The 57,671-nt window shown below is 72.7% G+C and carries 45 protein-coding genes, 1 tRNA gene and 2 riboswitches (1 of these 48 running past the window's edge); of the genes, 23 read left to right on the forward strand and 23 right to left on the reverse strand.

Annotated features, from left to right (window positions below):
* Positions 1 to 216: 216 nt before the first annotated feature.
* From ACGF12_RS12500 to ACGF12_RS12530, 7 genes are all read right to left on the reverse strand, one after another.
* Positions 217 to 1,644: a sugar porter family MFS transporter gene (locus ACGF12_RS12500; protein ID WP_393028356.1), complete on the reverse strand. Its 1,428-nt coding sequence runs from the start codon at positions 1,642 to 1,644 to the stop codon at positions 217 to 219.
* Between the two features lie 155 nt (positions 1,645 to 1,799).
* The gene (gene egtD / locus ACGF12_RS12505; RefSeq protein WP_393028269.1) at positions 1,800 to 2,771 is read right to left on the reverse strand and encodes an L-histidine N(alpha)-methyltransferase; all 972 of its coding nucleotides are present in this window, start codon (positions 2,769 to 2,771) and stop codon (positions 1,800 to 1,802) included.
* A gap of 45 nt (positions 2,772 to 2,816) precedes the next feature.
* Complete coding sequence (egtC, locus tag ACGF12_RS12510) at positions 2,817 to 3,566, reverse strand: ergothioneine biosynthesis protein EgtC (protein ID WP_393028270.1); 750 nt, start codon at positions 3,564 to 3,566, stop codon at positions 2,817 to 2,819.
* Positions 3,566 to 4,909: an ergothioneine biosynthesis protein EgtB gene (gene egtB / locus ACGF12_RS12515; protein WP_393028271.1), complete on the reverse strand. Its 1,344-nt coding sequence runs from the start codon at positions 4,907 to 4,909 to the stop codon at positions 3,566 to 3,568. Before egtB ends, egtC begins: the two co-directional genes overlap by 1 nt.
* Positions 4,906 to 6,285, reverse strand: a complete 1,380-nt coding sequence (gene egtA, locus ACGF12_RS12520) for an ergothioneine biosynthesis glutamate--cysteine ligase EgtA (protein WP_393028272.1) — start codon at positions 6,283 to 6,285, stop codon at positions 4,906 to 4,908. Before egtA ends, egtB begins: the two co-directional genes overlap by 4 nt.
* A 190-nt stretch (positions 6,286 to 6,475) precedes the next feature.
* Positions 6,476 to 7,675: an aminotransferase class I/II-fold pyridoxal phosphate-dependent enzyme gene (locus ACGF12_RS12525; protein ID WP_393028273.1), complete on the reverse strand. Its 1,200-nt coding sequence runs from the start codon at positions 7,673 to 7,675 to the stop codon at positions 6,476 to 6,478.
* Positions 7,672 to 8,238, reverse strand: coding sequence for an SRPBCC family protein (locus ACGF12_RS12530; protein ID WP_393028274.1), 567 nt, complete (start codon positions 8,236 to 8,238; stop codon positions 7,672 to 7,674). Before ACGF12_RS12530 ends, ACGF12_RS12525 begins: the two co-directional genes overlap by 4 nt.
* Before the next feature lie 280 nt (positions 8,239 to 8,518).
* Here ACGF12_RS12530 and ACGF12_RS12535 point away from each other — a divergent pair, with 280 nt between their 5' ends.
* From ACGF12_RS12535 to ACGF12_RS12545, 3 genes are all read left to right on the forward strand, one after another.
* A complete protein-coding gene (locus ACGF12_RS12535) occupies positions 8,519 to 9,325 on the forward strand; it encodes an SAM-dependent methyltransferase (RefSeq protein WP_393028275.1) in 807 nt (268 codons plus the stop codon).
* Positions 9,326 to 9,446: 121 nt separating this feature from the next.
* Positions 9,447 to 11,567, forward strand: a complete 2,121-nt coding sequence (locus ACGF12_RS12540) for a putative bifunctional diguanylate cyclase/phosphodiesterase (protein WP_393028276.1) — start codon at positions 9,447 to 9,449, stop codon at positions 11,565 to 11,567.
* A 192-nt stretch (positions 11,568 to 11,759) separates the two neighbouring features.
* Positions 11,760 to 15,179 carry a hypothetical protein gene (locus tag ACGF12_RS12545; protein WP_393028277.1) on the forward strand — a complete coding sequence of 1,140 codons (3,420 nt, stop codon included), beginning with the start codon at positions 11,760 to 11,762 and terminating at the stop codon, positions 15,177 to 15,179.
* Between the two features lie 114 nt (positions 15,180 to 15,293).
* Here ACGF12_RS12545 and ribA read toward each other — a convergent pair whose 3' ends face one another.
* Positions 15,294 to 15,923, reverse strand: coding sequence for a GTP cyclohydrolase II (gene ribA / locus ACGF12_RS12550; protein ID WP_393028278.1), 630 nt, complete (start codon positions 15,921 to 15,923; stop codon positions 15,294 to 15,296).
* Positions 15,924 to 16,200: 277 nt separating this feature from the next.
* Here ribA and ACGF12_RS12555 point away from each other — a divergent pair, with 277 nt between their 5' ends.
* The 5 genes from ACGF12_RS12555 to ACGF12_RS12575 all read left to right on the forward strand — a co-directional run bounded on the left by ACGF12_RS12555 (position 16,201) and on the right by ACGF12_RS12575 (position 20,829).
* Positions 16,201 to 17,361: an RNA-guided endonuclease InsQ/TnpB family protein gene (locus tag ACGF12_RS12555; RefSeq protein ID WP_393028279.1), complete on the forward strand. Its 1,161-nt coding sequence runs from the start codon at positions 16,201 to 16,203 to the stop codon at positions 17,359 to 17,361.
* Entirely contained in the window at positions 17,321 to 17,839 is a 519-nt protein-coding gene (locus tag ACGF12_RS12560) for a Glu/Leu/Phe/Val dehydrogenase dimerization domain-containing protein (RefSeq protein ID WP_393028280.1), read from the forward strand. The genes ACGF12_RS12555 and ACGF12_RS12560 overlap by 41 nt, the downstream gene beginning before the upstream one ends.
* A gap of 120 nt (positions 17,840 to 17,959) precedes the next feature.
* Complete coding sequence (locus ACGF12_RS12565; protein ID WP_393028281.1) at positions 17,960 to 18,835, forward strand: GyrI-like domain-containing protein; 876 nt, start codon at positions 17,960 to 17,962, stop codon at positions 18,833 to 18,835.
* A gap of 268 nt (positions 18,836 to 19,103) precedes the next feature.
* Positions 19,104 to 20,012 (forward strand): NADP-dependent oxidoreductase, encoded by a 909-nt coding sequence (locus tag ACGF12_RS12570; RefSeq protein ID WP_393028282.1) that lies wholly within the window; start codon positions 19,104 to 19,106, stop codon positions 20,010 to 20,012.
* A gap of 52 nt (positions 20,013 to 20,064) precedes the next feature.
* A complete protein-coding gene (locus ACGF12_RS12575) occupies positions 20,065 to 20,829 on the forward strand; it encodes a VOC family protein (protein ID WP_393028283.1) in 765 nt (254 codons plus the stop codon).
* A 24-nt stretch (positions 20,830 to 20,853) separates the two neighbouring features.
* Here ACGF12_RS12575 and lnt read toward each other — a convergent pair whose 3' ends face one another.
* Both lnt and cobN read right to left on the reverse strand, forming a co-directional pair.
* Positions 20,854 to 22,539, reverse strand: a complete 1,686-nt coding sequence (lnt, locus tag ACGF12_RS12580; protein WP_393028284.1) for an apolipoprotein N-acyltransferase — start codon at positions 22,537 to 22,539, stop codon at positions 20,854 to 20,856.
* Positions 22,540 to 22,647: 108 nt separating this feature from the next.
* The gene (gene cobN, locus ACGF12_RS12585; protein ID WP_393028285.1) at positions 22,648 to 26,259 is read right to left on the reverse strand and encodes a cobaltochelatase subunit CobN; all 3,612 of its coding nucleotides are present in this window, start codon (positions 26,257 to 26,259) and stop codon (positions 22,648 to 22,650) included.
* A gap of 154 nt (positions 26,260 to 26,413) precedes the next feature.
* A riboswitch (cobalamin riboswitch) is annotated at positions 26,414 to 26,499 on the reverse strand.
* Positions 26,500 to 26,779: 280 nt separating this feature from the next.
* Here cobN and ACGF12_RS12590 point away from each other — a divergent pair.
* Genes ACGF12_RS12590 through ACGF12_RS12600 form a run of 3 tightly spaced genes read left to right on the forward strand, consistent with a single transcriptional unit; the run spans position 26,780 to position 30,176 of the window.
* Positions 26,780 to 28,039, forward strand: coding sequence for a cobalamin biosynthesis protein CobG (locus ACGF12_RS12590; RefSeq protein ID WP_393028286.1), 1,260 nt, complete (start codon positions 26,780 to 26,782; stop codon positions 28,037 to 28,039).
* Positions 28,036 to 28,662, forward strand: a complete 627-nt coding sequence (locus tag ACGF12_RS12595; protein WP_393028287.1) for a precorrin-8X methylmutase — start codon at positions 28,036 to 28,038, stop codon at positions 28,660 to 28,662. The genes ACGF12_RS12590 and ACGF12_RS12595 overlap by 4 nt, the downstream gene beginning before the upstream one ends.
* Positions 28,659 to 30,176, forward strand: coding sequence for a precorrin-2 C(20)-methyltransferase (locus ACGF12_RS12600; protein ID WP_393028288.1), 1,518 nt, complete (start codon positions 28,659 to 28,661; stop codon positions 30,174 to 30,176). The genes ACGF12_RS12595 and ACGF12_RS12600 overlap by 4 nt, the downstream gene beginning before the upstream one ends.
* 152 nt (positions 30,177 to 30,328) lie before the next feature.
* Here the strand turns inward: ACGF12_RS12600 and ACGF12_RS12605 are convergent, their stop codons facing one another.
* The gene (locus ACGF12_RS12605; protein ID WP_393028289.1) at positions 30,329 to 32,068 is read right to left on the reverse strand and encodes a TIGR03767 family metallophosphoesterase; all 1,740 of its coding nucleotides are present in this window, start codon (positions 32,066 to 32,068) and stop codon (positions 30,329 to 30,331) included.
* 339 nt (positions 32,069 to 32,407) lie between these two features.
* On the opposite strand from ACGF12_RS12605, the gene ACGF12_RS12610 reads away from it, so the two are divergent.
* A complete protein-coding gene (locus ACGF12_RS12610) occupies positions 32,408 to 33,601 on the forward strand; it encodes a cobalt-precorrin-5B (C(1))-methyltransferase (protein WP_393028290.1) in 1,194 nt (397 codons plus the stop codon).
* A 161-nt stretch (positions 33,602 to 33,762) separates the two neighbouring features.
* Positions 33,763 to 35,292, forward strand: a complete 1,530-nt coding sequence (locus ACGF12_RS12615; protein WP_393028291.1) for a UDP-N-acetylglucosamine 1-carboxyvinyltransferase — start codon at positions 33,763 to 33,765, stop codon at positions 35,290 to 35,292.
* 113 nt (positions 35,293 to 35,405) lie between these two features.
* Here the strand turns inward: ACGF12_RS12615 and ACGF12_RS12620 are convergent, their stop codons facing one another.
* The 5 genes from ACGF12_RS12620 to ACGF12_RS12640 all read right to left on the reverse strand — a co-directional run bounded on the left by ACGF12_RS12620 (position 35,406) and on the right by ACGF12_RS12640 (position 39,417).
* Positions 35,406 to 35,909, reverse strand: a complete 504-nt coding sequence (locus ACGF12_RS12620; protein WP_393028292.1) for a DinB family protein — start codon at positions 35,907 to 35,909, stop codon at positions 35,406 to 35,408.
* Positions 35,910 to 35,951: 42 nt separating this feature from the next.
* Positions 35,952 to 36,725 carry a cobalt-precorrin-6A reductase gene (locus tag ACGF12_RS12625; RefSeq protein ID WP_393028293.1) on the reverse strand — a complete coding sequence of 258 codons (774 nt, stop codon included), beginning with the start codon at positions 36,723 to 36,725 and terminating at the stop codon, positions 35,952 to 35,954.
* On the reverse strand, positions 36,722 to 37,483 hold the full coding sequence (gene cobM / locus ACGF12_RS12630; protein ID WP_393028294.1) for a precorrin-4 C(11)-methyltransferase: 762 nt from the start codon (positions 37,481 to 37,483) through the stop codon (positions 36,722 to 36,724). The genes ACGF12_RS12625 and cobM overlap by 4 nt, the downstream gene beginning before the upstream one ends.
* Positions 37,480 to 38,718 (reverse strand): precorrin-6y C5,15-methyltransferase (decarboxylating) subunit CbiE, encoded by a 1,239-nt coding sequence (gene cbiE / locus ACGF12_RS12635; RefSeq protein ID WP_393028295.1) that lies wholly within the window; start codon positions 38,716 to 38,718, stop codon positions 37,480 to 37,482. Before cbiE ends, cobM begins: the two co-directional genes overlap by 4 nt.
* A gap of 255 nt (positions 38,719 to 38,973) precedes the next feature.
* On the reverse strand, positions 38,974 to 39,417 hold the full coding sequence (locus tag ACGF12_RS12640; RefSeq protein WP_393028296.1) for a gamma-glutamylcyclotransferase family protein: 444 nt from the start codon (positions 39,415 to 39,417) through the stop codon (positions 38,974 to 38,976).
* Between the two features lie 132 nt (positions 39,418 to 39,549).
* On the opposite strand from ACGF12_RS12640, the gene ACGF12_RS12645 reads away from it, so the two are divergent.
* Both ACGF12_RS12645 and ACGF12_RS12650 read left to right on the forward strand, forming a co-directional pair.
* Positions 39,550 to 40,572, forward strand: a complete 1,023-nt coding sequence (locus tag ACGF12_RS12645; RefSeq protein ID WP_393028297.1) for an EamA family transporter — start codon at positions 39,550 to 39,552, stop codon at positions 40,570 to 40,572.
* A 252-nt stretch (positions 40,573 to 40,824) separates the two neighbouring features.
* The gene (locus ACGF12_RS12650) at positions 40,825 to 42,204 is read left to right on the forward strand and encodes an MFS transporter (RefSeq protein ID WP_393028298.1); all 1,380 of its coding nucleotides are present in this window, start codon (positions 40,825 to 40,827) and stop codon (positions 42,202 to 42,204) included.
* Between the two features lie 68 nt (positions 42,205 to 42,272).
* Here the strand turns inward: ACGF12_RS12650 and ACGF12_RS12655 are convergent, their stop codons facing one another.
* Positions 42,273 to 42,836 (reverse strand): EF-hand domain-containing protein, encoded by a 564-nt coding sequence (locus tag ACGF12_RS12655; protein ID WP_393028299.1) that lies wholly within the window; start codon positions 42,834 to 42,836, stop codon positions 42,273 to 42,275.
* A 212-nt stretch (positions 42,837 to 43,048) separates the two neighbouring features.
* Complete coding sequence (locus ACGF12_RS12660) at positions 43,049 to 43,459, reverse strand: cytidine deaminase family protein (protein WP_393028300.1); 411 nt, start codon at positions 43,457 to 43,459, stop codon at positions 43,049 to 43,051.
* Positions 43,460 to 43,749: 290 nt separating this feature from the next.
* Positions 43,750 to 43,864: riboswitch (ZMP/ZTP riboswitch) on the forward strand.
* Positions 43,865 to 43,884: 20 nt separating this feature from the next.
* Here ACGF12_RS12660 and ACGF12_RS12665 point away from each other — a divergent pair.
* The gene (locus ACGF12_RS12665; RefSeq protein ID WP_393028301.1) at positions 43,885 to 45,351 is read left to right on the forward strand and encodes a glycine hydroxymethyltransferase; all 1,467 of its coding nucleotides are present in this window, start codon (positions 43,885 to 43,887) and stop codon (positions 45,349 to 45,351) included.
* 100 nt (positions 45,352 to 45,451) lie between these two features.
* Here the strand turns inward: ACGF12_RS12665 and ACGF12_RS12670 are convergent, their stop codons facing one another.
* Together ACGF12_RS12670 and ACGF12_RS12675 are read right to left on the reverse strand one after the other, a co-directional pair.
* A complete protein-coding gene (locus ACGF12_RS12670) occupies positions 45,452 to 46,879 on the reverse strand; it encodes an aldehyde dehydrogenase family protein (protein ID WP_393028302.1) in 1,428 nt (475 codons plus the stop codon).
* A gap of 111 nt (positions 46,880 to 46,990) precedes the next feature.
* The gene (locus ACGF12_RS12675) at positions 46,991 to 47,521 is read right to left on the reverse strand and encodes a DUF6624 domain-containing protein (protein WP_393028303.1); all 531 of its coding nucleotides are present in this window, start codon (positions 47,519 to 47,521) and stop codon (positions 46,991 to 46,993) included.
* Positions 47,522 to 47,900: 379 nt separating this feature from the next.
* Here ACGF12_RS12675 and ACGF12_RS12680 point away from each other — a divergent pair, with 379 nt between their 5' ends.
* A complete protein-coding gene (locus ACGF12_RS12680) occupies positions 47,901 to 48,890 on the forward strand; it encodes a class I SAM-dependent methyltransferase (RefSeq protein WP_393028304.1) in 990 nt (329 codons plus the stop codon).
* A gap of 238 nt (positions 48,891 to 49,128) precedes the next feature.
* Here ACGF12_RS12680 and ACGF12_RS12685 read toward each other — a convergent pair whose 3' ends face one another.
* Positions 49,129 to 50,784, reverse strand: coding sequence for an APC family permease (locus ACGF12_RS12685; protein WP_393028305.1), 1,656 nt, complete (start codon positions 50,782 to 50,784; stop codon positions 49,129 to 49,131).
* A gap of 297 nt (positions 50,785 to 51,081) precedes the next feature.
* Positions 51,082 to 51,166, reverse strand: a tRNA-Leu gene (locus ACGF12_RS12690).
* Positions 51,167 to 51,848: 682 nt separating this feature from the next.
* Between ACGF12_RS12690 and ACGF12_RS12695 the strand changes: the two genes are divergently transcribed.
* On the forward strand, positions 51,849 to 52,253 hold the full coding sequence (locus ACGF12_RS12695; protein ID WP_393028357.1) for an ATP-binding protein: 405 nt from the start codon (positions 51,849 to 51,851) through the stop codon (positions 52,251 to 52,253).
* A gap of 77 nt (positions 52,254 to 52,330) precedes the next feature.
* Here ACGF12_RS12695 and idi read toward each other — a convergent pair whose 3' ends face one another.
* Complete coding sequence (idi, locus tag ACGF12_RS12700) at positions 52,331 to 52,984, reverse strand: isopentenyl-diphosphate Delta-isomerase (RefSeq protein ID WP_393028306.1); 654 nt, start codon at positions 52,982 to 52,984, stop codon at positions 52,331 to 52,333.
* A gap of 488 nt (positions 52,985 to 53,472) precedes the next feature.
* Between idi and ACGF12_RS12705 the strand changes: the two genes are divergently transcribed.
* The 5 genes from ACGF12_RS12705 to ACGF12_RS12725 all read left to right on the forward strand — a co-directional run.
* On the forward strand, positions 53,473 to 54,228 hold the full coding sequence (locus ACGF12_RS12705; RefSeq protein WP_387615363.1) for a sugar phosphate nucleotidyltransferase: 756 nt from the start codon (positions 53,473 to 53,475) through the stop codon (positions 54,226 to 54,228).
* Positions 54,216 to 55,277 (forward strand): iron-containing alcohol dehydrogenase family protein, encoded by a 1,062-nt coding sequence (locus tag ACGF12_RS12710; RefSeq protein ID WP_393028307.1) that lies wholly within the window; start codon positions 54,216 to 54,218, stop codon positions 55,275 to 55,277. Before ACGF12_RS12705 ends, ACGF12_RS12710 begins: the two co-directional genes overlap by 13 nt.
* An 88-nt stretch (positions 55,278 to 55,365) precedes the next feature.
* Complete coding sequence (locus ACGF12_RS12715) at positions 55,366 to 56,103, forward strand: CDP-alcohol phosphatidyltransferase family protein (protein ID WP_393028358.1); 738 nt, start codon at positions 55,366 to 55,368, stop codon at positions 56,101 to 56,103.
* 73 nt (positions 56,104 to 56,176) lie between these two features.
* Entirely contained in the window at positions 56,177 to 57,076 is a 900-nt protein-coding gene (locus tag ACGF12_RS12720) for a glycosyltransferase family 2 protein (RefSeq protein ID WP_393028308.1), read from the forward strand.
* 141 nt (positions 57,077 to 57,217) lie between these two features.
* Positions 57,218 to 57,671 carry the 5' portion of an ABC transporter permease gene (locus ACGF12_RS12725; protein WP_393028309.1) on the forward strand. The gene runs 488 nt beyond the window's last position, so 454 of the gene's 942 nt are visible here — the first part of the coding sequence; it begins with the start codon at positions 57,218 to 57,220; the stop codon falls past the right edge of the window.

Below are 57,671 nucleotides of genomic sequence, written 5' to 3' on the forward strand. Positions count from 1 at the left end.
TGGGTCAACTCACCCAGATGCCCCGGCGCGAACACCCCCGCCGCTACCGCGACCACCCGAGTGATGACAGACTTCTCCTGCAACGGGACCCCTGTACTTGATCGACTTTCTTCGCCGATCGTTGATCTACAGGTGTCCCGTTGCCTCGTTCAAGCCCCCTTGACCTGCGCACTCACGCCATAACGCAGCGGCGTTGACCAGCCCATGGAAGGCTGATCAGCCCATGTCCTCCAGTCGGACGCCCTTGGTCTCCTTCATGTACTTGGCCACGAAGACGATCGACAGCGCCGCGAAGGCCGCGTACACCAGGTAGGTCGCCGAGAGGTTCCAGCGCGACAGGGACGGGAACGAGACGGTGATCGCCCAGTTGGCGATCCACTGCGCGGAGGCGGCGACGGAGAGCGCGGCGGCGCGGATCCGGTTCGGGAACATCTCGCCGAGCATCACCCAGACGACCACGCCCCAGGACATCGCGAAGAACAGCACGAAGGCGTTGGCGGAGATCAGCGCGACGGTGCCCTGGAGGTCGGGCAGCGAGACGTTGTCGCCGGAGCCGGTGGCGGAGGAGAACGCCCAGCCGGCCGCGGCGAGGGTGACGGCCATGCCGGCCGAGCCGATCAGGGCGAGCGGCTTGCGACCGATCCGGTCGACCAGCAGGATCGCGATCACGGTGCCGAGGATGTTGATGACCGAGCCGATGAAGCTGATCAGCAGCGAGTTGCTCTGGTCGATGCCGACCGACTGCCACAGGATCGACGAGTAGTAGAAGATCACGTTGATGCCGACCAACTGCTGGAAGACCGACAGGCCGATGCCGACCCAGACGATCGGGAGCAGGCCGAAGCGGCCGCCGAGCAGGTCGCGGAAGCGCGGGCGGTGGTCGGAGGCGATCAGCGTCTGGATCTCGGCGATCCGGGCGTCGGTGTCGATGCCCTCGCCCTCGACCTGGGCCAGCACCTTGCGGGCGTCGGCCAGGCGCTCGGCCTGGATCAGGTAGCGCGGGGACTCGGGGATCATCGAGGAGAGCACGAAGTAGACCACGGCCGGGATCACGCAGATGCCCAGCATCCACTGCCAGGCCTCCAGGCCGAGCAGGTGGCCGCGGGTGTCACCGCCGGCGGCGTCCGCCAGCACCCAGTTGACCAGCTGGGATATCGCGATGCCGAGCACGATCGCGGCCTGCTGGAAGGAGGCCAGCCGGCCCCGGTACTTGGTCGGCGCGACCTCGGCGATGTAGGTCGGGGCGATCACCGAGGCGATGCCGATGGCCGCGCCGCCGAGGACGCGCCACAGGGCGAGGTCCCAGGGGGAGAAGGGCAGCATCGAGCCGACGGCGCTGACCGCGAACAGCAGCGCGCTCGCCTTCATGACCTTGATGCGGCCGTAGCGGTCGGCGAACCGGCCCGCCAGCGCGGCGCCGACCGCCGAGCCCAGCAGTGCCGAGGAGACGATCAGGCCGGTCTCGCCGCTGCCGACACCGAACTTGCCCTGGATACCGGAGACGGCGCCGTTGATCACGGAGCTGTCGTAGCCGAACAGGAAGCCGCCGAGGGCCGCGGCGGCGGTGATGAAGACGACGAAGCCGAGGCGGTCGGGCGCGGGGGCCTCGACCGCCCCGGAGGGCTTCTGGGTGACGCTCACGATCTTGACTCCTGGTACTCAACACTGAGCTCGGTAGCCGCGATCGTAACCCCTATTCGTTTAAGTCTTGTACACCGGGATCCTCAATCTGCGCTTCGAGAATTCGTAAGGTGAACAAGCAAATTGAGCGTTCCCGCCCTGGGCGTTGGTGCGGCCGCTCAGGCCGGGGCCGAGAGCGACAGGCCGAACCGGCCCTCCGGGTCCGTCCACCAGTGGCTCAGTCGCAGCCCGGCCGCCGCCAGCTCCCCGGCCACCCGCTCCCGGCGGAACTTGGCCGACACCTCGGTGCGCAGCTCCTCGCCCCGGTCGAAGTGCACCGGCAGGTCCAGCGCCGGGATCTTCACGGTCTGCGAGCGGAGCGAGCGCAGCCGCATCTCGATCCACTCCTGCTCGGCGTCCCAGCGCGCGACGTGCTCGAAGGCGTCCGGGTCGAAGTCGGCGCCCAGCTCGCGGTTGAGCACGTTGAGCACGTTGCGGTTGAACTCGGCGGTCACCCCGGCGCTGTCGTCGTAGGCGGCGACCAGCATCGCCGGGTCCTTGACCAGGTCGGTGCCGAGCAGCAGGAAGTCGCCCGGGTCGAGGGCCGCGCGCACGCGGCGCAGGAAGGCGGCCCGCTCCTGCGGCAGCAGGTTGCCGAGGGTGCCGCCGAGGAAGGCGACCAGGCGGGGGCCGCCGTCCGGGGGCAGGCCGAGCCGGGCGGTGAAGTCGGCCAGCACGCCGTGCACGGCCAGGCCCGGGTACTCGGCGGCGAGCGCGGCGCCGGCCAGGGTCAGCGCGCTCTCGCTGACGTCCACCGGGACGTAGGTCTCCAGGGTGCCGAGCGCGCGCAGCGCGTCCAGCAGCAGCCGGGTCTTCTCGGAGGAGCCGGAGCCCAGCTCGACCAGGGTGCGGGCCCCGGTCGCGGCGGCGATCTCGCCGGCCCGGGCGGTCAGGATGGCCCGTTCGGCGCGGGTCGGGTAGTACTCGGGCAGCCGGGTGATCTCCTCGAACAGCTCGCTGCCCCGCGCGTCGTAGAACCACTTGGGCGGCAGCCACTTGGGTTCGGAGGTCAGGCCGTGCTGCACGTCCTGGCGCAGCGCGGTGCTGAAGTGGTCGGCGGGCAGCAGTCGGGTGAGATCGAATGTGTCCATGACAGGGTGGTTCCTCTGTTCAGAAAATGAAGGGAGAGTGGAGGGTCAGTAGTGGCTGGGGAGCTGCCGGACGGTCGCGCCCCGGGCGTCGGCCAGCAGCAGGGAGCCGTCCGGGACGGGCGTCCACCCCGGGTCGTCGTCGTACGGCTCGGAGGCCACCACCGTGCCGAGTCCCGGCAGGGTGCGGTGGTGCAGGGTGTCTCCCCAGGTGGTCGCGGCGATCGCGGTGCCGTCGGTGAGCAGCAGGTTGAGCCGCCCGGTGGTGTGCGTGGCGACGTCCGCGACGGTGCCCGCCAGCGCCTCGCCCGGGTCCGCGCCCCGGCGCAGCCGGTGCAGGGTGAGGGCCCACAACAGGGCCGAGTCGGTGCGCGCCTCCAGCTCCAGCAGCTCGGCCGGCGGGAGCAGGGCGGCGAGCGCGTCCAGCTTGCCGGGCCAGCCGGCCACCGCGCCGTTGTGGCTGAACAGCCAGCGCCCGGCGGAGAACGGTGCGGCCGCGCTCTCGCCCGCCGCGCAGCCCTCGGTGGCGGAGCGGACGGCCGCCAGCAGCGCCCGGGTGCGGATCACCCGGGCGAGGTCGGCGAAGGTCGCGTCCGCCCAGATCGGCCCGGCCCGGCGGTAGCGCGCGGGCAGCTCGTCGCCGTCCGCGTACCAGCCGAGGCCGAAGCCGTCCACGTTGACCGTGCCGTGCCGCTGGGTCCGCGGCGCCCAGGACTGCCGGTACAGCGCGTGCGGCGGGTGCACCAGTAGCTCCTGCGGTGCCAGCGGTTCGCCCAGGTAGGCGAGGTGGCGACACATCAGGCCTCCTCCGGGCTGCGGGCGGTGCGGAAGCCGGAGAAGATCTGCCGTCGGACCGGGTAGTCCCAGTTGCGGAAGGTGCCCCGGCAGGCGACCGGTGCCACCGCGAAGCAGCCGCCGCGCAGCACCTTGTACTCGGGCCCGAAGAAGACCTCGGAGTACTCCTGGTACGGCCAGGCCTGGAACCCCGGGTAGGGGCGGAAGTCGCTGGCCGTCCACTCCCACACGTCGCCCATCAACTGCCGCACGCCGTACGGTGACTGGCCCTGGGGGTAGCTGCCCGCCGCGGCCGGGCGCAGGTGGCGCTGGCCGAGGTTGGCGTGCTCGGGGCCGGGCGGGCCGTCGCCCCAGGGGTAGCGGCGGGAGCGGCTGGTGGCCGGGTCGTGCCGGGCCGCCTTCTCCCACTCGGCCTCGGTCGGCAGGCGTCGCCCGGCCCACCGGGCGTAGGCGTCCGCCTCGTACCAGCTGACGTGCAGCACCGGCTCGTTCGGCGGGACGGGCTCGACCGTACCGAAGCGGCGGCGCAGCCACGGGCCGTCCTGGAGCCTCCAGAACAGCGGGGCGGTCAGCCCGGCCCGGCGGCGGTGCTCCCAGCCCTCCGGAGTCCACCAGCGCGGGTCGTCGTAGCCGCCGTCCGCGATGAAGCGCTGGTAGGCGGCGTTGGTGACCGGGGTGGTGTCCAGGAAGTAGGCCGGCAGGTCGACGGTGTGCGTCGGGCGCTCGTTGTCCAGCGCCCACGGCTCGCTGTCCGTGCCCATGGTGAACGGGCCCGCCGGGATCAGGACTTCGGCGGGCAGGGTGGCCGCGTCGGCGGGCGCCGGGGGCGGCGGGGGAGCGGCCAGGGCGGGTTCGCCCTTGCGGAGCTGATGGGTGATCAGCATCGTCTCGTCGTGCTGCTGCTCGTGCTGGGCGATCATCCCGAAGGCGAACCCGGCGTCCAGCAGCGGCGCGCCCTCCAACGGGCTGGCCGCCAGCAGGTCCAGCACCCGGCCGCGCACCTCGTGGGCGTAGGCGCGGGCCTCGGCGGGCGGCAGCAGCGGCAGGCTGGGGCGCTCGGCGCGGGGGTGCTGGAAGGCGTCGTAGAGCGGGTCGATCTCGGGGTGCATCGGGTCCCGGCCGCCGACGTTGCGCAGCAGCCAGAGCTCCTCCTGGTTGCCGATGTGTGCGAGGTCCCAGACCAGCGGGGACATCAACGGCGAGTGCTGGGCGGTGAGATCGGCGTCCTCCACGCAGTCGGTCAGCGCGGCGGTCCGGTCGCGGGCGGCCAGCAGCTCGGCGGCGATGCTCTCGCGCAGCGCCTCGGTGCCCGTCCCCGGGTCGGCGGGCGGTCGGACGTCGGTCATGGTGCCTCCTCCGGCGGAGTGCGTCGGGTGCCGGAGCGCAGGGCGTCCAGCTGGTCGTCGGCCGGGCAGCGGCCGCGCGCGGGGTAGCGCTCGGCGAACTCGGCGACGGCGGTGCGCAGTCGACCGGCGCCGGGCAGGCGGCCCAGCGCGGCGTCGGCGGCGGCGAAGCAGGTGAGGACGGCGCGGCGCAGCTCGGGGTCGGCGACGGCCAGCGTGGCGGCGCGGCGCCAGGCCTCGCTGCGCGGCGGGCGCGGGCCGGTCGCTCCCTCCCGCCGGTCGAAGGAGTCCAGCGGCTCCAGCGCGGCGAACACGGCGTCGGCGGCCACCGGGTCGTCCAGCAGCGCGGTGACGAGGGCGGTGGGCACCACCCAGCCGTCGCCGGGCTGGGCGTCGATCATCCGCAGCTCCAGGTGGCCGCGCGGGCGCACCGGCGGGAACAGCGTGGTGCAGTGGTAGTCCAAGTCGGCGAGCGTGGGCGGGCGTTCGCCCGCGCCGCGGATCCAGTCCCGGAAGGTCAGTCCGGGCGGGACCGTCCACGGCATGCCCTCCGGCCGTTGCACGCACAGGACTTGGGCATCCAGCACGTATCGCGCCCAGGCCTCGCGCGGGTCGCCGTGGTCCGGCTCGGGGGCGAGGGTGCGGCTCGGGTCCATCCGGGACCAGACGGTCTGCCGGGTGGATCGGTGGCCGGTCGGCCTGCCGTCCAGCAGCGGGGAGTTGGCGAAGGCGGCGACCAGCACCGGGCCCAGCCGGTGGACCAGCTGCCAGCGCCGTTCCACCGCGTGCGGGCCGTCCGCGTCACCGGCGTCCAGGCACACCTGCACCGACGCGGTACCGGTCATCATGATCCGGCCCCACGGGCCGGCCGAGTCGAAGAACCGCTCCATCGCGAGGTAGCGCGGGTGGTCCAGCACCATCCGCCGGGGACGAACCAACGGGTCCGTCCCGGTACCGGTGAGGTGCAGACCCTGTGCCGCGAAGGCGGCCCGCAGGGCGGTCAGATCGCGTCGCGTGTCGTCGACGCAGGCCACGAGGCCGGTGGCGGGCGGGGAGCTGAGCTCGACCTGTCCGCCGGGTTCGAGCGTGAGGCGCGAACCGGAGGGGAGCGAGGTGCCGTCCGGGCCGCCGAGGGGCAGCGACTCCAGTGCGGCGTGGAGCAGTTCGGGCCGAACGGGCTGGGTGGGACATCGGTCGTCGTGGACGAACCACTCGACCTCCACACCGACCAGGCGGGGCGGTCCGATCTTGAAACAGACGCCCGACACATGGCTGCGCGCCCCCGATTCGGTCAACGGGGTCACCCCTGGCGGGGGTGTGGGTGCGCTCTGCCGGTCGGGCGTAGTGGTGCGGGATATCGGTATCACCGGACTCACCATCCTCGGGATCACGATTGCGGCCCGGTTTACCCTGCCCAGTCTGCTACGGAGCATGCGGGGCCGCTCCGCAAATATCGCGTGAATGTTCGTTTTTGCAGGTCGGGGACGTGGCGATCGGGTGAATGCGGGGGTTCGGGGCGGGCTGTGCGCGGGGCGTGGGGGCTGCCCTCGGCATGGGCACATGCCCAGGTCACAGGCGCTCCAGTCGGGCCAGGACGGCGTCCAGCACCGGGCCCGGCAGGGCGTAGTTCAGCCGCAGCGAGCCCGTGCCGCCGGGGCCGAAGTCGGCGCCGTCGGAGGCCTCCAGGGCGCAGCGCTCCAGCAGCGCCCGGCGGGCGGCCCCGGGTGGCAGGCCGAGGGCGGCGGCGTCCAGCCAGAGCAGGTAGGAGGCCTGCGGCGCCGAGCGGACGGCGGGGCCGAGTCGCCCGGTGAGCCGGGTGCGGGCGGCGGCGAGGTGGAGGAGCAGGGCGTCCAGCCACGGGCCGCCCTCGCGCAGCGCGGCGTGCTGCACGGTCTGCTCCAGCAGGCCGCCCTCCCAGAGGCCGTAGCCGGCCAGGGTGTCGGTGAAGCGGGCGCGCAGGGCGGGGTCGGGGACGAGGGCGAAACTGCTGGGAATGCCGGAGCAGTTGAAGGTCTTGCCGACGGAGTTCAGGGTGACCACGCGGTGCCGGAGGGCCGGGTCGACGGTGGTGACGGCGACGGGGTGGGTGTGTCCGGGGTGGGTGAGGTCGCCGTGCACCTCGTCCGAGACGAGCAGCGCGTCCGCCTCGGCCGCCCGTTCGGCGAGGGCGCGCAGCTCGGCGGTGGGCCAGACCCGGGCGGAGGGGTTGTGCGGGCTGCTCAGCAGGACGGCGGCCGTCGGGGAGGGGAGCGGGCCGTCGGGGAGGTGGTAGCCGTCCGGGCCGAGGGGCAGCGGCAGCTCGCGGTGGGCGATCCCCGCTGCGCGGCAGAGCTGGGCGAAGCCGGCCCACTCGGGGGTGGGGAAGAGGACGGGCGCCTGCGGGCGGAGGGTGTCCAGCAGGAGGCGCAGCGCGGTGCGCGGACCGCAGGGGAGCAGCAGCACCCAGTCCGGGTCCACCGCCACGCCGTGCCGGGCGCGGTACCAGTCTGCGACTTGGCTCCGCCCGGCCGGGTCGCAGACCGTGTAGCCGTACGCGCCGTGGCGGGTGCGCCGCTCCAGGGCCTCGGCGACGGCGGGCGGGCCGGGCAGGTCCATGTCGGCCAGGCCCAGCGGGATCACCCCGGGGGCCTCGGCCCGGGCCCACTTGCTGCTGCCGGTGCCGGTGCGGTCGAAGGGGGTGTCGAAGGTGAAGGCGGGCTCGGGCGAACGGTGAACAGCTGACAGATTTCGAAGTCTGTTATCTGTTCGCTGAAAGCTGTCGTCTGTCATCTGTTCGCCGCCTCCTCCGCGTCGGTGCCCGCCCCGCCGGAGCCGCCCAGGCCGGCGCCCGCCCCGCCGGGACCGCCACTCGCCAAGTACGCCGCGAGTCCCCGCCGCCCCCGGCGCATCATGACCGCGTGGTTGGCCCGGAACAGCGGGTGCAGCGGCAGGGCGAGTCGCCGCAGCAGGGGCTTGCCGGGCCGGGTGTCCTCCTCGAACAGCACTCGGCACCCCGCGCTGCCGGGCCCGTCCGGCCCGCTCGGCCCGTCCGGCCCGCTCGGCCGGTCCGGCGTGACCGTGAACCGCGACCACCCGTTGAGGTCGCCCCGCATCGCCGCCTCCAGCACCCCGGTGCCCGGGTCGCGCAGGGTCGCCTCCAGGTGGATCACCAGCCGGTACGGCAGCAGCGCGCGCACCACCACCTCCCCGGCATCCTCGCCGGTCTGCCGGGCCTCGCGGATCTCCGGCCACCACAGCGGGTAGCCCTGGACGTCCTCCAGTGCCGCGTACACCGCCGAGGCCGGTGCCGCGAGTCGCCACACGCCCTGGAAGCGGTAGTGGTTGGGGTCCACGCGCCACACCCTAGCCGGGCTCGTGCCGCGCCACGGCGGAACGCCGGTGGACCGCCGCCGAGTTGGCGCCCGCCCCGCGAATCCCGTGTGCCCGGGTGCCCCGCAACGGCCTCGAACGGCGGGTAAATGCTCAGCAAAGGATGCGGTTCGCGGGGAATGGCACATTCCGCTTGCAGCCGTTCGGGGTGCGGGGGAGGATCCTCCGTGCTTGTAGTCTCATCAGTCACGGCAGCATCCCCAGGCGCTGCACCCCCGGAACCGGAGTGAAGGAGTCCCAGGCATGCGGCGACCGAGCTGGGTACCGGAAGACATGGACCTGGACAAACCGAACGCCGCGCGGGTCTACGACTACTACCTGGGGGGCTCGCACAACTTCGAGGTCGACCGGGAGATGGCCCGCAAGGCGATGTCCATGTGGCCCGAGCTGCCGCAGATCATGCGCTCCAACCGGGCCTTCCTGCGCCGCGCCGTGACCTTCCTCGCCGAGCGCGGCGTCACCCGCTTCCTGGACATCGGCTCCGGCATCCCCAGCTTCGGCGCGGTGCACGAGATCGCCCGCGTGATCCGGCCCGAGGCCGAGGTCGTCTACGTGGACCGCGACCCGGTCGCCGTCGCGCACAGCCGCCTGCTGATGCAGGACGACCCGCGCAGCGCCGTGGTCCAGGCCGACCTGCGCGACGTCGAGGACCTGATGGCCCGCTCCGAGGTGATCGAACTGCTGTCCGCCGGTGAGCCGGTGGCCGTGCTGCTGGTGGCCGTCGCCCACTTCGTCAGCGACGACGAGGACCCCTGGAAGCTGGTCGGCGCGATCCGCGACGCGCTCCCCTCCGGCAGCGCGCTGGTCCTCTCGCACGCCTCCCTGGAGGCCCGACCGGACCAGGCCGAGGACCACCAGAAGCTCTACCGGATGACCCCGACCCCGCTGACCATGCGCACCCGCGAGCAGGTCACCGCGATGTTCGCCGGCTTCGAGCTGGTCGAGCCGGGCGTGGTCCACCTGCCGCAGTGGCGCCCGGACCAGCCGGACACGGTCGGCGAGCACCCCGAGCGGATCGCCGGGGTGGCGGGCGTGGGGTTCCGCCCTTGAGCCGTCGCCACGGGAGAGCAGTCGACGACCGTACGCCCCGTGCGGCGGCCGTCGGGCCTCCCGCCGTGCGTACGACGGTCCGGCCTCGGTACACGACGGTCCGCGGAACCGGGGCCCTCGGATGAGCGGCACCACCCCGGTGAACGGCAGCGGCGAGCGGTTCCACGAGGACTGGGGCCGGCTGCTCTCCGCCGACCACGGCATCGTCGTCCACCCGGGTCTGCTCGGTCGCCTGGTCGCGCGCACCGCCGCGCTGCTGCACCGCGCCCAGGTGGAGGAGCCCTTCGAGCCCCGGCTGGCCGCCCAGGCCGGCGCCGAACTGGTCGACGCGCACTTCACCGACCCGGTCCTGCTCGCCCGCACGGTCGAACTGCTCCAGGCCCAGCCGGTCGGCGACGACCGCGGCCCCGCGCTGACCGGCGCCTTCGCGGCCGGCTGGGCCAACGCCCTGCGCGAGCGCACCCTGCGCGAGCAGGAGGCCATCCGCACCGCCGCCGACGCCGCCCGTCAGGAGGCCGAGCGTGCGCTGCGCGCCTCCGAGGCCCGGTTCCGCGCCCTGTTCGAGAGCGCCGCGATCGGCATCGCCATCGGCGACACCGACGGCAACATCCTGGCCGTCAACAAGGCCGTGCAGGAGCTGTTCGGAGCGGGGCCGGACGACATGATCGGCCGCCGGGTCGACGACCTCGTCCACCCCGAGGACACCCCGGGCGTCTGGGAGGCCTACGAGGAGCTGATCAGCGGCAAGCGGGAGTACTTCCAGTTCGACAAGCCGTACTACCGCCAGGACGGCGAGGTGGTCTGGACCCACCTGACCGTCTCGCTGATCCGCGACGACGACGGCGTCCCGCAGTACCAGGTCGCGATGCTCGAGGACGTCACCGACCGCTACCGACTCCAGGAGCGGCTGCGCCACCAGGCCACCCACGACCCGCTGACCGGCCTGCCCAACCGCGCCGCCTTCTTCGAACGGCTGGAGAAGCTGTTCGAGGAGCCGGAGCCGGGCGCCCGGTTCGGCCTCTGCTACGTCGACCTCGACGGCTTCAAGGTGGTCAACGACAGCCTCGGCCACGACATGGGCGACCAGCTGCTGTCCGCCGTCGCCGCCCGGCTGAAGGCCGCCCTCACCCCGCTCGGCCACCTGGTGGCCCGGCTCGGCGGCGACGAGTTCGTCGTCCTGCTGGAGAACTGCCGCGGCGAGCAGGAGGCGGTGGCCGCCGCCAAGACCGTGCTCAAGGCGTTGGCCGGGCCGGTGCTGATCGGCGACCACAAGCTCGCCGTCGGCGCCAGCGTCGGCGTGCTGGAGCGGCGGGTGTCCACCACCACCCCCGGCGCCGCCGTCCGGGCCGCCGACCTCACGCTCTACCGCGCCAAGGAGGCCGGCCGCGGCCGCTGGACGCTGTTCGACCCCCAGGAGAACGCCCGCGCGGTCAGCCGCTACGCGGTGTCGGTGCGGATGCCGGCCGCGCTGGACCGCGGCGAGTTCTTCATCGACTACCAGCCGCTGTACAAGCTGGCCGACGGCCGGATGGCCGCTGTCGAGGCGCTGGTGCGCTGGCGCCACCCGCAGCTCGGCGTGCTCGGCCCGGACGAGTTCGTCACCACCGCCGAGGAGACCGGGCTGATCATGCCGCTCGGCCGCTGGGTGCTGGAACAGGCCTGCGGCCAGGCCGCCGACTGGATCAAGCAGTACGGCGACGCCGCGCCCCAGCTGAACGTCAACCTGGCGGTGCGGCAGGCGCGCAGCGCCGCGCTGGTCACCGACCTCGGGCGGATCCTGGACAGCACCGGCCTGGACCCGGCCCGGCTGCAGCTGGAGATCACCGAGTCGACCGTGGTCGGCCCCGAGGACGAGGCGCTGCGCACCCTGCACGGACTGGTCGACCTCGGCGTCTCGCTGGCCGTGGACGATTTCGGTACCGGTTGGTCCAACCTCGCCTACCTGCGCGACCTGCCGGTCTCCGGGCTGAAGATCGCCGGGTCCTTCGTCGGCGACCTGCACGACCCGGCGAAGGACGGCGCCACCGGGTGGCGGATCGTCAGCGGCCTGGTGTCGATGGCGCACACCCTCGGACTGACCGTCACCGCCGAGGGCGTGGAGACCCGCAAGGACGCCGAGCGGCTGCGCACCATGGGCTGCGACTGGGCGCAGGGCTGGCACTTCGGCCGCCCGGTGCAGCCGGCCGAGATCGCCCGTCGGATCGTCGAGGAGCCGAAGGGGCGCCCCGTCGGGGAGTGCTGAGACGGGCCGTGGTGCCGGTGCCGTGCGGGCCCGGTCGCGGTGCGGAAACAGTTCCGGGAAGCGTTCCGAAAGCACCCGACACCCGTGCCCGGTATGCGGGATGATGGCGCGTCAAAATCACCACCCGGCACCGGTGCGCCCGCGGTCACAGCCCCGCACCGGCCCCGGGGAACGGGGAGGGGAGCGCCAGCCATGGGCGCAACGGAGGACGTCGGCCCGGTCGACGGGGACCGACGCGGGGCGGCGCCGGGAGGCGGCCCCGGACCGGGGGAGCCGCCGCGGACCAGGGTGGACCGCGGCTCACGGGACCGTCGGCGCGGCGCGCAGGCCGGTACGGACCGGCCGTCCCGGCTCGGCGCCCAGCCGCACACCCGGGTGGACCCGCAGGCCGGGACCAGGGGGACACCCGGGCCGCGCCACGACCCGGAGGCCCGGACCAAGGTCCAGCGGGGCGCCCCGCGGCGCTTCGACCCGGACGCGACCACCGAGGTCGTCCGGCCCCGGGCCGCCGCCGGCCCGTCCGCGGGCCCGACGCCCGGCCCGTCCGCGGACCCGTCCTGGCAGGACAACATCGGCCCGGGGCCCGTCCCGGGCGGCGGGTTCGCGGCGGGCGGCTTCACCGGGGCCGAAGCCGGCGGCCCGTCCGAGGCCGCCGGCCCGTCCGAGGTGACCTTCCCGGACGCCCTGCGGGACCGCTTCACCCCGCTGGGCAAGGCCGGGGCCGGCGCCGAGGGCACCGTCTGGTACGTCCGGCGCACCGACGGCGGCCGTGACGCCGCGGTCAAGGTGGCCGCCGTCGGCCAGCCGATGGACCACGACCTGCTCGCCCACCTGCGCAACGACGGCTTCCGCCGGCACGTCCCGCACCTGATCGACTTCGGGCGGGTGCGCCACCACGGCGCCGTGGTCGACTGGGTGGCGATGGAGTACCTGCCGGTCACCCTCTCCGCGCACGTCGCCGAGCTGCGCCGCAGCGGCGCGCACACCGACCCGCGGACCACCGAGCAGATCGTCTACGAGCTGGTCTCCCTGCTGGAGTTCTGGCAGCGGCGGATCCAGCGCAACCCGCTGGACTTCAAGCCCGCCAACATCCTGGTGCGCCCGGGCCGCGGGCCCGGCGAGTTCGTGATCGCCGACTTCGGCGGGGTCGACCGGCTCACCGACAGCCGTCGCTTCACCTCCGCGATGATGGTCACCGTCGCCTACATGGCGCCCGAGCAACTGGCGGGCAAGAACCACGAGGCGGGGCCCTGGTGGGCGCTCGGCAACGTGCTGTACGAACTGTTCGTCGGCCGCCCGCGGTTCGTCGGCGCGGACGGCGAGCGGGCCGCCGACCAGGAGTTGGAGCTGGAGCTCGTCATGGGCGAGGAGGTGGACCTCGCCGCCGTCGCCGACCAGCGCCAACTTCTGCTTCTCCAGGGCCTGTTCACCAAGAAGCCGGAGGACCGCTGGACGGCTCCGGAAGTCCGCAGCTGGCTGGCCGGCGGCAGCCCCGAGGTGATCCGGCGCCGCCCGCGGGCCCGCCGTCCGATCACCTTCCTCGGGGACCCGTTCACCGACCCGGTCCCGCTCACCGAGGTGCTGCTGCGCAACTCCGGCGCGGCGGCGCGCTGGCTCGCGGCGGTGGGGGCGGAGCGGCTGCGCGACTGGCTGCGCGACGAGGTCAAGGACTTCGTCTTCGACCTCCACTACCTCACCGACGTGGTCCGCGCGCCCGGCTCCCGGCGCGAGGCGGTGGCCGCCGTCGCCGTGCTCGCCCTCGGCGCCGCCTACGCCCCGTCCGCCGTGCCGCACTACCGTGACCGGCAGATCGACACCCCCGGACTGGAGCGGATCGCCACCGAACCGGACGGCGCCGCGTTCATCGACGAGCTGGTGCGCGGCGGCGCGCCCGCCGTGGTGGCCCGCTACGACTGCTTCCACCCCGAGTGCTCCGGCGAGCACTGCTCGCGGCTGCTCGCGCTGGCCGGGCTGCCGGACGTGCTGGCCGAAGTGGAGCGGACCGCCGGGACGGTCGGCGGCGGTCGGCGTGGCGGCGACGGGCTCAGCCCAAAGGAGCGCGAGGAGGCGCACCGGCTGGCGGTCTGGCTCAGCATCCGCCCCGAGGAGCGCTACCGGTTGCTGGGCCGGCTCTCCCCGCTGCCCGCCGCGCTGCACCGGCTGCCGCTGCCCGTACGGGTGTCGGAGCTCGCCGCGGTGGTCGCGGCGGCGGTGGTGGACGGGACGCTCGCGGCGGGCGCCGCGGCCAGGGCGGCCGTCCGTTCGGCGGCCCGGCGGCCGGCGCCCGACCCGGAGGCGGTCACCCCTCGGGACGTGGTGCGGCGTCGCTGGTCGGCGCTGCGCCGGCGGGCGGTGGCGGCGGACCAGAGTGAGGTCGCGGGGCGGGCGGCGCTGGTGGCCGCGGAGGCACTGCGACGGCGCGGCCGCGGTCGGACCGAGCGGCCCGAACCGGAGGCCGGCGCGCTGCGCCAGGGGAGGGTGGCCCGGCTGTGGCAGGGCCGTCGCCGTCGGCCGCCGGTGGACTGGTCGGCCCGGCTGCGGCTCTGGTGGCCGTACGCCCGCACCATGCTGCCGCGCCGGGTGGGCGCGGTCGCGCTGCTGGTGATCGGGCTCGGGCTGCTGCTGTGGGCGGGGGCCGTGCTGCGCTACCCGATCGAGGCCGGGCAGAAGCTGGACCTCTCGCCGGACCTGTTCGGCGGGCAGCTGCACCTGGCCGGTCGGCACGCGGCCGAGCAGGTGGTCGGCAAACTGGGCGCGGCCTTCGTCGCGGCCGTGGTGCTCGCCTTCTTTCCGGCGCGGGTCGGCTTCGGTACCGCGCTGCTGACCGGCGCCGGGGCCTTCGCGATCGGCTACCTGCGGCTCGGGCCGCCGATGACGGCCGTGGAGGCGCCGCAGCCGGTGGCCGACCGGGTGGTCATGTTCGAGGGCGGGATGGGGAGTTGGGCCGGGATCGTGGCGGTGGTGGCGATCGTGGTGGCCCTGGTCTTGATCGAGCGGGCGGCGAACCGACTGCTGAAGCCCGCCCAGCAGGCCCGGCGGCGGGTCCGGGAGTCCTGGCGGGACCTCGACCGACGGGCCGCGCGGGCCGCCGGGCACCCGATGCGGGCCGTTCCGGCGGCAGGGCGCTGGCGTACGGGCGGCGCGGGAACGCGGGACCGGCTGCGGTTCGCGCTCGGGAGCACCGGGGTGCTGGTCCTGCTGCTGTGGGCGGCGGTCGAGGTGCGGCTCGCGGCCACCGGGGTGCACCGGACGCCGGACTCCTGGGGGACGGGGCAGCGCGGTGCGGGGTACCAGGCCGGGTTTGTCGTCCTGCTGCTGGTGGTGTCGCTGCTGACCACGCTCGGGACGCTGGCCACCGCGCGGGTCCTGTTCGTCTGCTGGATCCTCGGCACGCTGTTCCTGGGTGCCTGGCCCGGCGCGCTGGGGCCGGTCGAGGCACTGCGGATACCGGTGTTCGAGGGGCTGTTCGGCACGGTCGCGGGGGTGTGGGGGCACGGGGCGTTCTGGGCCGCGCTGCTGGTGGCGCTGCCGGTGGCGGCGTACGGGGTGCTGCGGACGGTGCGGGGGCGCGCGGGGCGGGGTGAGGGCGGCAGGGTGACGACTAACGGATGACAGCTGACAGATAACAGATTTCGAAATCCGTCATCTGTCAGCTGTTTTCTGTTAGTTGTTCTCTGTCAGTCGGCGGCTCTCAGCTACCGGCCGGCAGCTGAGAGCCGCCCGCCGTCAGCCCACCAGCCGGGAGAGCTCGATCGAGTGCCCGGTCCGCTCCACCTTCGCCTTCAGGTACCGGACGTTGCTCGCCGACAGGTGGACCCCGGTCGGCACCCGGTGACGGACGGTGACCCCGAGCTCGGCCAGCTGGGCGGCCTTGTCCGGGTTGTTGCTCAGCAGGTCGATGCCGGTGGCGCCGAGCGTGCCGAGCATCTGGGCGGCCGCGGTGTAGTCCCGGCCGTCCTCGGGCAGGCCGAGCGCGGTGTTGGCGTCGTAGGTGTCCATCCCGGAGTCCTGCAGGGCGTAGGCGTCGAGCTTGTTGTACAGCCCGATGCCCCGGCCCTCCTGGCGCAGGTAGAGCAGGTATCCGCCGGCCTCGCTGATCCGCTCCACCGACTCGCGCAGCTGCGGGCCGCAGTCGCAGCGGTCCGAGCCGAAGACGTCGCCGGTCAGGCACTCGGAGTGCAGCCGCACCAGTGGCGTCCCGCCGTCCGGGACCGTGCCGAGGGCGAGCGCCAGGTGCTCGGCGCCGTCGGCGAGGCCGTGGAAGGTGAAGATCTCCGCCTCGGCGCGGTAGCCGTCGGGGAAGGTCAGTGGGATGCGCACGTGCGAGCGCACCGTGGCGGCGCCGGGCTGAGGCATGGATGGGCCTCCGTCGATCGAGGGTGGACCGGGTTGGATCGCTCCGGATCCGGATGGATCCGGGCGGATCGGATGTCGACCGTACTATGCTGTTCCAATTTGAACAAATGCCTACCGTCGGTGACCGACTCGTCTACGGAGGCGGACAACACCCCACCCGCCCCGGCTGTTCCCGTCCGGCGGTCCAGCGTGTGGAAGGTGTGGGGGCCGAGGTCGACCCCTGCGTATAGCAGGGTTTGGTTCCCATCGTGGTGACACGGACGCTACAGTCGTTCGTGTGTTGACGGTGGTTCAGGTCAAGCTGATGCCGTCGCCCGAGGTGGCGGCGGCGATCGCCGGCACCCTGTCCGCCTGCAACGGTCAGGCCAATCGCGTCTCCGAGCTGGCGTTCCGTACGGGTGCGAGGTCCCGGAGGACCTCGCAGGATGCGGCCTATCAGGAGCTGAAGGCCGCTGGCCTGTCGGCCCAGCCCGCGCTGCACGTCATCCGTAAGGTGGCGGACGCCTACTCGACGCTGACGGCGAACATCCGAGCCGGGAACCTCGGCATGCCAGGCAGTACGCGTCGCACCAAGGCAGAGTCCAAGCCGGTCGTCTTCCGAAAGGACGCGGCACAGAGCTATGACGACCGCTGCCTGTCGTGGCAGTTGGACGCGCAGACCGTCTCGATCTGGACCACCGCCGGACGACTGAAGGGCGTTCGGTTCGTCTGTTCGCCGGACGCGCTCAAGATGCTTCGGGAGCACCGCAAGGGCGAGAGCGATCTGATCACGCGCGGCGGCGAGTTCTTCCTGATCGCCACGTGCGACATTCCCGAACCTGAGCTCTTCGAGCCGACCGGGTGGATCGGCGTGGACTTCGGCATCGCCAACATCGCCACCGCCTCCACCGGCTACCGCGCTGCCGGACGCGGCCTGAACCGGCACCGCAAACGCCTGCAGGACCTGCGCGCCAAGCTCCAGAAGAAGGGCACCAAGTCCGCCAAGCGCGTCTTGAAGCGGATCTCCCGCAAGGAGTCCCGCCGCGCCAAGGACGCCAACCACGTCATCTCCAAGCACATCGTGACCGAGGCTGAACGCACCTGTGCCGGGATCGGACTGGAAGACCTGTCCGGCATCCGGCAGCGGGCACGGCTGAGAAAGCCCCATCGGGTCGCGCTGCACTCCTGGGCCTTCGCCCAGCTCGGCTCCTTCGTGGCCTACAAGGCCAAGCGGGCAGGCGTTCCGCTGGTGTACGTCGACTCGGCGTACACCAGCCAGACCTGCGCCGACTGCGGCCACATCGACCGCAGGAACCGGCCCGACCAGGCCACCTTCGCATGCCGGTCGTGCGGCGTCGTTGCGCACGCCGACCGGAACGCTTCCCGCAACATCGCTCACCGGGCCGCTGGTGCATGGGATGCGGGGCGGCAGTCATCCGCCCCTGTCACCGTCCTATAGGGGCGGAGGCTGGACGCGGGAGCCCACCCAACAGCCAGTTGGGCGCTACCTGCAAGCTCGGCCGTTCATAGCCGAGAAGCTGACGAACGCGCTCACCGGACTGACGATCGGCGGCGGCAAGGGCGGCTCCGACTTCGACCCCAAAGGCCGCTCGGACGCTGAGATCATGCGGTTCTGTCAGTCCTTCATGACCGAGGTGCGGGTGTTCCAGGAGGCCGGGGTGGCCTTCGGCCCGGGCAAGGCGGCGAACGCGGGCGGCGTCGCGACCAGTGCGCTGGAGATGCAGCAGAACGCCTCACGCGACTCCTGGAGCTTCGAGCGCACCGAGGAGCGGCTGGCCGGGATCATGAAGCACATCCACGACTCCTGCTTCACCACCGCCGAGCGCTACGGCCACCCCGGCGACTACGTGGTGGGCGCGAACATCGCCGGCTTCGAGCTGGTCGCGGACGCGATGCTGGCCCAGGGCCTGGTCTGACCCCGGGTTGGCGCCGGTCGCCCGGCAGTCGGTGCCCGACCGCAGCGGGCACCGATTGTCGGGTGCGGCAAGGTGGGTCCTTCCTACGGTAGTGATCAACAAGGGAAGGACGGGGTCGGTGTGCTGGAGCATCTGAACCGGACGATGGAACGGATCGACCGGAACCTGACCGGTGAGATCGACGTGGCCGAACTGGCGCGGATCGCGATGACGTCGGAGTACCACTTCCGGCGGCTGTTCTCGATGCTCGCCGGGATGCCGCTGTCGGAGTACGTCCGACGCCGGCGGCTGACCGTCGCCGGGGCCGAAGTGCTCGATGGCGAGCGGACGTTGCTCGACATCGCGGTCCGGTACGGATACACCTCGGGCGAGGCGTTCGCCCGGGCGTTCCGGTCGATGCACGGGGTCGGGCCGGGGGAGGCCCGGCGCGACGGTGCGGTGCTCACCTCCCAGCCCCGGATGTCCTTCCGACTCGTCGTGGAGGGAAGCAGCAGCATGGAATACCGGATCGTCGAGAAGCCGGACTTCCGGATCGTCGGCCGGAAGGCCCGGGTGCCCCTGATCTACCTGGGCGTCAACCCGCACATCGCCGAGTTCATCAAGGGGCTCGGGGCGGAGACCGTCGAGCGGATCACGGCCCTGACCGGCAAGGACCCGCTCGGCATCGTCTCGGTGACCGACTACCTCTCGCCCAACCGCGAGGAGGGCTCCGAACTCGACTACTGGCACGCGGTGGTGGCGCGCGAGGACGCCGTCGTCCCGGACGACCTGGAGGTCCTGGACGTCCCGGCCGGGACCTGGGCCGTGTTCACCAACAAGGGGGCGTTCCCGCAGGCGCTGCAGGAGATGTGGGGGGACGTGGCCAGCCAGTGGTTCCCGTCCAACCCGTACGAGGCCCGGCCGGGCCCGGAGGTCCTGAAGACCCGCTTCGTCCCGGGGACGGGCGACGCTGAGGCGGAGCTCTGGATTCCGGTGGCGCGGGCCGTGCGGGCCTGACAGCTGACAGAGAACCGCTGACAACTAACAGTCGACAGATGACAGATTTCGAAATCTGTTATCTGTCGACTGCCTTTTGTTCGCCCCCGCCGCCCCGCTTCGCCCCTCGCTGCCCCTTGCCGTCCCCTCCGCCGCCCCCGCCCACCCTCCGCCGCCCCGGCCCACCCCCGTTCGGCCCACCAGCGCCCGCCCCCACCTCGCCGCGCCCCGCATGCTGGGGCGGGGGAGCAAGGGGCCGCAGGCCGCTACCCGAGGAGTGGGATCACCGATGGCCAAGGCGTTCGGCTTCGTCGACTACGGCGGACCGGAGACACAGGAGTTCCTCGACCGTCCCACGCTGGAGGCCGGCCCCGGTCAACTGGCGATCACCGTCCACGCCGCCGGGGTGAACCCGGTGGACTGGAAGGTCCGCCGGGGCTTCCTCGGCCGCGAGCGCCAACTCCCCGCCGTGATGGGCCAGGAAGCCTCCGGCGTGGTGCAGCAGGTCGGGCCCGGGGTCGCCGGGTTCACCCCGGGCGACGAGGTGTTCGGCCTCGCCGCTGCCGGAGCCTTCGCCGAACAGACCCTGCTGCGCGCCGAGTTGAGCGCCCTCAAGCCCGGGGCCGTCGACTTCGACCAGGCCGCGACGCTCTGCGTCTCGGTCGCCACCGCCGACGACGCCGTGCGCCAACTCGCCCTCGGCGCCGGGCGGACCTTGCTGATCCTCGGCATCGCCGGCGGGGTCGGCAGCGCCGCCGCCCAGATCGCCCGCAGCCAGGGCCTGACCGTACTCGGCACCGCGAGCGACACCAACCGCGAGTACGTGGAGTCCCTCGGCGCCACCCAGGTCCGCTACGGCGACGGCGTCGTCGAGCGGATCACCGCGGCGGCCCCCGACGGCGTCAACGGCGTCCTCGACCTGGTCGGCGGCGACGCCCTGAAGGCCGTGGCCGGGGTGATCGGCGATCGCAGCGAACTGGTCAGCACCGCCGACCCGACCGTCGCCGCCGAACTCGGCGGCCGCTATGTCACCCGCTCCACCACCTCCGAGACCCTCGCCGCCCTGGCCATGCTCGTCGCCACCGGTGACCTGGACCCCCAGGTCACCAACCGCTATCCGCTAGCCCGTGCCGCCGCGGCGGTCGCCGCGGTCGAGTCCGGGCACGCCCGCGGCAAGGTTGTCCTCGAAGTCTCCTGACACAACCAATACCTGACGAACAATCAGCTAAAGCAGCCGGAGAGCAAGAGCCATGAAGCAGACCTCCGTCACCACCAACGCCCCGTGCTGGGTCGAGCTGGGCACCTCCGACCCGGCCGCCGCCACGGCCTTCTACCGCGAGCTGTTCGGCTGGCGCCCCGACAGCGACGTCCGGCCCGACGCGGGCGACTACACCCAGATGTTCCTGGGCAAGGCCTCGGCCGCCGCGATCACCCCGCGGTACGCGCCGCAGCAGCCGATCGCCTGGACGGTGGCCTTCGCGGTCGCCGACGCCGGCGCCACCGCCAAGAGGATCGAGGCCGAAGGCGGCCGCGTCCTCAAGGCGCCCAGCGACGTGTTCGACCTCGGCGTCTTCGCGGTGGTCGCCGACCGGTCCGGCGCGGCCTTCATCCTCTGGCAGGCCCGCGCCTTCCCGGGCGCCGACGTGTTCAACGAGCCCGGTTCGCTCGGCTGGGTGGAACTGCTCACCCGCGACCCGGCCGGCGCGAGAGCCTTCTACCCGGCGGTCTTCGGCTGGTCCGTCGCCCCGTCCGAGCACTACACCCAGTGGGGCCTGGACGGCCAGGACTTCGGCGGCATGCTGGTGATGGGCGAGAACTTCCCGCCCGAGGTGCCGCCGCACTGGCTGCCGTACTTCTCGGTCGCCGACGTCGACAACACGGTCGAGCGGGCGGTCGCCCTCGGCGCGCAGGTGCTGATGCCGAGCTACTCGATGCCGGGCGGCCGGCGGATCGCCGTGCTGCGCGACGCCCAGGGCGCCGCGTTCGGCGTCTACACCGCCCCGGCGGGCAGCTGAGCGGCGGGCACCGAACAGCGGGCACTAAACGGCGGGGAGCTGAGCCGAACTCCGCGCAGCCCGCGAGCGCCACCCGCCCAGCGCCGCCGCCGCCGTGACCAGCAGCGCGCCCATCGGCACCACGTCGCCGACCCGGTCGTACCAGGTCAGCGTCCCCGGCGCGGTGAGCGGCAGCCGTACGGTCAGCGTCCCGGTGCGGTCGGTGCCGAGCCGGGCCAGCTCCCGGCCCTGGGCGTCGAAGGCGGCCGAGACCCCGGTCAGCGAGGCCTGCACGGCGGGACGCCCGGTCTCGGCAGCCCGGATCGCCGCCAGCGCGACGTGCTGCTCGGGCGCCCAGGTGTGCTGGAAGGTCGAGGTCGAGGACTGGTAGACCAGCACCCGGGCGCCGTCCCGCGCCGCCGTCCGGGCCATGTCCGGGAACGCCGACTCGAAGCAGATCAGCGCGCCGACCGGCAGCGGCCCGCCCGCCCGGTCGATGGCCGGCAGCACGTGGAAGGCGCTGCCGGGCGCCCGGTTCTCGCCCGCCGCCCGGCTGACCCCGGCGATCCAGCCGAGCGCCGGGCGCAGCGGGATGTACTCGCCGAAGGGCACCAGGCGGATCTTGCGGTAGCGGTCCACCACGCCCGCCGGGGAGACCAGCACCGCGTCCTTGGAGATCCGCCCGTCGGCCTTGCGGGCGTCCTCCCCGGCCATGATCTCGGCGCCGGTGGTCGCCGCGAGCCGGCGCAGGGCGTCCAGGGAGGCCGGGTCCTGGTCCAGGTCGGCGGCGGTGCTGCTCTCGCCCCACACCACCAGGTCCAGCGGCTGCCCGACCAGGGCGGCGGTGGCCCGGGCGCTCAAGTCGAACCGGGCCTGCGGGTCCTCCACGATGCCCGGCTGGACCAGCGCCACCGTCACCGCGCCGGTGCGCACCGGCGCCTGGCGCAGCGCGAACAGCAGCGGACCGGCGGCCAGCAGCAGTACGGCGGTCAGCGCCGCGACCGTCCGAGGCTGCCGGTGCACCGCGGTCAGTACGATCAGCACCGCGGTGTTCACCGCCGCAATCGCCGCGCTGACCAGCCAGATCCCGCCAGCCGAGGCCAGCCCGAGGATCGCCGGGTGCTGCCACTGGGTGGCGCCGAGCAGCGCCCAGGGCCCGCCGAGCGCGGGCCAGGACCGCGCGTACTCGGTGGTCACCCAGATCGCCGGGACGACCAGCAGCGCCAGCAGCGCCCGACGCGTGGTCAGCGCAGGGTGCAGCAGCCGGTGCACCGCGTACCCGACCGCACCCTGCAGCGCCCCGAACAGCACCGCGAGCACCGGCAGCCCGGGTCCGATGGACGGCAGCAGCCAGTACATCGCGGTCAGGATGAACCCCGCCCCGAACCACCAGCCGCGCACCGACGCCTCCCGCCCCGACGGGGCCCGCTGCATCAGTAGCAGCCCGGGAACCAGCCCGACCCACGCGAGCCAGGCCTGTCCCGGCGCCGGGAACGCCAGCACCAACACCGCCCCGGCCGCCAGCGCCCCGAACCGCGCCCGGTACCGGTGCGGCGCGCGCGGCGCCCGTTCCCCGGCGGTCGAGTCGGCGGTCGAATCAGCAGTCGAATCGGCCGCCGACTCGGCGGCCCGGGTGGCGGCCGACCCGTCGGCCGAGGCTGCGGCCGAATCGCCGGCCGGGGTGGCGGTCGTGCTCAGGGCTTGGCGTGCGTGAGCGATGCGGCGCGACATGCCCCGTATTGTCCGCTTGGGCGCCGAACGCCACCAGTGGCCCGGTCACCCGAATGGATGACGGGAACGCCACGTTTCGAACACGGTGGCTTCATGCCACTCGGCAGATCAGCCCTCGCCGCCCTCCAGGTCGCCCTCGGTCTCCAGGAACGCGGCCTGCAGCTGCTGGATCAGCTCCGGGTCCGGCTGCTCCCACAGTCCGCGGCTGGCCGCCTCCAGCAGGCGCTCGCTGATCCCGTGCAGTGCCCACGGATTGGCACCGGCCAGGAACTCCCGGTTGACCGGGTCGAGGACGTACTCCTGGGTCAGCTTCTCGTACATCCAGTCCGCGACCACGCCCGTCGTGGCGTCGTAGCCGAACAGGTAGTCGACCGTCGCGGCCATCTCGAAGGCGCCCTTGTAGCCGTGGCGGCGCATCGCCTCGATCCAGCGCGGGTTGACCACCCGGGCGCGGAAGACGCGGGCGGCCTCCTCGGTCAGGGTGCGGGTGCGGACCGTCTCCGGGCGGGTCGAGTCGCCGATGTAGGCGGTCGGTGCCTTGCCGGTGAGGGCGCGGACGGTGGCCACCATGCCGCCGTGGTACTGGAAGTAGTCGTCCGAGTCCGCGATGTCGTGCTCGCGGGTGTCGGTGTTCTTCGCGGCGACGGTGATCCGCTTGTACGCGGTCTCCATCTCCTCGCGCGCCGGGCGCCCGTCCAGCCCGCGGCCGTACGCGTAGCCGCCCCAGACCGTGTACACCTCGGCCAGGTCGGCGTCGGTGCGCCAGTCCCGGCTGTCGATCAGCTGGAGCAGGCCCGCGCCGTAGGTGCCCGGGCGGGAGCCGAAGACGCGGACGGTGGCCTTGCGCTCGTCGCCGTGCACCGCGAGGTCGGCCTGCACGTGGGCCCGGACGAAGTTGTCCGCGTCGGCCTCCTCCTGGGCGGCGGCCAGGCGCACCGCGTCGTCCAGCAGGGCGACCACGTGCGGGAACGCGTCCCGGAAGAAGCCGGAGATGCGCAGCGTGACGTCGATGCGCGGGCGGCCCAGTTCGTCCAGCGGGATCGGCTCCAGGCCGGTGACCCGGCGCGAGGCGTCGTCCCAGACCGGTCGGACGCCGAGCAGGGCGAAGGCCTCGGCGATGTCGTCACCGGCGGTGCGCATCGCACTGGTGCCCCAGAGCGAGAGCCCGACCGAGGGCGGGTAGGCGCCGTCGTTGTCGGCCCGGTAGCGCTCGATCAGCGAGGCGGCGAGCGCCTGGCCGGTCTCCCAGGCGAGCTTGCTGGGGACGGCCTTCGGGTCGACGGAGTAGAAGTTGCGGCCGGTCGGCAGCACGTTGACCAGGCCGCGCAGCGGCGAGCCGGACGGTCCGGCCGGAACGAAGCCGCCCTGGAGCGCGTGCAGTACGGCGTCCAGCTCGTCGGTGGTGGCTGCCAGGCGCGGCACCACCTGGGTGGCGGCGAAGTTCAGCACCTCGCGGACGGCCTCCGGCAGCCCGGCGGCGACCTTCTCCACCGCCTCGGGCGCCCAGTCCTGCGCCTCCATCGCCTCGACCAGGGCGCGGGCCTGTGCCTCGGCCGCGTCGGTGGCACCGAGGGTGAGTGCGGCCTCGTCCAGGCCGAGCGCCTCGCGCAGACCGGGCAGCGCGCTGACGCCGCCCCAGATCTGCCGGGCACGCAGGATGGCGAGCACGATGTTGACCCGGTCGGTGCCGGCCGGGGCCTGGCCGAGGACGTGCAGACCGTCGCGGATCTGGGCGTCCTTGACCTCGCAGAGCCAGCCGTCGACGTGCAGGAGGAAGTCGTCGAAGCCGTCGTCCTCGGGGCGCTCGTCGAGGCCGAGGTCGTGGTCCAGCTTGGCGGCCTGGATCAGGGTCCAGATCTGGGCGCGGATCGCGGGCAGCTTGGCCGGGTCCATCGCGGCGATGTTGGAGTGCTCGTCGAGCAGCTGCTCCAGTCGGGCGATGTCGCCGTAGGAGTCGGCGCGGGCCATCGGCGGCACCAGGTGGTCGACCAGGGTGGCGTGGGCGCGGCGCTTGGCCTGGGTGCCCTCGCCCGGGTCGTTGACCAGGAAGGGGTAGATCAGCGGCAGGTCGCCGAGGACGGCGTCCGGGCCGCACTCGGCGGACAGCGCGGCGGTCTTGCCGGGCAGCCACTCCAGGTTGCCGTGCTTGCCGAGGTGGATGACGGCGTGGGCGCCGAAGCCGCCGTCCTCCTGCGCGGCCTCGATCCAGCGGTAGGCGGCCAGGTAGTGGTGGCTCGGCGGCAGGTCGGGGTCGTGGTAGATGGCGACCGGGTTCTCGCCGAAGCCGCGTGGCGGCTGGATCAGTACCAGCAGGTTGCCGGAGCGGATCGCGGCCAGCACGATGTCGCCGTCCGGGTTCTGCGAGCGGTCGACGTACAGCTCGCCGGGGGCCGGGCCCCAGTGCTCCTCGACCTGCTCGCGCAGGGCCTGGGGGAGTGTGGCGTACCAGCGGCGGTAGTCGGCGGCGGGGATGCGGACCGGGTTGCGGGCCAGCTGGTCCTCGGTCAGCCAGTCCTGGTCGTAGCCGCCGGCGGCGATCAGGGCGTGGATCAGCGCATCGCCCTCGTGGCTGCCCTCGCCGTCGTCGAACGCGGGGAGGTCGTCCCCGAGGTCCATGCCCTCCGCGCGCAGCCGGTCCAGCAGGCGGACCGCGCTGGCCGGGGTGTCCAGGCCGACGGCGTTGCCGACCCGGGCGTGCTTGGTCGGGTAGGCGGACAGCACCAGCGCGAGGCGGCGCTCGGCGGCCGGGGTGTGGCGCAGCAGAGCGTGCCGGACGGCGGTGCCGGCAACGCGGGCGGCGCGCTCCGGGTCGGCGGCGTAGACGGTCAGGCCGTCCTCGTCCAGCTCCTTGAAGGAGAACGGGACGGTGATCAGGCGGCCGTCGAACTCCGGTACCGCGATCTGGGTGGCGGTGTCCAGCGGGGAGAGGCCGTCGTCGCTGGCCTCCCACTGGGCGCGCGACCAGGTGAGGCAGAGAGCCTGAAGGATCGGGCGGTCCAGGGCGGCGAGCGCGCCGGCGTCCCAGGCCTCCTCGTCGCCGCCGGCCTGGGCGTCGGCGGGGCGGGTGCCGCCGGCGGCCAGCACGGTGGTGACGATCGCGTCGGCCTCGCCGAGCGCGGCCAGCAGTTCGGGCTCGGCGCCGCGCAGCGAGGCGCAGTAGTAGGCCCTGGCCCGGGCGCCCCGGTCCTCGATCGCCTGGCAGAGCGTCTCCACGAACGCGGTGTTGCCGCTCATGTGGTGGGCGCGGTAGTAGAGCACCGCCACCGTCGGGCCGTCGTTGCCGCGAGCCTCGCGCTCCAGCGGACCCCACGCCGGGGCGGAGGCGGGCGGGGCGAAGCCGTGGCCGGTCAGCAGCACGGTGTCGGAGAGGAAGGCGCCCAGCTCGGCCAGGTTGGCCGCGCCGCCGTGGGCGAGGTAGGCGTGCGCCTCGGCGGCGATGCCGGCCGGGACGGTGGACAGCTCCATCAGCTGGGCGTCGGGAGCCTGTTCACCGGTCAGCACGACCACCGGGCGGGGGCCGGCCAACAGCGCGTCCAGGCCCTCCTGCCAGGCGCGCCGCCCGCCGAGCAGGCGGACCACCACGAGTTCGGTGTCCTCCAGCAGCGCGGGCAGGTCCTCGGGGGACAGCCGGGCCGGGTTGCCGAGCCGGTACGGGACGGAGCCGTTCGAAGCGCGGGCACTGAGCAGGTCGGTGTCGGACGTCGACAGCAGCAGAATCATGCGAAGGCCCTCCCGGCCTCGTCGGTGGCCGGGGTGGCCGGGGTGGCCAGGATGGCCGCGGTGGTGGCCGGGGACACGGGCGCGGGCATGCGACAGCGGGGGTGCATTACTGCCTTCCTCGGGGTCCGCGCCCCGGGCCGGTGGAGGACGGCGGGAGTTCCTGGCTCCCGCGGCCGACCGGTCTCCCGGTGAGCCGCGGTCACAGTGGCGGGACCGCACCGGGCTTGCACCGGTTTCCTCCCCTGCGCCGTCGCTGGCGTGCGGACGGTCCGCTGGGACCGCCCGGCAGCATCGTACGGGGTGCGGCTGACCTGGGGGAGGGCGAGTTCCACCACGTTCGGCACGGGGGTGGCGTACGGGCGGGCGCGGGGCCTGGGGAACGGCCCGGCGCGTGATCGGGCGCGGGGCCGGTGCGTGAGCCGGGAGCGTTGTGGGGTGACGCCGCGCGTGCCTCCGGGTGGCGCCGGGTGTGATGCAGCGGACGGAGGCAACCGATCGGATCATCTGTATGCTCGCCGCCATGCCACCGACACCCGACGCCACCGCGCCGGGCGCCGCCGTGCCCGACCGGGGGCGCGCCGACGCCTGCCCCGGGGCACTTCGTCTGCACCCGGCCGACGACGGCGCCCTCGCCCGGGTCCGCCTGCCCGGCGGCCTGCTGACGGACCGTCAGGCGCTGGCCCTGGCCGAGGCCGCCGAGGCCCTGGGCGACGGGGAGTTGGAGACCACCTCGCGCGGTAACGTCCAACTCCGCGGCCTGGCCCCGGACTGCGGCGCCGAACTCGCCGACCGGCTGCGCGCCGTCGGCCTGCTGCCCTCGGACACCCACGAGCGGGTGCGCAACATCGTCGCCTCGCCGCTGGCGGGGCTGGGCCCGGCCGACTCGGCCGATGTGCAGGCCTGGGTGCGGGAACTGGACGCGCGGCTGTGCGCGAGCGACTGGGCGGCCGCACTCTCCGGCAAGTTCCTGTTCGCGCTGGACGACGGGCGGGGCGACGTCGCCGCGCTCGACGCCGATGTGACATTGATCGCAGCTTCGGACGGGCCCGCCGTGCTGCGCCTGGGGCGCGCCGCCGCCGGACACCCGGTCGAGCCCGGGCAGGAGGTGACGGCCGTCCTGGACGCCGCCCGCACCTTCCTGGACGCGCTGCGCACCAGCGGCCGCAAGGCCTGGCACCTGCGCGAGGTGCCCGAGTTGCTGCCGGCCGGCACGCGGCCGCTGCCCGCCGCCACCGGCGCGGCGCCCGTCGTCGGCGCGCTGCCTGGCGGGCTCTCGGTGGGCATGCGCTTCGGGCGGGCGAGCACCGCGCAGTGGCGCGCGCTGGTCGCCGCCTCCGTCGGCGAGCTGCGGCTGACCCCCTGGCGCGGCGCGGTGCTGCCCGGCGCCCCGGCCGACCGGCTGCCCGCGCTCGAAGCCGCCGGCTTCCGTACCGCGCCCGGCTCGGCCTGGGAGCGGGCCACCGCCTGCACCGGGCTGCCGGGCTGCGCCAAGTCGCTGGCCGACGTCCGCGCGGACGCCGCGCAGGCGTTGGAGTCGGACGCCGCGCGGGCGTCGGAGGCCGGGCCGGGGGAGCCCGGGCCGGGCGGACTGCCAGTGCACTGGTCCGGCTGTGAGCGACGCTGCGGCCACCCGGCCGGGCGGTGGGTGGACGTGCTCGCCACGGGGCACGGCTACCGGGTGACGGTCAACGGGCCGGCGACGACCGCGGGCACTTCCGTGGACGTGAGGAACGAGCAGATGGCCGAGGCGGTCGCCGAGGCCAGGAGGACCACGAAGTGATCGAGTACGAGAAGGACGGCGCGTCCATCTACCGCCAGTCCTTTGCCACCATCCGCGCGGAGGCCGATCTGGCCGCCCTCCCGGCGGACGTCTCCCAGGTCGCGGTGCGGATGATCCACGCCTGCGGAATGGTCGACCTGGTCGAGGACCTGGTGTACTCGCCCGGCGTGATCGCCTCGGCGCGCGCGGCGCTGCACGCCGGTGCGCCCATCCTCTGCGACGTCAACATGGTCGCCAGCGGCGTCACCCGCAAGCGGCTGCCCGCCGACAACGAGGTGATCTGCACCCTCACCGACCCGTCGGTGCCCGAACTCGCCCGGAAGATGGGCAACACCCGCAGCGCGGCCGCCATGGAGCTGTGGCTGCCCCGGCTGGAGGGCGCGGTGGTCGCCGTCGGCAACGCGCCGACCTCGCTGTTCCGGCTGCTGGAGATGATCGAGGCGGGTGCGCCCCGCCCGGCCGCGGTGATCGGTGTCCCGGTCGGCTTCATCGGCGCCGCCGAGTCCAAGCAGGCCCTCGCCGAGCACCCGTCCGGCCTGGAGCACCTGGTGGTGCGTGGTCGACGCGGCGGCAGCGCGATCGCTGCTGCGGCTGTCAACGCGATTGCGAGCGAAGAAGAGTGACGGAACAACAGGCCACTGTCGGTCGACTGTACGGTGTCGGCCTCGGCCCTGGGGACCCTTCGCTGGTGACCGTCCGCGCCGCCGAACTCATCGGCAAGGCCGACGTGGTGGCGTACCACAGCGCCCGGCACGGCCGCTCCATCGCGCGCTCGATCGCCGAGCGCTATCTGGTGGGTGGTCAGATCGAGGAGAAGCTGGTCTACCCGCTCACCGTCGAGACCACCGACCACCCGGGCGGTTACCGGGGCGCGCTGGACGAGTTCTACGAGGAGGCCGCCGCCCGACTGGCCGCCCACCTGGACGCCGGACGCGACGTGGTGGTCCTCGCCGAGGGCGACCCGCTGTTCTACGGCTCGTACCAGCACATGCACAAGCGGCTCGCACACCGCTACCCGACCGAGGTGGTGCCCGGCGTGACCTCGGTCAGCGCGGCGGCGGCCCGGCTCGGTCAGCCGCTGACCGAGGCCGAGGAGACGCTCACCGTCATCCCGGGCACCCTGCCCGAGGAGGAACTGACGGCGCGGATCGCCGCCGCCGACTCCGCCGTGATCATGAAGCTGGGGCGCACCTTCCCGACCGTCCGGCGGGCGCTGGAGCGGGCCGGGCGACTCGAGGACGCCCAGTACGTCGAGCGCGCCTTCATGGCCGGGGAGCGCGTCGCGCCGCTCGCGGAGGTCGACGCCGAGACCGTCCCGTACTTCTCGGTGGCGGTGCTGCCGAGCAGGGTCGCGCCACTGGAGCCCACCGTGCGGCTGTCGGACGGCACGGGCAGCGTGACCGTGGTCGGCACCGGGCCGGCCGGGCCGCTCTGGCTCACCCCCGAGGCGCGCGGTGCGCTGGCCGAGGCCACCGACCTGGTCGGCTACACCACCTACCTGGACCGGGTGCCGGAGCGGCCGGGGCAGCGGCGGCACGGCTCGGACAACAAGGTGGAGTCGGAGCGCGCCGAGTTCGCCCTGGAGCTCGCCCGGCGCGGGCACCGGGTCGCGGTGGTCTCCTCGGGCGACCCGGGCGTCTTCGCGATGGCCACCGCGGTGCTGGAGGTCGCCTGCGAGGAGGTGTACCGGGACGTGCCGGTGCGGGTGCTCCCCGGGATGACCGCCGCGCACGCGGCCGCCTCCCGGGCGGGGGCCCCGCTGGGACACGACTACGCGACGGTCTCGCTGTCGGACCGGCTCAAGCCCTGGGAGGTGGTGGCGAAGCGGCTGCGCGCCGCCGCCGAGGCGGACCTGGTGCTCGCGCTGTACAACCCGGGCTCGAAGTCCCGCACCACCCAGGTCGGCCTGGCCCGGGACCTGCTGCTGGAGTACCGTGCGCCGGAGACCCCGGTGGTGATGGCGCGCGACGTCGGCGGGCCGACCGAGCGGATCCGGATCGTGCGGCTGGGCGAGCTGGACCCGGCGCTGGTCGACATGCGGACGATCCTGCTGATCGGCTCCTCGCAGACCCAGGCGGTCGAGCGGGGCGGCGGCGTGGAGGTCGTCTGGACGCCTCGGCGGTACCCGGAGGCGTGACGGCGGGCCGCTGACGGCGCCCGCCGCCTGCGACGCACGACTGACAGATGACAGCTAACAGATTTCGTTATCTGTTAGCTGTCATCTGTCTTCTGTTCGCCTTTACCTGGCAGCCGTCACCTGGCAGCTGCCAGCTCCTGCTGCCGCGTGCGTCACCGAGTCGGCTTGGTGATCAGCAGCTCGGTGTTGTGGTCCTCCCCGGAGCCCAGCAGCGCCGAGACCCTCCCGTTGGGGTCGTTGTACGACAGCTCGCGGTACAGCGCCGCGAGATTGGCGTCCGAGGTGCTGCCGAAGTCCGTCCCGTACGGCGCGGAGGACTCGATCAGCGTGGTGAACAGGGAGAGCGTGCCGTCCCCGTTGTCCGCGATCTCGATGATGCGCCCGTGCTGCGGGTAGTCGATGTGCGAGGCGGTGTTGATCTCCCAGAACGCCCGCTCCGGCACCGGGTGGCCGTGCGCCGTGATCTTGTTCATGTGGGTGTGCCCGTTCACCCACGCGACCACGTTCGGGTAGCGCTGCAGCAGGGCGACCAGTTCGTTGCCGTCGTGCCGCTTCTCGAAGATGTTGCGCGGGTCCGGCAGCAGGTTGCCCATCGAGCCGCTGGTGTGGTGGCTGAAGACCAGGATCACGTCGTCGGTGCTGCCGCCCGTCACCCGGTTCCCGTTGGTGTCGTACCAGTGCCCGCTGTGCGCCTTCAACTGCTGCTCCAGCCAGCGCAGTTGAGTGGTGCCCAGGGAGCCGTCGGCGAACCCGGCCTGGTTGGTGGTGTCCAGGCTGATGCCGACCACCTTCTCCGAGATCCGGAAGGTGTAGTAGAGCTTGCCGCTGCTCACCATGTCCGAGGTGAAGCCGTGCCCGTACGGACCCGCGCCGGTGACGGCCGGGTTGAGGTGGGCCTTGGCGAACTCCTTGAGTGTGAACGGGTGCCGGCGCTCGTCCGGGGTCACCCGGCGCACCGCCTCCCCGCTGGCGAGGAGCTTGGCGAGCAGCAGCACGGCGCCCGCCGGGTCGCGGCGCAGCGAGTCCATCAGCTGGGCCGCGGTCGCGTCGTCGCAGCCCTCCAGCTTGTACTCGCCGGTGTAGAGGTCGTTCAGCAGCCCGAAGTCGGGCAGCGTGCCCTCGATGCTGTCGTCGTGGTTGCCGACCGTGGTGTACCAGGGGGTGTGCAGACCCGGTGCGTCGAAGGGTCGGCCGGCGGCGGTGAGGAAGCCGGGTATCTGCGGGAAGCCCTTCGCCTTGTAGCTGTCGTTGTAGGCGAGTTCGGGGTTCCAGAAGGCGGAGTTGCCGGAGTTCTGCACGCCCTCGTAGCGGCTGAGGTCACCGGTGTTCTGGGCCATCCGCCCGCCGCCCATGACCGTGAGGTACCAGTCGAGCTCGGCCAGCTCGTGGTTGTCGGTGTTGTCACCGGTGGCCATCACCATGCTGAACGGCATGCCGGTGTAGGGGCCGCCGTCGAGCGAGTTGACCCGCTCGACGAGGGCCGACACCCCGCGGGCGTTCAGGGTCTCCTGCGGCCGGTAGGCACTGCCGTTGCTCTTGGCCAGGAACTCGAAACGCACCGGGGACTCGGTGTCCACCAGGTGCAGATCGCTGAACTGGACGAAGCTGGCCAGCCCGGTGCGGCGGTCGTCCCGCCCGGCGCCGGGCGCCGCGAGGTCCCCGCGCACCATCAGCGGCCAGCCCGGTCCGGCCGTCAGCCGCTTGTAGGAGCCGGTGCCGACCGGAGTGGCCACCTGCTCCAGGGTGGTGCCGGTCACCTTGACCGCCCGCGCGGCCGTGGTCGCCAGCGCCTGATCGCGCGCCGCGGCCGAGGCGAACTGGGCGCCGCCCAGAGACAGGGCCGACCAGGCGGCGGCCACCGACGTACCCGTGAGGAACGTACGACGTCTCATCCCTGCCACAAAAACCCCCACATGCTGATGGCCCGGCCGGGCAAGCGTCCCGTCCGCCGGACCTGAGTGTCATGAACCCGCTTCTGGCGGAGCGACAGATTACCCACCGGTAGGCCCCGGGTGTTAGACCCGTGCGGAGAACTCTTCGGGAACGCGGGACAGCACCACCTCCGCAGCTCGCGCGCGGTGGCCCGGTCCGGGCGCGGACCGCCACCCCGGTCGGGGCGGCGCGGGACGGATGGGGGAAAATCGGCGGCGACGGCCGGGTGCGGCCGCCGAGGCAAGCGGGACGGCGCGCGAGCGCGGTCCGACGCTCGGACGTTCGGAAGTGAGGCGCAGGTGGCCGCAGCGGGAGCCGGGGCGGGAGGCCGGGCCGGCCAGCTGAAGAGCAGCGGTCTGCGCCACGGCTGGACGACGGGCGCCTGCGCCACCGCCGCCGCCAAGGCCGCCTACACCGCGCTGCTCACCGGCGAGTTCCCGGACCCGGTGACCATCACCCTCCCCAAGGGCCACCGACCCGCCTTCGCCCTCGCTGCCGAGGAGCTGACCGGGTCGGGGTCCGGGGACCTGACCGGGTCGGGAGTCGACGCGCTGGCCGGGTCGGGAGCCGGGCCGGTCAGCGCCATGGCCGGGGTGGTCAAGGACGCCGGCGACGACCCCGACGTCACCCACGGCGCGCTGATCCGCGCGACCGTACGGGCCGGTGAACCCGGCGCCGGAGTGGTGTTCCGGGCCGGTCCCGGGGTCGGGACGGTCACCAAGGCGGGCCTGCCGCTGCCGGTCGGCGAGCCCGCGATCAACCCGGTGCCCCGGCAGATGATCCGGGACGCCGTGGCCGAGGTGGCGGCGGCGCACGGCGGTAGCGGGGACGTGGTGGTCGAGGTCTCCGTCGACCACGGTGAGGAGATCGCCCGCTCGACCTGGAACCCGCGCCTGGGCATCCTCGGCGGCCTGTCCATCCTCGGCACCACCGGGATCGTCGTCCCCTACTCCTGCTCGGCCTGGATCGACTCGATCCGGCGCGGCGTGGATGTGGCCCGGGCGGCCGGGCGCACCCACGTGGCGGGCTGCACCGGTTCGACTTCGGAGAAGGTCGCCGTCGCGGTGCACGGACTGCCCGAGGACGCGCTGCTCGACATGGGCGACTTCGCCGGGGCCGTCCTCAAGTACCTCAAGCGCCACCCGGTGCCCCGGCTGACCATCGCTGGCGGCTTCGCCAAGCTGTCCAAGCTCGCCTACGGCCACCTGGACCTGCACTCGGCGCGCTCCCAGGTGGACAAGGGCTACCTGGCCGAACTGGCCCGGCGTGGTGGGGCGGACGAGGCGCTGGCCGAGGCGGTGGCGGCGGCCAACACCGGACTGGAGGCGGTGCAACTGTGCCGGGCGGCGGGGGTGCCGCTCGGGGACCTGGTCGCCGAGGCGGCCCGGGCGACGGCTCTGGACGTGCTGCGGGGCTCATCGGTCGCTGTGGACGTCATCTGCATCGACCGCGCGGGCACCATCGTCGGCCGGGCGGAACCGTTCGGGCCCTGAACGGTGTCGAGTTGAGCGCAGCGCCGGCGCAGCAGAAGCTCAGCAATTTCGCGCGGTGATGTGAAGATCTGACACTCATACGGGGGGAGAAGCGGACAAAAGTAGCGTCACGCCCGGCCTTGATTCTGTCGCGATCTCAACCATGAGATATGGTCTGCCGAATGACAGGCGACTACCTCACCCGTATCGGCACCCTCATCCGTACCGCGCGCCAGCATCGCGGCTGGTCCCAGGCGCAGCTCGGAGAGGCGCTCGGCACCAGCCAGAGCGCGGTCAACCGCATCGAACAGGGCAAGCAGAACGTCAGCCTTGAGATGATCGCGCGCATCGGCGATGCCCTCAACAGTGAGATCGTCTCCCTCGGCTACTCCGGCCCGATGCACCTGCGGGTCACCGGCGGCACCCAGCTCTCCGGCGCGATCGACGTCCGCAGCAGCAAGAACGCCTGCGTGGCGATCCTCTGCGCCTCGCTGCTGACCACCGGCCGCACCACGATCCGCAGCGTCGCCCGGATCGAAGAGGTCTACCGCATCCTTGAGGTGCTCACCAGCATCGGCGTCAAGAGCCGCTGGATCAACGAGGGCCGCGACCTCGAACTCACCCCGCCGGCCGAGCTCGACCTCGCCGCGATGGACGTCGAGGCCGCCCGTCGCACCCGCAGTGTGCTGATGTTCCTCGGCCCGCTGATGCACCGCGCCGAGCGCTTCGCCATCCCGTACGCGGGCGGCTGCGACCTCGGCACCCGCACCGTCCAGCCGCACCTGACCGCGCTGCGCCGCTTCGGCCTGGAGGTCGCCACCACCGGCGGCGCCTACCACGCCTCGGTCGAGCCCGGCGTCCCGCTGGACCGCCCGATCGTGCTGACCGAGCGCGGTGACACCGTTACCGAGAATGCCCTGCTGGCCGCCGCGCGGCACGACGGCGTGAGCGTCATCCGCAACGCCTCGCCCAACTACATGGTCCAGGACCTCTGCTTCTTCCTGGAGAAGCTGGGCGTCAGGATCGAGGGCATCGGCACCACCACCCTCACCGTCCACGGCGTCCCGCAGATCACCTGCGACGTCGACTACACCCCGGCCGAGGACCCGGTGGAGGCGATGAGCCTGCTCGCCGCCGCCGTGGTCACCTCCTCCGAGCTGACGATCCGCCGGGTGCCGATCGAGTTCCTGGAGATCGAGCTCGCGGTGCTGGAGGGCATGGGCCTCGACTACGACCGGACCCCCGAGTACCCGGCCCACAACGGCCACACCCGCCTGGTCGACCTCACCGTGCGCCCGTCCAAGCTGACCGCGCCGATCGACACCATCCACCCGATGCCGTTCCCCGGCATCAACATCGACAACGTGCCGTTCTTCGCCGCCATCGCCGCGGCCGCGCACGGCACCACGATGATCCACGACTGGGTCTACGACAACCGCGCGATCTACCTCACCGAGCTGACCCGGCTCGGCGCGGACGTCAAGCTCCTCGACCCGCACCGCGTGCTGGTCCAGGGCCCCACCCGCTGGCGCGCCGCCGAGATGATGTGCCCGCCCGCGCTGCGCCCGGCCGTGGTCATCCTGCTGGCGATGCTCGCCGCCCAGGGCACCTCCGTCCTGCGCAACGTCTACGTCATCAACCGCGGTTACGAGGACCTCGCCGAGCGCCTCAACTCGATCGGCGCCCAGATCGAGACCTTCCGCGACATCTGACAGATCGCCATCGCACGGGCCGGCCTCACCCGTTGAGGCCGGCCAGCAGCGCGGCGACGTCCAACCCGGAGTTCAGGTAGTGGCCCACCCGCTCCCGCTCCGGCTTCGGTGCGTTACTCGCCGGTGGAGCCGTCGAGGTGCTCGCGCAGGAGGTCGGCGTGGCCGTTGTGGCGGGCGTACTCCTCGATCATGTGGGTGAGGATCCAGCGCAGCGAGAAGACCTCCTCGCCGTAGTGGCCCAGGACGTCCAACGACTCCGCGGCGGCGACGAGTTCCCGGGCGTGGTCGCACTCCCGGCGCCAGATCGCGAAGGCCTCCTCGGGGTCGGCGGTCTCGACGTCGAACTCGGCGAAGGTGCCGTCGGGGTGCTTCCAGAAACCGTGCCTGGCCTCGTTGTCGAGGACGTTGCGGAACCAGCTGCGCTCCACCTCGGCGAGGTGGCGGACGAGCCCGAGCAGCGAGAGCCCGGAGGGTTCCAGCACGCGGGTGCGCAGCTGTTCGGTGCTGAGGCCGGCGCACTTCATCGCGAGGGTGTCGCGCTGGTGGTCCAGGAAGCTGGTCAGGGTGGCCCGTTCGTCGGCGGTGCGCAGGGTGGTGGCGCGCTGGTCATCGCTCATCGGGCCATCGTGCCGGGTGGCCGGTCCGGCCACCCGGCAATTTCACTCGCTGGACACCGGCGTGGGCGCCGAGTCGGAGTCGAGCTGTTCCAGCCAGTTCAGCGCCCCCTCGACGTCCTCGGCGACCGGTACGCCCCCCGGCACCGGCGGGCGTTCCACCACGACCACGGGCAGGCCGAGTTCGCGTGCGGCGGTGAGTTTCGGCGCGGTCGCGGCGCCGCCGCTGTCCTTGGTGACCAGGACGTCGATGCGGTGCTGGCGCAGCAGAGCCCGCTCGCCGTCGAGGGTGAACGGGCCGCGGTCCAGCAGGACTTCGAGCGAGGGCGGCAGCGGTGGCTCGGGCGGGTCCACCGACCGGGCGAGGAAGTGGATCCCGTCGAGGTGGGCGAAGGCGCCGATGCCCTGGCGGCCGCTGGTGAGGAAGACGCGCTGCCCGAGGCCCGGCAGCAGTTCGGCGGCCGCCGCGAGTGAGTTGACGGGGTGCCAACGGTCGCCGTCGACGGGCGTGAAGCCGGGGCGGCGCAGCACCAGCAGCGGCACGCCGGTGGCCGCCGCCGCGAGGGCGGCATTGTCCGAGATCCCGGCGGCGAAGGGGTGGGTGGCGTCGACCGCGGCGTCCACCCCTTCGGCGCGCAGCCAGGCGGCCAGTCCGTCCGGGCCGCCGAAGCCGCCGATCCGTACCTCCCCGGCGGGCAGCCGGGGTTGGGCGACCCGGCCGGCCAATGAGCTGGTGACCCTGCGCGCGGACGGGACGAGGGCGGCGGCCAGCGCCCGGCCCTCGGTGGTCCCGCCGAGGATCAGGACGTGCCGGATCATGCGCCGCAGGGCTCGTGCGGGCGCTCGCGGTCCGCCGAGTAGAGGTGGCTGTCACGGAACTGCTCGGCGGCGAGCGTCCGGCCGACGATGATGACGGCGGTGCGGACCACGCCCGCCGCCTTGACCTGCTCGGCGATGTCGGCGAGCGTGCCGCGCAGCACCAGCTCGTCGGGGCGGCTGGCCATCGCGACCACCGCGGTCGGGCAGTCGGCGCCGTAGTGGGGGAGCAACTGCTCGACCACGTCGTCCACGTACCCGGCGGCCAGGTGCAGCACCAGCAGGGCGCCGCTGCGGCCCAGGGTGGCGAGGTCCTCGCCCTCGGGCATGGGGGTGGCGCGCTTGGCGATCCGGGTGAGGATCACGGTCTGGCCGACGGTCGGTACGGTCAACTCCCGCTTCAGCGCGGCCGCGGCGGCGGCGAAGGCGGGCACGCCGGGGACCACCTCGTACGGGACGCCGACCGCGTCCAGGCGGCGCATCTGCTCGGCGACGGCCGAGAAGACGGACGGGTCGCCGGAGTGCAGCCGGGCCACGTCCTGGCCGGCCCGGTGCGCGGCGACCAGCTCGGCGACGATCTGGTCCAGGTTGAGCTGTGCGGTGTCGATCAGCCGGGCACCGGGCGGGCACTCGTCCAGCAGCTCGCGCGGGACCAGGCTGCCGGCGTAGAGGCAGACCTCGGCGCGGGCCAGGATGCGCTGGCCGCGCAGGGTGATCAGGTCGGCGGCGCCCGGGCCGGCTCCGATGAAGTAGACGGTCACGAGGCGTCCTCCTGAGGGGGGTTGGGCTTGACGGCGGACCACTGGGTGACCGGCATGGCCTGCCGCCACCCGGTGAAGCCGCCCACCGGGACGGCGTGGGCGACGGCGAGTTTGACGAGCTCCCCGCCGTGACGCCGGTACCACTCGGTGAGCAGCGCCTCGGACTCCAGGGTCACGGTGTTGGCGACCAGCCGGCCGCCGGGGCGCAGCGCGGCCCAGCAACTGTCCAGCAGGCCGGGCGCGGTGAGGCCGCCGCCGATGAACACGGCGTCGGGGGCGGGGAGTTCGGCGAGCGCGGCCGGGGCGGGGCCGGTCACCACGCGCAGCCGGGGGACGCCCAGCGCGGCGGCGTTGCGGGCGATGCGCTCGGCCCGGACGGCGTCGCGTTCGATGCTGACGGCCTGGCAGTCGCGGTGGGCGCGCAGCCACTCCACGGCGATCGAGCCGGAGCCGCCGCCGACGTCCCAGAGCAGCTCGCCGGGCGACGGGGCGAGCGTGGCGAGGGTGGCGGCGCGCACGTGCCGCTTGGTGAGCTGGCCGTCGCTCTCGTACGCGGCGTCGGGCAGGCCGGGGACGAGGGAGCTGCGGGGGCCGTCGCCGAGTTCGACCGCGATGACGTTCAACGGGTCGCCGGCCGGGTGCGGCCAGCCGTCGGCGGGGCCGTCGAGCCGGCGCTCGGCGAGGGAGCCGAGCTGTTCGAGGACGCTCAGGCGGGCGGTGCCGTACCCGCGCTCGGTGAGCAGCGCGGCGACGGCGGCCGGGGTGGCGGCGTCTGCGCTGAGCACCAGCAGGCGGCGGCCCGGGTGGAGGGCGAGCGCGAGGGTGTCCAGAGGGCGGCCGACCAGGCTGATCACCTCGGTGGCCTCCAGTGGCCAGCCGAGCCGGGCGCAGGCGTAGGAGACGGAGGAGGGGTGCGGCAGCACGCGCAGCCGCTGGGCTCCGACGGTCTCGGCGAGGGTGCGGCCGATGCCGTAGAACATCGGGTCGCCGCTGGCCAGGACGGCGACGCGGCGGTCGGCGTGGGCGGCGAGCAGTCCGGGGACGGCCGGGCGCAGCGGGGACGGCCACGGGACGCGCTCGGCGGTGACCGCATCGAGGGGGAGCAGCTCCAGCTGCCGGGGGCCGCCGATGACCACCTCGGCGGACTGCAGTTCGGCGCGGGAGGTGGCGGCCAGACCGGGCCAGCCGTCGGCCCCGATCCCGACGACGGTGATCGGATGGGGCAGCTCGGGCACCGGGTGGCTCCTCGTCGTTCGGCGGGCCAGCGCGTAGTGGATCTCACCAGCCGGGGCAGCCTACCTGGCCGTTTGCGGCCGGTCTGCGGCGAGGTCACGGCCGGGGGTGACGGCTGGCGGCGAACAGCTTTCAGCTAACAGATTTCAGATTCTGAACGCTGAAATCTGTCCGCTGAAAGCTGTCAGTCGTCAGTCGTCAGCCGCAGACCATCCCGCCGCGAGTCGTCGCCCGCTCGCTTGCCGGCCCCCGCCCCCTCACCTGTCCGCCCAGTCCCCCGAACCGATCAGGGCCGGCCGCGCCCGCAGCCGCGCCTCGGCGGCCGGCCCGGCGAGGTACACCCAGGCCTTCCGCAGCTCGCCCGCCGCCGTCCGCACCGTCAGCCGCCGCCGTACGTACAACCCCGTCCCGTCCGTCCGGCACTCCTCCAACTCGTCGAGCGTCGCGAGCGCCCCGGCATACGCGCCGGGCCGCACGGTGATCAGCTCGCCCACGACCCGCCGCCCGGGCGTCGGGTCGGGCACCGCGTACGGGAACCCCGGGCCAGCGTGCAGCGCCGCGCCGTCCAGCACCGCCGGACGGATCTCGGCACAGCGCCCGGCCAGGTGGACGGCGTGGTTGCGGCCGTCGCTGCGCAGCGTGCCGTACACGAAGAACGGCAGGGCCTCCTCGACCGGCGGGGCCACCTCGGACGCGGACACGGGTTCGACCTCCTTGCTGGGGAGCGCCCACGGTACGTCCTGCTGACCGATCCGTGATACCCACTGGCGCAGCGAGCCCCTCATGCGCTGTCATGTCGGATGTTCGGCCAGCAGCGTCCAAGGGGGACACACATGACATCGCCCGCCTCCTCCCAGCCGGCAACCACCCCTGGCAGCACCCCCGACACCCCCGTAACCTCCGCCGCCCCCGACACCCCCGCCAAGCGGACCGCCCGCCTCGGCGGCGCCGTCTGGCTGGCTCTCGGAGTGGTCTACGTCGTCTGGGGCTCGACCTACCTGGCGATCCGGATCGCTGTGGAGACGATGCCCTCCTTCCTCTCCGCCGCCGCCCGCTTCCTCACCGCCGGCCTGCTGCTGGTTGGCTACCTGCTGGTCCGCCAGGGCCCGGCCGGTCTGCGGGTGAGCGGGCGCCAGCTGGCCTCCGCCGCCCTGGTCGGCGTGCTGCTGCTGACCGGGGGCAACGGCCTGGTGGTGCTGGGCGAGACCTCCGTCCCCTCCGGCCTGGCTGCCCTGCTGGTGGCCGCCGTCCCGCTGTGGATGGTGGTGCTGACGGCCTTCGGCGGTGGCGAGCGCCCGAAGCGGGCCGAGCTCGTCGGGGTGCTGCTCGGCCTGGTCGGCCTCGGCGTGCTGTCCGCCCCTGTGATCGGCGGGTCCGTCGAGCCGCTGGGCGTGATCCTGATCATCTGCGCCACGCTGACCTGGGCGACCGGCTCGTTCGCGAGCAAGAAGATCCCGATGCCGGGCAACGTGCTCGCGGCGAGCGCGTACCAGATGCTGGCCGGCGGCTTCTGCGATCTGCTGATCGGACTGGTCCGTGGTGAGCAGCGCGGGTTCGACCTCTCGGCGGTCTCCGGCCGGTCCTGGCTGGCCCTCGTCTACCTGGTGCTGTTCGGTTCGCTGCTCGCCTTCACCGCGTACGCCTGGCTGCTGCGCTCGGCCCCGCTGACCCTGGTCGCCACCTATGCGTACGTGAACCCGGTGGTCGCCGTACTGCTGGGCTGGCTGGTGCTGGCCGAGCCGCTGACCGGGCCGACCCTGGCGGGCGGGGCGATCGTGGTGGCCGGCGTCTGCCTGGTGGTGAGCGTCAGCCGGCGGCCGGGGCGTCCGTCGAAGGCGACGTCCGCGCGTAGGTGAGGACGACGTTCCCGCGGTGTTGGGCACTGGCGGTCTCCCCGCGCTGATCGACACCGTCGTCGAGCGGATCGTCCCGGCCGGCTGACCGGGACGACTCGCCCCGGACCGCGACCCGCCGTGGCGAGGAGAGCGCGAACGCCTCCGCCGCCGACCAGCCCCCGTGAAGTCAACGGCACGCGATCGTTGGGAAGTTACGATCACCCGGACCGTCGCGCACGAAGCACGAGCACCGAACTGGGGGAGAGGCACGCCGTGTTGGAGACCAGACAGGACGGAACCACCCGAACCGCCGAAGCGCCAAGGTCCCCGGTGTGGCGCCAACGCTCCTTCCTGGCTCTCTGGTCGGCTCATACCGTCAGCCAGTTCGGCACCCAGATCACCCTCTTCGTGATCCCCGTCCTCGCCCTCACCACCCTCTCCGCGACCCCCGGCCAACTCGGCCTGGTCTCCGCCGCCGAGACTGTCCCGTTCCTGCTGATCGGCCTGCCCGCCGGGGCCCTGCTCGACCGCTGGGACCGCCGCCGGGTGATGGTCGTCGCGGACCTCGGCCGCGCCGTGGCGATCTGTGTCCTCCCGCTCGGGTACGCCCTGGATACGCTGAGCGTGCCGCTCCTGTGCGCGGTGGCCTTCGTCACCGGCGTGTTCACCGTCTTCTTCGACATCGCCGACCAGGCCCTGCTACCGAGCGTGGTGTCCCGCGCGCAGACAGCGGACGGCAACAGCCGCCTGGAGTTCTCCCGCTCGACCGCGGAGCTCGCCGGCCCCAGCCTCGGTGGGCTACTGCTCCAACTGCTCGCCGCCCCACTGATCCTGCTCGCTGACGCGGTCAGCTACCTGCTCTCGGCGCTGCTGCTCCGCTCGGTCCGCACCCGCCACGACGACGACCAGGACCACGACCAGGACCACGACCAGGACCGCAAGCACGGCCGTGGCGACGACCACGGCCACGACCACACCGAACCCCGGGCGGCCCCCGAGTCCGAGTCCCGGATGCGCACCCGGATCGCCGAGGGCCTGCGGTTCGTCCTCACCCACCGCACCCTGCGCCCGCTCGCCCTCGCCACCGCGATCGGCAACCTGGCGAGCCTCGGAGGAGCGCTCAGTGCCCTGCTGACCGCGTACGCCGTCCACGACCTGCGGCTGTCACCCGGCGCGCTCGGCCTGGCGCTCTCCCTCGGCAATGCCGGGGCCCTGCTCGGAGCCGTGGCCACCGGTCGACTGATCCGCCGTTTCGGCCTCGGACCGGTCCTGATCGGCGCGAAGTCCCTCCCCGGCCTCGCCGTCCTGGTCCTCGCCACCGCCGCGCCCGGCCGCGCGTCGGCCACGGTGGTGTTCGCGACCGGGATCCTGGCCTGCGGCGTCACCGTCTACAACATCGGCCAGGTGAGCCTGCGGCAGGCTGTCACCCCGACCGCCCTGCAGGCCCGGATGAACGCCTCGGTCCGGTTCGTCATCTGGGGCACCCTGCCGCTCGGCGCGCTGGCGGGCGGTCTGCTCGGCTCGTGGCTCGGGCTGCGCCCGGCGCTCTGGCTGGTGGGCGCGACGGGTCTGCTCTCCTGCCTGCCGCTGCTGCTCGCGCGCGAGGTCCGGGCGCTGCGCGCGATGCCGACCGGGCCCGAGTCGGTCGACTGACAGTCGGGGCTCGGTCGGCATCCGTAGGTCAGTGCGGGTCAGTGCGGGTCGGGACGAGTCGGAGCGGGTCAGAACGCGTACGGCGGCTTCCCCGTCCACCAGTTCCCCGGCGCCTCCGGGTCGCGGCTGGTCCAGAACTCGAGGATCGCGCTGGTGAACTCGGCCGCCGACAGCGTTCCGTCCCCGTCGAGGTCGAGGTGGCGGAAGGCCTCGTCGGCGTCGTCCCGGCAGAGCCCGGCGAAGTGGCCGCGCTGGAAGACGAAGAACTCGCCGGCGTCCACTGTCCCGCTGCGGTCGGCGTCGGCCACGGCGAGGAAGGCCTCGGCGAGCGCGCCCAGGATCTCCCGGGCGGCCTCCGGGTCGTCGGCGAGCGCGCCGGTCGAGGCGATGAACTGCTCGCGCGTGATCGTCTCCGTCCCGGTGGGCTTTCCGGCGAGGTGCAGGTCGTGCCAGATCGTCAGGTAGGCGCGGACGATAACGGCCTCGGCCTCCGAGCCCTCCTGATGGCCGAGCGAGCGGGCCACCGAGTGGCCCATCAGCACGTGGTCCCGTTCGGTGAGCAGACCGTCCCCGTCGGCGTCGAGGTGATCGAAGCCGTGATTGATCTTCGCGATGAGCAGGTCGTCCGACAATGTGCCCCCTCCGGTGGTTTCCGCAGCTTCAGGGCCGCGTGCAGGCGATGTCACATCGCCAGCACGCTAACGCCTTGAGCCGCGCTCGCGCAGCCGAACCTCGCGCAGGAGAACCACGGGCGAAGGCGGCGCATCGCCATCCTGCCTGGTCACCCCGGCTCAGCCACCGGCCCAGCCACCCCGGCCCGGCCACCCGGCCCAGTCACTCCGGCTCAGTCGTCCTGGTGGTCGGCCCAGATGTACGCCTCCGGCAGCAGCTCCAGCACCGGCAGGGTGTGCAGTCGCCCGTCCCGTTCGACGATGACCCCAGCCTTGGGGAAGTAGTCCAGCAGCACCTGACGGCAGCGCCCGCACGGCGGCACGACCCCGCGCCCCTGGTCGCCGACCGCCACCACCGTGGTCAGGTCGTACGCCCCCTGCCCGGCCGCCGCCCCGATGAGCACCAGCTCCGCACACGGGCCGCCGGTGAAGTGGTAGACGTTCACGGCCGTGACGATCCGCCCGTCGGCATTGCGCCCGGCCGCCGCGACGCTGTGGTTGTCGCCCCGCGTGTACCGCTCGGCCACCGCCTGGGCCGCCGCGACGAGCTCCTCATCGACTGCCGCGTGATTGATGTCGGACATAGCGCTAGTCCTCTCTGGTCGAACCTGACACGTTTCGATCATGGCCGTCCCGCCCCTGATCGTGCCAACCCCTCGCGCAGGCCCGTTCCGGCTACGCCCCTGGCGCCGCACAGGAGGAATTCCTTCAAGACCGTTTCGGGAATTGCGGCGGCTTCATTTCGTCGCAGCACGGGCGTTGCAGAAGAACGAACAGAAGAACGAACGGAAGAGCGGACATGTGCGGCCCGAGGCGGACCGGCCGTACCGCATTCTGAGACCTCCGCCGCCGCCTCCGTGATGTTGATACGATCCCGCTGGACCGCGACTGGCGTGTAGGGATGGAATCGACCATCGGGAAGCGGTCCCGTGAATCCTCACGTCGACGTGGAGCCGCACGTCGAGTTGCCGAGCGCCTGGGCCGCCCGCATCCCCGCCAGGAGACCGCCATGGCCCAGCCCGAGCAGACGCCCCACACCGCCGCCGCCCCCGCGGCCGACACCGCCTTCCGCAGCGCCCTGGACGTCGTGGCCGGCGTCGAACCGCGGATCGCCGCCGCCATCGGCCAGGAGCTGGCGGACCAGCGCGCCTCGCTCAAGCTGATCGCCAGCGAGAACTACGCCTCCCCGGCCGTCCTGCTCGCCATGGGCAACTGGCTCAGCGACAAGTACGCCGAGGGCACCGTCGGCCGCCGCTTCTACGCCGGCTGCCGCAACGTCGACACCGTCGAGGCCATCGCCGCCGAGCACGCCCGCGAGCTGTTCGGCGCCGAACACGCCTACGTCCAGCCGCACTCCGGCATCGACGCCAACCTCACCGCCTTCTGGGCCGTCCTCTCCCAGCGGGTCGAGAGCCCGGCCCTGGAGCGGGCCAAGGTGCGCAACGTCAACGACCTCACCGAGCAGGACTGGGCCGAGCTGCGCCAGGAGCTCGGCAACCAGCGCATGCTCGGCATGTCCCTGGACACCGGCGGTCACCTCACCCACGGCTTCCGGCCCAACATCTCGGGCAAGATGTTCGAGCAGCGCAGCTACGGCACCGACCCGGCCACCGGCCTGATCGACTACGACGCGCTGCGCGAGACCGCCCGCGAGTTCCGCCCGCTGATCCTGGTGGCCGGCTACTCGGCCTACCCGCGGCTGGTGAACTTCCGCAAGATGCGCGAGATCGCGGACGAGGTCGGTGCGACCCTGATGGTCGACATGGCGCACTTCGCCGGCCTGGTCGCGGGCAAGGTGCTCACCGGCGACCACGACCCGGTGCCGCACGCCCACATCGTCACCACGACCACCCACAAGTCCCTGCGTGGCCCGCGCGGCGGCATGGTGCTCAGCACCGCCGAGCTGGCCGAACACGTCGACCGCGGCTGCCCGTTGGTGCTCGGCGGCCCGCTCTCGCACGTCATGGCCGCGAAGGCCGTCGCCCTCGCGGAGGCCCGCCGCCCCGAGTTCCGGGCCTACGCCCGCGCGGTGGTCGACAACGCCCAGGCACTCGCCGAGGGCCTGCTGCGCCGCGGCGGCAAGCTGGTCACCGGCGGCACCGACAACCACCTGGTGCTCGCCGACGTCTCCGGCTACGGACTGACGGGCCGTCAGGCCGAGGCGGCGCTGCTGGAGTCGGGAATTGTCACCAACCGCAACTCCGTGCCGCTGGACCCGAACGGCGCCTGGTACACCTCGGGCGTGCGCCTGGGCACCCCGGCCCTGACCACCCGCGGCCTGGGCGTCGACGAGATGGACGAGATCGCCGCCCTGATCGACACCGTGCTGCGCGCCACCGCCCCCGTCGCCGGGGCCAACGGCAGCCCGTCCAAGGCGAATTACGCCCTCGACGAGTCCCTTCGCGACGGCGTCGCCAAGCGCGCCGCCGACCTGCTCGCGCCGTTCCCGCTCTACCCGGGCGTCGACCTGGTCTGACCCGGTCCGGGGCTGCCGAATCCCGGTTCGGCAGGCCCGGCCCAGGCCGCTTGGTGCGGTCCCGAGCCCACCCGGTCGTTGTGGTTCCGGTCCAACCCGGTCAGTACTGCAGCGACTTGTACTGCAGGAACTCCTCCAGCCCGTGCCGGCCCAGTTCACGGCCGAGGCCGGAGCTCTTGTAACCGCCGAACGGCGCCATCGGGTTGAACCGGCCGCCGTTCAAGTCGACCTGGCCGGTGTCGAGTCGGCGGGCGAAGGCAGCGGCGGTGTCGGTGTCCGCGGCCCAGACGCCGCCCGCCAGGCCGTAGACCGTGCCGTTGGCGATCTCGGCGGCGTGCTCCTCGTCCCGGTAGGGGAGGATCGACAGCACCGGGCCGAAGATCTCCTCCTGGGCCACCGTCATCTCCGGGGTGACGTCGGCGAGCACGGTGGGACGGACGTAGAAGCCGGCCGGCAGCTCGGGCAGCGGCTCCGGGCCGCCGACCACCAGCCGGGCGCCCTCGGCCACCGCGTTGTCCAGGTATCCGCGCACCCGGTCCAGCTGCTTGGCGTTGACCAGCGGGCCGATCCGGGTCTGCGGGTCGGTCGGGTCGCCCGGGACGTACTTCTCGGCGGCCTTGGCCGCGATCGCGACCGCCTCCTCGTACTGGTCCTGGTGCACCAGCAGCCGGGTCCAGGCGCTGCAGGTCTGGCCCGAGTTGGCGAAGACGTTGGCGACGTTCACGTTGACCGCGCGGACCAGGTCGGCGCCCGGCAGGACCACGTTGGCGGACTTGCCGCCCAGCTCCAGGGCGACCCGCTTCAGCCCGCGCCCGGCGGTCTCGGCGACCTGTCGGCCGACCGCGGTGGACCCGGTGAACGACACCACGTCCACCTCCGGGTGCGCCGCGAGCGCCGCACCCGCCACCGCGCCGGTACCGGTCACCAGGTTGAACACCCCGGCCGGGAAGCCGGCTTCGTGCACCAGGCGGGCGAATAGCCGGGCCACCAGCGGGGTGTCCTCGGCCGGCTTGAGGACCACCGGGCAGCCGGCCGCCAGCGCCGGGACGACCTTGGCCACGATCTGGTGCAGCGGGTAGTTCCACGGCGTGATCGCCGCGACCACCCCGGCCGGCTCGGCGAGCACCACCGAGTTGCCGATCCGCTCCTCGAAGGAGTGCTCCGCGAGCAGGGTCAGATAGGAGGTGGCCACGGCCAGCGGCAGCCCGGCGTGCACGGCCCCGGCGAAGCCGACCGGTGCACCCAGCTCGGCGACCACGGTCGAGGTGATCTCCCCCTGGGCGGCGGCGATCCCGTCCCGCAGCCGGGTCAGCAGCGTCAGCCGCTCCTCGCGGGTGGTGACAGCCCACCCCCGGGCCGCCCGGCGGGCCGCCGCCACCGCGGCGTCGACGTCGGCCGCCCCGCCCGCCGGCACGGTGGCGAGCACCTGCTCGGTGGCCGGGTTCAGTACGGTGATCGACCCGGAGTCCCCGGAGGGCCGCCAGGCGCCGTCGATGTACTGGTCGCCGTACTCCGCGTACTCCTGCACAGATCGTCCTCTCAGCTGGTCAGCCACTTAACTGACAGCGCTGGTCAAAGGTCAGTCAAGGCGGCCGAGCCGCCGCGCGCAAGAGCCAATCCGGTCGGGTGGGCCGGACGGTTACCTCGGGGCGAACCGCGCGGTGTACTCGTCGAACGGTTCGATCCCGACCTCCGCGCGGCGCTCGTCCAGCCGCTCCGGGTCCTCGCACGGCCACGGCACCGGACGGCCGTCGGCCACCGCGCCGATCTGGGTGCCGTAACGCTGCTCGCGCCCCTCGTTGACGGCAAGCCGGTCCTGGAGGAATGCCAGATCCCGGGCGCTCGCCGCGCCGCTCGCCACGGCCTCCGTCATCAGTGCCACCGCACGGCGCTGGACGTCGAGTTGACGGTCCGCGTGCTGCGCCACCAGCCAGGCCGCCCGGGCCGCGTCGGCGCCGACGCGCTGCTCGGTCGGCCAGCCGTGCTCGGCCATCATCTCCGCGAGCCGGTCGCCGTGCCGGGCGGTGAGCCTTCGCCAGACGGCCTGTTCGGCCAGGTCCGGACTGTTCGCCAGTCGGGCGTGGGCGCCGTCCTCGGCCATCATCGCCACCAACTCCGCTGTCAGGACAGAGATCTGACAGTCCATCTGTTCCTGTCGTGCTGCCGCCATGTCGCTCCGCTCCCCACTTCCGGGCCCTCCGGTCGGGCCGCCTGTCGCCACCGTAGGTGCGGAAACCGCGACGAAGATCATTCCTCGGACTGGTGACACGGCACAGTCGGTGGCACAGAATAGATGTACGCCAGTCGCCCGGCCGTGATCATCTCCGGCCGCGAGGCGACAGGTTCGGCAATTGATCCGGTCAGGGTCTCCTCAGCGCCCGGAGAGCCGCTGTAGATTGCAGCGAACTCCGCGGTGGGGCCTACTGTCGGTGGAGGGTCGACTCGCGCACGGCCGGCGAGCCGGCGCGTCCCTGTGGCCGGAAGGGCCGCCACCGCGCCGAGGCGAGGCTCGGAATCCGCAGGTCATCCGTACCGGTAAGGAGCATCCCGTGACCGACACAGCATTGAAGGGCGGGTCGCAGCAGCCCGTCGAGCCGGCCGCGCTGGAAGACGTCCCGGGGTGGTTCTGGGACCACGACCGGCACTCCTTCGACTGGTTCCTGGGGCGGCAGGAGAAGAAGGGTGTCACCGGCGACCTGCTGGAGATGGGTGCCTACCTGGGTCGTAGCGCCATCGTGATCGGCGAGCACCTCCAGCCCGGCGAGACGTTCACCGTCTGTGACCTCTTCGACTCGGACGCGCCCGACAACGAGAACTCCGAGGAGATGGCCGTCTCCTACCGGAAGACCCTGACCCGTTCGGCCTTCGAGTCCAACTATCTGTCCTTCCACGACGAGCTGCCGGAGATCATCCAGGCCCCGACCTCCGTGCTCGCGGGCGGGCGGATCCCGGCCGGGGCGTTCCGGTTCATCCACATAGACGCCTCGCACCTCTACGAGCACGTGGTGGGCGACCTCCAGGTGGCCCGGATCGCGCTCCAGCCGCAGGGCGTCGTGGTGCTGGACGACTACCGCTCCCAGCACACCCCCGGCGTCGCCGCCGCGACCTGGGAGGCGGTGTTCAACCACGGCCTCAAGCCGATCCTGCTCACCGAGTGCAAGTTCTACGGCACCTGGGGCGACCCGGAGCCGTTCCAGCGCGAGCTGCTCGACCGGGTGGACCTCGCGGCGGGCTGTCACCTGAGCGTCGAGACCCTCAACGGGCAGCAGTTGCTGCGGATGACCGGCGGCTCCGAGGGGATCCGGCCGTTCCGCCCCTCGCGCCACCAGAAGCGACTGGCCTCCGCGGCCGCCACGCGTTCGGCGGAGGAGGGCCATCAGGCGATCCGGATCGCCCAGGACGAGGTCGCGCTCGACCTCGCCGCCCGCCGCGCCCGCGCCGCCGAGGCGCGTCGCCCGGCCAACGTTGCCAAGCGCGCCGCCCGGGACCTGCTGCCGCCGGTCGTCACCTCCGCCATCCGCCGCGCCCGCCGGGGTTGACCGCGAACGGCCGACAGCTGTCAGGCGGCAGCCGATGGGCAGCAGTCGACAGGTGGCAGCAGACAGCTGACGGATAACAGCAAGCAGAGTTCAGATGACAGAGTTCAGATAACAGATATCAAACTCTGTCATCTGAACCCTGCCGCCCCACCCCGCCCGGCGCCCCACCCAGCCCGGAGCACAAACCCCGAAGGGCCGGTCGGAACACCCGACCGGCCCTTCGATTTCAGTTGCGCACTCAGACCCGCGAAGGCTCCGCAGCCCCGGCAGCGTCGGCCGACGCCGCAGCCTCCTCGGCCGCCAGCTCCCGGCGCACCTCGTCCAGCGAGGGGTTGTTCCAGGCGCTGGCGACCCCCCAGTAGTAGAAGGCCAGACCGATCGCGGCCACGATCAGCAGGTCCCAGCCCTCGGGCAGGTGGCCGTTACCACCGAAGTCCTTGCTGCCGGCCCAGGAGATCCCGGCCATCACGAACAGGTAGGCGACCATCCAGGCGCCCGCCTTCAGGTGCGGCTTCAGCTCGACGAACGGCTTGCGCAGCTCGTACCAGGCCCAGATCGGCAGACCGGCGGCCATCAGCAGGATGACCTTGCCGGTGAGCGGCCACTTGGCCCAGTACAGGACCAGCGAGCCGAACACCATGGCGATCGGCGCGATCACCGGCATGGCCTTGAGCCGCACCGGCCGCTTCAGGTCCGGAGCGAGGCGGCGCAGCGACATCACGGCGACCGGGCCGGTGATGTACGAGATCACGGTGGCCACCGAGACGATCTCGGCGAGCGAGCCCCAGCCGCGGAAGACCGCGAGGAACAGGAAGGCGACCACCAGGTTGAGCAGCAGCGCCGGGCGCGGGATGCCGGTCTTGGCGTCGACCTTGCCGAAGATCTTCGGCAGGTGGCCGTTCTCCTGCACGCCGTGGATCATGCGCGAGGTGGTGGCGGCGTAGATCATGCCGGTGCCGGACGGCGAGACGAACGCGTCCGCGTACAGCAGCATGGCGAGCCAGTTGAGGCCCCAGGCCATCGCGAGGTCGGCCAGCGGCGAGGTGTAGCCGAGGCCGCCCCAGCCGTTGGCCAGGCCGTCGTCCGGCACGGCGCCCAGGAAGGCGACCTGGAGCGCGATGTAGATCACCAGGGCGATCAGGATCGAGCTGATCACGGCCTTCGGCAGCGACTTGCCGGGGTTGCGGGCCTCACCGGCCAGGTTGAGCGGCGACTGGAAGCCGTTGAAGGCCCAGACGATGCCGGAGGTCGCCACGGCGGTGAACACCGCGCTCCAGCCGTTCGGCGCGAAACCGCCGTGGTCGGTGAAGTGCGAGGTGTCGAAGTGCGCGAAGAGCAGTGCGCCAGCGGTCAGCGTCGGTACGACGACCTTGAAGACGGTGATCGCCGTGTTGGTCTTGGCGAACAGCGTGATGGCGAACCAGTTCAGCGCGAAGTACACGAGGAGCAGGACGCTCGCGAGTGCGACGCCGCTGGTGCTCAGCTCCTTGCCGTCGTACAGGGCCTTGGCCCAGCCGTAGTGCCAGGAGCTCATGTACTGCACGGAGGCGGTGGCCTCGCCCGGGATGACCGAGACGATGGCGATCCAGTTGGCCCAGGCCGCCAGGTAGCCGGCCAGCGAGCCGTGCGAGTACTGGCCGTACCGGACCATGCCGCCGGCCTTGGGGAACATTGAGCCCAGCTCGCTGTAGGTGAGGGCGATGGTCAGTGCCACGGCGGCGCCGATCACCCAGGCCAGGATCGAGGCGGGGCCGGCCAGCTTGGCCGCCCGCTCGGCACCGAACAACCAGCCGGATCCGATGATCGACCCCAGCCCGACGGCGGTCAGGCTGATCGTGCCGAGCGATCGACGGTAGTTCTGATGTGATGCCGTCGACGATTCAGGCTCACTCAACGTATCGGTCCTCTCGCTCGGGGTTCATCGGGTGGTGTCGGAGCTTTTACGGTTTTGGGTCGGTATTCCGGACAAACCCCAGAAGCCTATGGTTCGAAATGGGGCGAATACCTCAGAGGAAGCTCAAACCGCCCGATCGTTGCCATCTCGTGTCCGGTTTCCGGGCGGGGCGGTCCCCGTGAAGAGGCCGACGCCACACCGCCGACGCAGTGGATCGAGGGTCGGGCCGGGGAAATCGAACCGGGAAAAAGGAAATTCCCCGTGGGTTCCTTTCGGATCCCACGGGGAATTCGGCTGTGTCCGAGGGGGGACTTGAACCCCCACGCCCGATAAAGGGCACTAGCACCTCAAGCTAGCGCGTCTGCCATTCCGCCACCCGGACAAGGTGTGTGCTCCGGGGGTTTTTCTCTCGCCCCCTCGGCGACAGAGAGAACATTACCAGGGTTCTGGAGTGCTTCTCACCTGCGTTTCCTCGGCCCGGGGGCGGGAGTCCCGTCCGGCCGTGCGGCCCATGGGGACGCGAGGCCTGGCCGGACTGGCTGGGACGGCTCGCCAGGGCGCTCGAACCCCGGCCGAAGCGGTGGCGAGCGCGAAGCAAACGGTCGGTTTCGGCATAGCGAGCGATCGCCTCGGGCCGGAATCGATCCGACACGGGCAAGTTGTCGACGGTGCCACGGCCGCGACGACCGCTCTCCTAGCCTCTGTGGACCGAGGGCGCCATGAGCGGATCGCCTGATTCCCGGGTCGCGGACGAAGGGCGGCTGGACGTGGAGCAGATCAGCGGAACGGCGGAGGCCGAACCGAGACGCGGCGGCCAGGACGGCGCGCGCACCGACGTCGGCCGCGCGGTGAGCGGGCCCGACCGACCCGAGCAGCCGGACCGGCCCGAGAAACCCGGGCAGCCCTACCGACCCGAGCAGTCCGAGCAACCGGACCAACGGGGCCAGCCCGGCGGACCCGCGAGGCCCGAGCCGAAACTCCACCGGAAGTCCCGCCGGAAACCCCACGGGAACGCCGACCGGAAGGGCACCGGCGGCCCCGCCGAGGGCGTCTGGCACTTCCGGGTGCCCGCCGTCGAAGCCTCCGTGCCGCACACCCGGCACGCGGTACGGGACCGCCTGCTGGCCCAGGGCATGGCCGGGGTCCGCTACCAGGAGCTGGTGGACGACCTGCTGCTGATCGTCTCCGAGCTGGTCAGCAACGCGGTGACGCACGCGGCCGAGCTGTCACCCGAGGTGACGACCGAGCTGTCGGTGCGCCGGGGCTGGGTGCGGGTGTCCGTGGAGGACGGCGATCCGTACCGGCCGAAGGCCCTGGAGAGCGACACCGCCCGCACCGGCGGGCGCGGCCTGCTGCTGGTGAAGAGCGTGACCCTGCAGGCCGGCGGGGTGTGTGACGTCGAACGCACGGGGGAGGGCGGCAAGGTCATCTGGGCCTCGCTGCCCGTCCCCCCGGATCCCGAGCACTGACCGGCCCGCTCGGCCCGCTCGGCCCGCCCGGCCGGGCACGGCCGCCGACCCACCGTGAACGCGCCGGCCCGACGGTCCTACCAGTCCCGCCCGGCGATCTCCCGGATCCCCGGGAGTGCCGCCTCGAAGACCGTCTCGAACCACACCGAGAACGGCCGCTCGGCCCGCAGCTCCCGCAGCTCCTGCGCGGTGACGAAGGCGAAGTCGTCCACCTCGTCCGGGTTGGGTTCGACCGGAGCGGTGACCAGACCCACGAACAGGTGGTTCCACTCCCGCTCGATGAGCCCGGAGGCCTCGTCCGGCAGGTCGTAGCGGACCGTCCCCGCCTTGCAGAGCAGTGCCGGTGCGACGCCCAGCTCCTCGGCGGTGCGCCGGGCGGCGGCCACGAAGGGCGGCTCGTCCGGGTACGGGTGCCCGCAGCAGGTGTTCGACCAGACGCCGGGGGAGTGGTACTTGCCGAGGGCTCGGCGCTGCAGCAGCAGCCGGCCCTGGCGGTCGAAGAGGAACACCGAGAAGGCCCGGTGCAGCCGACCCGGCTGCTGGTGCGCCCAGAGCTTCTCGGCGGTGCCGATCGTGACGCCCGCGTCGTCGACCAGTTCCAGCAGGATCTCGGTACCCGCAGCGGCGGCGGACAGGCCCTGTGGGTCGACCGCCACGTCTGTCTCCACGTTGAGACCGGTGTCGATCTCGGCGTCGAAGTGCGTCGGTTCGGTCGGCAGACTCTGGGGCATGAGGCCTCTTTCGGGGGGCGGGAGCAACGGAAGCATCGGGTGCGTCGGGTGCACCGGGTGGAGTGCAGCGGACACAGCGGGGGCACCGGCGCCGGCATCGGGCTCCAGTCTGCCGTATGGGTGGCGGTCCGGACGGGTCCCACGCACAACCGGGCGGATCATGACCCACGGGCGTCCTGATCCGGGCGGAGAAGGGTCCAGGACGCCCCCGGAAGAGTCATTTCATTCGCAGGACCGTTCGGGAGGCGTTCGGAGGCCGTTCGATCACGGCTCGGTCACCCCACCGTCACCACACCGCCACCGGGCGCGTTCGGGTGGGTCGCCCCGGTCGCCTACCATCACATACGACACGCTGCCCGGATCTGTGCCGGTACCGGCGCGCCGCCGCCCGGCCGGGTCGAACACCGGTCCGGCGCACCCGAGCGCGGCCGACCCGTTGGCACATCCCGCGCGCGCAGCACGACGCACGACGGATCAGGAGACCCCGCATGATCGGCCTCGTTCTGGCAGCCGGCGCCGGCCGCCGGCTGCGCCCGTACACCGACACCCTGCCCAAGGCGCTGGTGCCGGTCGACGGGGAGCGGACCGTCCTGGACCTCACCCTGGGCAACTTCGCCGAGGTCGGACTGCGCGACGCGGCGATCGTCGTCGGCTACCGCAAGGAGGCGGTGTACGACCGCAAGGACGCCCTGGAGAGCAAGTACGGGGTCAAGCTCCACCTGGTCGAGAACGACAAGGCCGAGGAGTGGAACAACGCCTACTCGCTCTGGTGTGCCCGCGAGCTGTTCTCCGAGGGCCTGCTGCTGGCCAACGGCGACACCGTCCACCCGGCCTCCGTCCAGCGCACCATGCTGGAGGGCAACCGGCGCCTCGTCGAGGACGGCCGGGCCCCCGGCATCCTGCTCGCCCTCGACACGGTGAAGAAGCTCGCCGACGAGGAGATGAAGGTCGTCGTCGACCCGGCCGCGGGCATGCGCCGCATCACCAAGCTGATGGACCCGGCCGATGCGACCGGCGAGTACATCGGCGTCACCGTGATCAACCCCGCCGCGGCGGCCGACCTGACCGACGCGCTGCGCGCCACCTACGAGCGCGACCCGCAGCTGTACTACGAGGACGGCTACCAGGAGATGGTCAACCGGGGCCTGCGGATCGACGTGCAGCCGATCGGCGAGGTCTCCTGGGTCGAGGTCGACAACCACGACGACCTGGCGAAGGCCCGGGAGATCGCGTGCCAGTACTGACCCGATTGGTCCCGTCGCCGCTGTTCGCGGAGATCCGCCCGGGCGCGCTGGACGCGCTCGGCGGCATCCTCGCGGACCAGCGGCTGTCGGCCTCGGGCCGGATCGCGGTGGCGATCAGCAACGGCTCCGGCGCCGCGATGCGCGAGCGCCTGGAGCCCGTCCTGCCCGGCGCCGACTGGTACAACGTGGACGACGGCAGCCTCGACAGCGCGGTGCGCTTCGCCGAGGAGATGCACGGCAAGCACTACGACGCGGTCGTCGGCCTCGGTGGCGGCAAGATCATCGACGCCGCCAAGTACGCCGCCGCCCGGGTCGGCCTGCCGGTGGTCGCGGTGGCCACCAACCTCGCGCACGACGGCATCTGCTCGCCGGTCTCCACCCTCGACAACGACGCCGGCCGGGGCTCCTACGGAGTGCCCAGCCCGATCGGCATCATCGTCGACCTGGACGTGATCCGGCAGGCCCCGCCGCGCTTCGTGGCGGCCGGCATCGGGGACGTCGTCTCCAACATCTCGGCCTGTGCGGACTGGGAGTTGTCGCACGCCGTCACCGGTGAACCGGTGGACGGACTGGCCGTGGCGATGGCCCGCTCGGCGGGCGCGAACCTGCTGCGGCACCCCGGGAGCACTCAGGACCAGGACCTCCTGACGGCCCTCGCGGAAGCCCTGGTACTGTCCGGCATCGCGATGAACATCGCGGGCAGTTCCCGGCCCTCCTCGGGTGCCTGCCACGAGATCTGCCATGCCCTGGACGTGATGTACCCCAAGCGTTCCGCCCAGCACGGCGAACAGGTGGGCCTCGGCGCCGCGTTCGCCAGCTTCCTGCGGGGCGAGCGCGAGCTGACCGGTCTGATCGTGGAATGCCTGGCGCGCCACGGACTGCCGGTTACCGCCGCTCAAATGGGTTTCAGCGATGCGGAGTTCACCGAGGCGGTGCACTACGCTCCAAACACCCGCCCGGGCCGCTACACCATCCTGGAACACCTCGACCTCTCCCCTTCCGCAATCAGGGACGCGTACGCCGACTATGTCCAAGCCGTCAACAGCTGACCCCTCCACCGCGGGCGCGCGGCCCCCGGTGGACCTGACCCGCCGGCCCTCGATCGAGGAACTGCGCGCGGTGATCCACCCGGAGGGCATGCTCCAGCGCCGCAGCGCCGAGCACTGGGCCGGGCGTCTGTACATGCGGAAGATCTCGCTGCGGATCACCCGCGTGCTGTCCACCATGACGGCGATCACGCCCAACGGCCTGACGTACCTGATGATGTTCACCGGCATCCTGGCCGGTGCCGCGCTGGTCGTCCCGGGCATCGCCGGCGCGATCCTGGGCGCGCTGCTGATCCAGGTCTACCTGCTGCTGGACTGCGTGGACGGCGAGGTGGCCCGCTGGCGCCGGCAGACCTCGCTCACCGGTGTCTACCTGGACCGGGTCGGCCACTACATGTCCGAGGCGGCCCTGCTGACCGGCCTCGGCCTGCGCGCCACCGACCTGCTGCACCGCGAGGGCCACGGCTCCCACTGGGAGTGGGCGTTCCTCGGCACGCTGGCCGCGCTCGGCGCCATCCTGATCAAGTCCGAGACGGACCTGGTGGACGTGGCCCGGGCCCGCAGCGGCATGACGGCCGTCGAGGACAGCGCCTCGGTGCCGCGCTCCTCCTCGATGGCCAAGGCGCGCCGGGCGGCCTCCTTCCTGAAGTTCCACCGCCTGGTCGGCGCGGTCGAGGCCTCGCTGTTCATCCTGGCGGCCGGGGTCGCCGACGCCGTGCACGGCGGGCTGTTCTTCACCCGGCTCGCGGTCGTGGTGCTGGCGGCCATCGCCATGCTGCAGACCGTGCTGCACCTGCTGAGCATCGTCCTGTCGAGCAGGCTGCGATGACCGGACGGAGCGAGTTCATGATCGAAGGCCGCGCGTGGGCCGACGCCCTCGCCGAGCGGAGCGGGGCGGGCGCATGACCACTTCCATCACCGCGGAGAGCTTCCGCCTCGGTGTCGTCATCATCACCATGGGCAACCGGCCCGCCGAGCTCAACGCCCTGATCGAGTCCGTCCGCGCCCAGGAGGGCCCGGCCGTCGAGCTCGCCGTGGTCGGCCAGGGCGTCGAGCTGCCCCCGCTGCCGGAGGGCGTGCGCGCCGTCGGGCTGCCGGAGAACCTCGGCATCCCGGGCGGCCGCAACGTCGGAATCGAGCTGTTCGGGCCGGACGGCCGGGACGTGGACGCCGTCCTGTTCCTGGACGACGACGGGCTGCTGCCGCGCACCGACTCGGCCCGGCTGCTGCGCGAGGCGTTCACCGCCGACCCGGAGCTGGGCATCGTGTCCTTCCGGATCGAGGACCCCGACACCGGTGTCACCCAGCGTCGGCACGTCCCCCGGCTGCGCGCCAGCGACCCGATGCGCTCCTCCCGGGTGACCACCTTCCTGGGCGGTGCGAGCGCCGTGCGCTGCAAGGTGTTCGAGCAGGCCGGGCAGCTGCCCGCCGAGTTCTTCTACGCCCACGAGGAGACCGACCTCGCGTGGCGCGCGCTGGACGCCGGCTGGGCCATCGACTACCGGGCGGACGTGGTGCTGCACCACCCGGCGACCTCGCCGGCCCGGCACGCCGCCTACTTCCACAACGTGGCCCGTAACAGGGTCTGGCTCGCGAGGCGGAACCTTCCGGCCCCGTTGGTGCCTCTCTATCTGGGAACCTGGTTTCTGCTGACCCTGGCCCGACGCCCCTCCGCCGAGGGGTTGAAGGCCTGGCTGGGCGGATTCCGGGCGGGCTTGCGCGAACCCTGCGGTCCGCGCAAGCCCATGCGATGGCGTACCGTCTGGCGACTGACCAGGATGGGACGACCTCCGATCATCTGATTGGATCAGGTGATCGATCGCCACGGTCGGTGACCACACACCGGCCGGAATCCCCCGTGATCCCAGTGGATCCCCATCGGCGCAAGGCCGGCGGACCCCCGCCGACCGGCCGCCCCGACCGATCCCGCGTGAAGGACGAATGTGTCGACAGTGAGTGAACCCGTCAGCCTCTCGGCCCCGAGGGGGGCGGACGCGGGCCTGACCCCCAAGCAGCTTGCGGACAAGTACGGTCTGTCGGTGAGCGGTGCCCGGCCCGGGCTGTTCTCCTACACCAAGCAGCTCTGGACGCGGCGCCACTTCATCTGGGCCTTCGCCACCGCCCGTCTGGTGGCCCAGTACACCGACGCCAAGCTGGGCCAGCTCTGGCAGGTCGTGACCCCGCTGCTCAACTGCGGTGTGTTCTACCTGGTCTTCGGCGTCATCCTGAAGAGCAAGGACAACTTCCCGCCGAACACCTACATCGCCTGGCTCTGCATCGGCGTCTTCATCTTCCAGTTCACCCAGAACGCGGTGCAGTCCGGCACCCGGGCGATCTCGGACAACCTCGGCCTGATCCGCGCGCTGCACTTCCCGCGCGCCAGCCTGCCGATCGCCT

Source organism: Kitasatospora sp. NPDC048296 (genome assembly GCF_043201815.1).
In the GTDB taxonomy this organism is placed as follows: Bacteria; Actinomycetota; Actinomycetes; order Streptomycetales; family Streptomycetaceae; genus Kitasatospora.

Coding starts and splice junctions, on each gene's coding strand:
- ACGF12_RS12705 (WP_387615363.1), top strand. CDS start 53,473: ATGATCGGCCTCGTTCTGGCAGCCGGCGCCGGCCGCCGGCTGCGCCCG.
- egtC (WP_393028270.1), bottom strand. CDS start 3,566: ATGTGTCGCCACCTCGCCTACCTGGGCGAACCGCTGGCACCGCAGGAG.
- ACGF12_RS12645 (WP_393028297.1), top strand. CDS start 39,550: ATGACATCGCCCGCCTCCTCCCAGCCGGCAACCACCCCTGGCAGCACC.
- ACGF12_RS12625 (WP_393028293.1), bottom strand. CDS start 36,725: ATGATCCGGCACGTCCTGATCCTCGGCGGGACCACCGAGGGCCGGGCG.
- lnt (WP_393028284.1), bottom strand. CDS start 22,539: ATGTCGCGCCGCATCGCTCACGCACGCCAAGCCCTGAGCACGACCGCC.
- ACGF12_RS12575 (WP_393028283.1), top strand. CDS start 20,065: ATGAAGCAGACCTCCGTCACCACCAACGCCCCGTGCTGGGTCGAGCTG.
- ACGF12_RS12615 (WP_393028291.1), top strand. CDS start 33,763: ATGACAGGCGACTACCTCACCCGTATCGGCACCCTCATCCGTACCGCG.
- ACGF12_RS12720 (WP_393028308.1), top strand. CDS start 56,177: ATGACCACTTCCATCACCGCGGAGAGCTTCCGCCTCGGTGTCGTCATC.
- ribA (WP_393028278.1), bottom strand. CDS start 15,923: ATGCCTCAGCCCGGCGCCGCCACGGTGCGCTCGCACGTGCGCATCCCA.
- ACGF12_RS12545 (WP_393028277.1), top strand. CDS start 11,760: ATGGGCGCAACGGAGGACGTCGGCCCGGTCGACGGGGACCGACGCGGG.
- ACGF12_RS12540 (WP_393028276.1), top strand. CDS start 9,447: ATGAGCGGCACCACCCCGGTGAACGGCAGCGGCGAGCGGTTCCACGAG.
- ACGF12_RS12620 (WP_393028292.1), bottom strand. CDS start 35,909: ATGAGCGATGACCAGCGCGCCACCACCCTGCGCACCGCCGACGAACGG.
- ACGF12_RS12715 (WP_393028358.1), top strand. CDS start 55,366: ATGCTCCAGCGCCGCAGCGCCGAGCACTGGGCCGGGCGTCTGTACATG.
- egtD (WP_393028269.1), bottom strand. CDS start 2,771: ATGGACACATTCGATCTCACCCGACTGCTGCCCGCCGACCACTTCAGC.
- ACGF12_RS12560 (WP_393028280.1), top strand. CDS start 17,321: ATGCGGGGCGGCAGTCATCCGCCCCTGTCACCGTCCTATAGGGGCGGA.
- ACGF12_RS12660 (WP_393028300.1), bottom strand. CDS start 43,459: ATGTCCGACATCAATCACGCGGCAGTCGATGAGGAGCTCGTCGCGGCG.
- ACGF12_RS12590 (WP_393028286.1), top strand. CDS start 26,780: ATGCCACCGACACCCGACGCCACCGCGCCGGGCGCCGCCGTGCCCGAC.
- ACGF12_RS12525 (WP_393028273.1), bottom strand. CDS start 7,675: ATGACAGACGACAGCTTTCAGCGAACAGATAACAGACTTCGAAATCTG.
- ACGF12_RS12605 (WP_393028289.1), bottom strand. CDS start 32,068: ATGAGACGTCGTACGTTCCTCACGGGTACGTCGGTGGCCGCCGCCTGG.
- ACGF12_RS12570 (WP_393028282.1), top strand. CDS start 19,104: ATGGCCAAGGCGTTCGGCTTCGTCGACTACGGCGGACCGGAGACACAG.
- ACGF12_RS12665 (WP_393028301.1), top strand. CDS start 43,885: ATGGCCCAGCCCGAGCAGACGCCCCACACCGCCGCCGCCCCCGCGGCC.
- egtA (WP_393028272.1), bottom strand. CDS start 6,285: ATGGTGAGTCCGGTGATACCGATATCCCGCACCACTACGCCCGACCGG.
- idi (WP_393028306.1), bottom strand. CDS start 52,984: ATGCCCCAGAGTCTGCCGACCGAACCGACGCACTTCGACGCCGAGATC.
- ACGF12_RS12535 (WP_393028275.1), top strand. CDS start 8,519: ATGCGGCGACCGAGCTGGGTACCGGAAGACATGGACCTGGACAAACCG.
- egtB (WP_393028271.1), bottom strand. CDS start 4,909: ATGACCGACGTCCGACCGCCCGCCGACCCGGGGACGGGCACCGAGGCG.
- ACGF12_RS12675 (WP_393028303.1), bottom strand. CDS start 47,521: ATGGCGGCAGCACGACAGGAACAGATGGACTGTCAGATCTCTGTCCTG.
- cobN (WP_393028285.1), bottom strand. CDS start 26,259: ATGATTCTGCTGCTGTCGACGTCCGACACCGACCTGCTCAGTGCCCGC.